55 protein-coding genes (2 of these 55 cut by a window edge) are annotated in these 57,053 nt (G+C 68.1%); 21 read left to right on the top strand and 34 right to left on the bottom strand.

The features are described from left to right. The 3 genes from P0Y60_02835 to P0Y60_02825 all read left to right on the top strand — a co-directional run. Nucleotides 1-404 carry the 3' end of a DEAD/DEAH box helicase gene (locus P0Y60_02835; protein WEK61718.1) on the top strand. Its footprint begins 5,977 nt before the window's first position, so the window shows 404 of its 6,381 coding nt (coding positions 5,978-6,381); the start codon falls outside the window, past its left edge; its stop codon occupies nt 402-404. A 1-nt stretch (nt 405) separates the two neighbouring features. Beyond that, entirely contained in the window at nt 406-2,616 is a 2,211-nt protein-coding gene (locus P0Y60_02830) for an AAA family ATPase (protein ID WEK61717.1), read from the top strand. Nucleotides 2,617-3,777: 1,161 nt separating this feature from the next. Beyond that, entirely contained in the window at nt 3,778-4,947 is a 1,170-nt protein-coding gene (locus P0Y60_02825; GenBank protein WEK61716.1) for an ATP/GTP-binding protein, read from the top strand. Nucleotides 4,948-5,453: 506 nt separating this feature from the next. On the opposite strand, the gene P0Y60_02820 is transcribed toward P0Y60_02825, so the two are convergent. The 3 genes from P0Y60_02820 to P0Y60_02810 form a co-directional block, all read right to left on the bottom strand. After that, nucleotides 5,454-5,738, bottom strand: a complete 285-nt coding sequence (locus tag P0Y60_02820; GenBank protein ID WEK61715.1) for a hypothetical protein — start codon at nt 5,736-5,738, stop codon at nt 5,454-5,456. Nucleotides 5,739-5,750: 12 nt separating this feature from the next. Further along, the gene (locus P0Y60_02815; GenBank protein ID WEK61714.1) at nt 5,751-6,728 is read right to left on the bottom strand and encodes a hypothetical protein; all 978 of its coding nucleotides are present in this window, start codon (nt 6,726-6,728) and stop codon (nt 5,751-5,753) included. 83 nt (nt 6,729-6,811) lie between these two features. Next, the gene (locus tag P0Y60_02810) at nt 6,812-7,336 is read right to left on the bottom strand and encodes a TetR/AcrR family transcriptional regulator (protein ID WEK61713.1); all 525 of its coding nucleotides are present in this window, start codon (nt 7,334-7,336) and stop codon (nt 6,812-6,814) included. 136 nt (nt 7,337-7,472) lie between these two features. Here P0Y60_02810 and P0Y60_02805 point away from each other — a divergent pair, with 136 nt between their 5' ends. After that, entirely contained in the window at nt 7,473-8,474 is a 1,002-nt protein-coding gene (locus P0Y60_02805) for an SDR family NAD(P)-dependent oxidoreductase (GenBank protein ID WEK61712.1), read from the top strand. 64 nt (nt 8,475-8,538) lie between these two features. On the opposite strand, the gene P0Y60_02800 is transcribed toward P0Y60_02805, so the two are convergent. From P0Y60_02800 to P0Y60_02785, 4 genes are all read right to left on the bottom strand, one after another. Continuing rightward, nucleotides 8,539-8,865, bottom strand: a complete 327-nt coding sequence (locus P0Y60_02800) for a hypothetical protein (protein WEK61711.1) — start codon at nt 8,863-8,865, stop codon at nt 8,539-8,541. Nucleotides 8,866-9,133: 268 nt separating this feature from the next. Beyond that, nucleotides 9,134-9,814, bottom strand: coding sequence for a hypothetical protein (locus P0Y60_02795; GenBank protein WEK61710.1), 681 nt, complete (start codon nt 9,812-9,814; stop codon nt 9,134-9,136). A gap of 270 nt (nt 9,815-10,084) precedes the next feature. Beyond that, a complete protein-coding gene (locus P0Y60_02790) occupies nt 10,085-11,269 on the bottom strand; it encodes an aminotransferase class I/II-fold pyridoxal phosphate-dependent enzyme (GenBank protein WEK61709.1) in 1,185 nt (394 codons plus the stop codon). A 143-nt stretch (nt 11,270-11,412) separates the two neighbouring features. Then, nucleotides 11,413-12,297, bottom strand: a complete 885-nt coding sequence (locus P0Y60_02785; protein ID WEK61708.1) for a patatin-like phospholipase family protein — start codon at nt 12,295-12,297, stop codon at nt 11,413-11,415. A gap of 707 nt (nt 12,298-13,004) precedes the next feature. Here P0Y60_02785 and P0Y60_02780 point away from each other — a divergent pair. Beyond that, nucleotides 13,005-15,362 carry a M1 family aminopeptidase gene (locus P0Y60_02780; GenBank protein WEK61707.1) on the top strand — a complete coding sequence of 786 codons (2,358 nt, stop codon included), beginning with the start codon at nt 13,005-13,007 and terminating at the stop codon, nt 15,360-15,362. 184 nt (nt 15,363-15,546) lie between these two features. Here P0Y60_02780 and P0Y60_02775 read toward each other — a convergent pair whose 3' ends face one another. Further along, a complete protein-coding gene (locus P0Y60_02775; protein ID WEK61706.1) occupies nt 15,547-15,804 on the bottom strand; it encodes a hypothetical protein in 258 nt (85 codons plus the stop codon). A gap of 102 nt (nt 15,805-15,906) precedes the next feature. Beyond that, nucleotides 15,907-16,365: a hypothetical protein gene (locus P0Y60_02770; protein WEK61705.1), complete on the bottom strand. Its 459-nt coding sequence runs from the start codon at nt 16,363-16,365 to the stop codon at nt 15,907-15,909. 359 nt (nt 16,366-16,724) lie between these two features. On the opposite strand from P0Y60_02770, the gene P0Y60_02765 reads away from it, so the two are divergent. Then, nucleotides 16,725-17,579, top strand: a complete 855-nt coding sequence (locus P0Y60_02765; protein ID WEK61704.1) for a serine/threonine-protein kinase — start codon at nt 16,725-16,727, stop codon at nt 17,577-17,579. 160 nt (nt 17,580-17,739) lie between these two features. Here P0Y60_02765 and P0Y60_02760 read toward each other — a convergent pair whose 3' ends face one another. Continuing rightward, nucleotides 17,740-18,192 (bottom strand): VOC family protein, encoded by a 453-nt coding sequence (locus P0Y60_02760; protein ID WEK61703.1) that lies wholly within the window; start codon nt 18,190-18,192, stop codon nt 17,740-17,742. Nucleotides 18,193-18,308: 116 nt separating this feature from the next. On the opposite strand from P0Y60_02760, the gene P0Y60_02755 reads away from it, so the two are divergent. Further along, nucleotides 18,309-19,271, top strand: a complete 963-nt coding sequence (locus tag P0Y60_02755) for a WYL domain-containing protein (GenBank protein ID WEK61702.1) — start codon at nt 18,309-18,311, stop codon at nt 19,269-19,271. Nucleotides 19,272-19,302: 31 nt separating this feature from the next. Here the strand turns inward: P0Y60_02755 and P0Y60_02750 are convergent, their stop codons facing one another. Together P0Y60_02750 and P0Y60_02745 are read right to left on the bottom strand one after the other, a co-directional pair. Further along, complete coding sequence (locus tag P0Y60_02750) at nt 19,303-20,091, bottom strand: hypothetical protein (protein ID WEK61701.1); 789 nt, start codon at nt 20,089-20,091, stop codon at nt 19,303-19,305. Beyond that, nucleotides 20,051-20,380: a hypothetical protein gene (locus tag P0Y60_02745; GenBank protein WEK61700.1), complete on the bottom strand. Its 330-nt coding sequence runs from the start codon at nt 20,378-20,380 to the stop codon at nt 20,051-20,053. Before P0Y60_02745 ends, P0Y60_02750 begins: the two co-directional genes overlap by 41 nt. Nucleotides 20,381-20,489: 109 nt before the next feature. Between P0Y60_02745 and purL the strand changes: the two genes are divergently transcribed. From purL to P0Y60_02730, 3 genes are read left to right on the top strand one after another with little or no spacing between them, the layout of a single operon-like run. After that, nucleotides 20,490-22,820 carry a phosphoribosylformylglycinamidine synthase subunit PurL gene (purL, locus tag P0Y60_02740; GenBank protein WEK61699.1) on the top strand — a complete coding sequence of 777 codons (2,331 nt, stop codon included), beginning with the start codon at nt 20,490-20,492 and terminating at the stop codon, nt 22,818-22,820. Further along, the gene (locus P0Y60_02735; GenBank protein WEK61698.1) at nt 22,817-22,984 is read left to right on the top strand and encodes a hypothetical protein; all 168 of its coding nucleotides are present in this window, start codon (nt 22,817-22,819) and stop codon (nt 22,982-22,984) included. The genes purL and P0Y60_02735 overlap by 4 nt, the downstream gene beginning before the upstream one ends. Nucleotides 22,985-23,025: 41 nt before the next feature. Then, the gene (locus P0Y60_02730) at nt 23,026-23,376 is read left to right on the top strand and encodes a TraR/DksA C4-type zinc finger protein (protein ID WEK61697.1); all 351 of its coding nucleotides are present in this window, start codon (nt 23,026-23,028) and stop codon (nt 23,374-23,376) included. Between the two features lie 274 nt (nt 23,377-23,650). On the opposite strand, the gene P0Y60_02725 is transcribed toward P0Y60_02730, so the two are convergent. The 12 genes from P0Y60_02725 to P0Y60_02670 form a co-directional block, all read right to left on the bottom strand. Further along, nucleotides 23,651-24,280, bottom strand: a complete 630-nt coding sequence (locus P0Y60_02725; protein WEK61696.1) for a TetR/AcrR family transcriptional regulator C-terminal ligand-binding domain-containing protein — start codon at nt 24,278-24,280, stop codon at nt 23,651-23,653. Beyond that, the gene (locus tag P0Y60_02720) at nt 24,277-25,044 is read right to left on the bottom strand and encodes a tyrosine-protein phosphatase (GenBank protein WEK61695.1); all 768 of its coding nucleotides are present in this window, start codon (nt 25,042-25,044) and stop codon (nt 24,277-24,279) included. Before P0Y60_02720 ends, P0Y60_02725 begins: the two co-directional genes overlap by 4 nt. Next, entirely contained in the window at nt 25,041-25,877 is an 837-nt protein-coding gene (gene phnE / locus P0Y60_02715) for a phosphonate ABC transporter, permease protein PhnE (protein WEK61694.1), read from the bottom strand. The genes P0Y60_02720 and phnE overlap by 4 nt, the downstream gene beginning before the upstream one ends. Next, nucleotides 25,864-26,769, bottom strand: coding sequence for a phosphonate ABC transporter ATP-binding protein (phnC, locus tag P0Y60_02710; GenBank protein WEK61693.1), 906 nt, complete (start codon nt 26,767-26,769; stop codon nt 25,864-25,866). The genes phnE and phnC overlap by 14 nt, the downstream gene beginning before the upstream one ends. Next, the gene (gene phnD, locus P0Y60_02705) at nt 26,766-27,668 is read right to left on the bottom strand and encodes a phosphate/phosphite/phosphonate ABC transporter substrate-binding protein (GenBank protein ID WEK61692.1); all 903 of its coding nucleotides are present in this window, start codon (nt 27,666-27,668) and stop codon (nt 26,766-26,768) included. The genes phnC and phnD overlap by 4 nt, the downstream gene beginning before the upstream one ends. 289 nt (nt 27,669-27,957) lie before the next feature. Beyond that, nucleotides 27,958-29,037 (bottom strand): tartrate dehydrogenase, encoded by a 1,080-nt coding sequence (locus P0Y60_02700; GenBank protein WEK61691.1) that lies wholly within the window; start codon nt 29,035-29,037, stop codon nt 27,958-27,960. A 58-nt stretch (nt 29,038-29,095) separates the two neighbouring features. Further along, on the bottom strand, nt 29,096-30,133 hold the full coding sequence (locus P0Y60_02695) for an ATP-binding cassette domain-containing protein (GenBank protein WEK61690.1): 1,038 nt from the start codon (nt 30,131-30,133) through the stop codon (nt 29,096-29,098). Then, a complete protein-coding gene (locus P0Y60_02690) occupies nt 30,130-31,170 on the bottom strand; it encodes an ABC transporter ATP-binding protein (GenBank protein WEK61689.1) in 1,041 nt (346 codons plus the stop codon). The genes P0Y60_02695 and P0Y60_02690 overlap by 4 nt, the downstream gene beginning before the upstream one ends. Further along, nucleotides 31,167-32,069, bottom strand: coding sequence for an ABC transporter permease (locus tag P0Y60_02685; GenBank protein ID WEK61688.1), 903 nt, complete (start codon nt 32,067-32,069; stop codon nt 31,167-31,169). The genes P0Y60_02690 and P0Y60_02685 overlap by 4 nt, the downstream gene beginning before the upstream one ends. Continuing rightward, entirely contained in the window at nt 32,066-33,031 is a 966-nt protein-coding gene (locus tag P0Y60_02680) for an ABC transporter permease (GenBank protein WEK61687.1), read from the bottom strand. The genes P0Y60_02685 and P0Y60_02680 overlap by 4 nt, the downstream gene beginning before the upstream one ends. Nucleotides 33,032-33,071: 40 nt before the next feature. Then, nucleotides 33,072-34,772 (bottom strand): ABC transporter substrate-binding protein, encoded by a 1,701-nt coding sequence (locus P0Y60_02675; GenBank protein ID WEK61686.1) that lies wholly within the window; start codon nt 34,770-34,772, stop codon nt 33,072-33,074. Between the two features lie 107 nt (nt 34,773-34,879). Further along, complete coding sequence (locus P0Y60_02670; GenBank protein WEK61685.1) at nt 34,880-36,736, bottom strand: prolyl oligopeptidase family serine peptidase; 1,857 nt, start codon at nt 36,734-36,736, stop codon at nt 34,880-34,882. A gap of 171 nt (nt 36,737-36,907) precedes the next feature. Here P0Y60_02670 and P0Y60_02665 point away from each other — a divergent pair, with 171 nt between their 5' ends. From P0Y60_02665 to P0Y60_02650, 4 genes are all read left to right on the top strand, one after another. Further along, nucleotides 36,908-37,381, top strand: coding sequence for a hypothetical protein (locus tag P0Y60_02665; protein ID WEK61684.1), 474 nt, complete (start codon nt 36,908-36,910; stop codon nt 37,379-37,381). A gap of 174 nt (nt 37,382-37,555) precedes the next feature. Beyond that, a complete protein-coding gene (locus P0Y60_02660; GenBank protein WEK61683.1) occupies nt 37,556-39,421 on the top strand; it encodes a VaFE repeat-containing surface-anchored protein in 1,866 nt (621 codons plus the stop codon). A 93-nt stretch (nt 39,422-39,514) separates the two neighbouring features. Next, nucleotides 39,515-39,841, top strand: coding sequence for a nuclear transport factor 2 family protein (locus P0Y60_02655; GenBank protein WEK61682.1), 327 nt, complete (start codon nt 39,515-39,517; stop codon nt 39,839-39,841). Between the two features lie 182 nt (nt 39,842-40,023). Next, entirely contained in the window at nt 40,024-40,482 is a 459-nt protein-coding gene (locus P0Y60_02650) for a LuxR C-terminal-related transcriptional regulator (protein ID WEK61681.1), read from the top strand. Between the two features lie 18 nt (nt 40,483-40,500). On the opposite strand, the gene P0Y60_02645 is transcribed toward P0Y60_02650, so the two are convergent. Beyond that, a complete protein-coding gene (locus P0Y60_02645; GenBank protein WEK61680.1) occupies nt 40,501-42,279 on the bottom strand; it encodes a sigma-70 family RNA polymerase sigma factor in 1,779 nt (592 codons plus the stop codon). A 312-nt stretch (nt 42,280-42,591) separates the two neighbouring features. On the opposite strand from P0Y60_02645, the gene P0Y60_02640 reads away from it, so the two are divergent. Continuing rightward, nucleotides 42,592-43,305 (top strand): helix-turn-helix domain containing protein, encoded by a 714-nt coding sequence (locus tag P0Y60_02640; GenBank protein WEK61679.1) that lies wholly within the window; start codon nt 42,592-42,594, stop codon nt 43,303-43,305. A gap of 32 nt (nt 43,306-43,337) precedes the next feature. Here the strand turns inward: P0Y60_02640 and P0Y60_02635 are convergent, their stop codons facing one another. Then, complete coding sequence (locus tag P0Y60_02635) at nt 43,338-44,426, bottom strand: M20 family metallopeptidase (GenBank protein WEK61678.1); 1,089 nt, start codon at nt 44,424-44,426, stop codon at nt 43,338-43,340. After that, entirely contained in the window at nt 44,423-45,301 is an 879-nt protein-coding gene (locus P0Y60_02630; protein WEK61677.1) for an alpha/beta hydrolase, read from the bottom strand. The genes P0Y60_02635 and P0Y60_02630 overlap by 4 nt, the downstream gene beginning before the upstream one ends. A 291-nt stretch (nt 45,302-45,592) precedes the next feature. Here P0Y60_02630 and P0Y60_02625 point away from each other — a divergent pair, with 291 nt between their 5' ends. Then, complete coding sequence (locus P0Y60_02625; GenBank protein WEK61676.1) at nt 45,593-46,405, top strand: hypothetical protein; 813 nt, start codon at nt 45,593-45,595, stop codon at nt 46,403-46,405. Between the two features lie 5 nt (nt 46,406-46,410). Continuing rightward, on the top strand, nt 46,411-47,136 hold the full coding sequence (locus tag P0Y60_02620) for a spermidine synthase (GenBank protein WEK61675.1): 726 nt from the start codon (nt 46,411-46,413) through the stop codon (nt 47,134-47,136). 6 nt (nt 47,137-47,142) lie between these two features. Here the strand turns inward: P0Y60_02620 and dinB are convergent, their stop codons facing one another. Beyond that, a complete protein-coding gene (gene dinB / locus P0Y60_02615; protein ID WEK61674.1) occupies nt 47,143-48,339 on the bottom strand; it encodes a DNA polymerase IV in 1,197 nt (398 codons plus the stop codon). Nucleotides 48,340-48,465: 126 nt separating this feature from the next. Between dinB and P0Y60_02610 the strand changes: the two genes are divergently transcribed. Further along, nucleotides 48,466-49,281, top strand: coding sequence for a hypothetical protein (locus tag P0Y60_02610; GenBank protein WEK62846.1), 816 nt, complete (start codon nt 48,466-48,468; stop codon nt 49,279-49,281). Between the two features lie 34 nt (nt 49,282-49,315). Here the strand turns inward: P0Y60_02610 and P0Y60_02605 are convergent, their stop codons facing one another. Continuing rightward, nucleotides 49,316-49,621, bottom strand: coding sequence for a hypothetical protein (locus P0Y60_02605; GenBank protein WEK61673.1), 306 nt, complete (start codon nt 49,619-49,621; stop codon nt 49,316-49,318). A gap of 209 nt (nt 49,622-49,830) precedes the next feature. Here P0Y60_02605 and P0Y60_02600 point away from each other — a divergent pair, with 209 nt between their 5' ends. Together P0Y60_02600 and P0Y60_02595 are read left to right on the top strand one after the other, a co-directional pair. After that, a complete protein-coding gene (locus tag P0Y60_02600) occupies nt 49,831-50,673 on the top strand; it encodes an SDR family NAD(P)-dependent oxidoreductase (GenBank protein ID WEK62845.1) in 843 nt (280 codons plus the stop codon). A 398-nt stretch (nt 50,674-51,071) separates the two neighbouring features. Further along, the gene (locus P0Y60_02595) at nt 51,072-52,073 is read left to right on the top strand and encodes a magnesium and cobalt transport protein CorA (GenBank protein WEK61672.1); all 1,002 of its coding nucleotides are present in this window, start codon (nt 51,072-51,074) and stop codon (nt 52,071-52,073) included. A gap of 21 nt (nt 52,074-52,094) precedes the next feature. On the opposite strand, the gene P0Y60_02590 is transcribed toward P0Y60_02595, so the two are convergent. Then, on the bottom strand, nt 52,095-52,622 hold the full coding sequence (locus P0Y60_02590) for a cytochrome C5 (protein WEK61671.1): 528 nt from the start codon (nt 52,620-52,622) through the stop codon (nt 52,095-52,097). Nucleotides 52,623-52,677: 55 nt separating this feature from the next. Between P0Y60_02590 and P0Y60_02585 the strand changes: the two genes are divergently transcribed. Then, nucleotides 52,678-53,394 (top strand): SGNH/GDSL hydrolase family protein, encoded by a 717-nt coding sequence (locus P0Y60_02585; GenBank protein ID WEK61670.1) that lies wholly within the window; start codon nt 52,678-52,680, stop codon nt 53,392-53,394. Between the two features lie 161 nt (nt 53,395-53,555). On the opposite strand, the gene P0Y60_02580 is transcribed toward P0Y60_02585, so the two are convergent. The 4 genes in view from P0Y60_02580 to P0Y60_02565 are tightly spaced (at most 4 nt apart) and all read right to left on the bottom strand, a layout consistent with a single transcriptional unit that may run on beyond the window. Next, nucleotides 53,556-54,710: an ROK family transcriptional regulator gene (locus tag P0Y60_02580; protein ID WEK61669.1), complete on the bottom strand. Its 1,155-nt coding sequence runs from the start codon at nt 54,708-54,710 to the stop codon at nt 53,556-53,558. 4 nt (nt 54,711-54,714) lie between these two features. After that, nucleotides 54,715-55,605: a carbohydrate ABC transporter permease gene (locus P0Y60_02575; protein WEK61668.1), complete on the bottom strand. Its 891-nt coding sequence runs from the start codon at nt 55,603-55,605 to the stop codon at nt 54,715-54,717. Next, the gene (locus P0Y60_02570) at nt 55,598-56,533 is read right to left on the bottom strand and encodes a sugar ABC transporter permease (GenBank protein ID WEK61667.1); all 936 of its coding nucleotides are present in this window, start codon (nt 56,531-56,533) and stop codon (nt 55,598-55,600) included. The genes P0Y60_02575 and P0Y60_02570 overlap by 8 nt, the downstream gene beginning before the upstream one ends. After that, a protein-coding gene (locus P0Y60_02565; protein WEK61666.1) for a sugar ABC transporter substrate-binding protein crosses the window boundary here: on the bottom strand, nt 56,530-57,053 show its 3' end. It continues 736 nt past the right edge of the window; only the last 524 of its 1,260 coding nucleotides appear in the window; the start codon falls outside the window, past its right edge; its stop codon occupies nt 56,530-56,532. Before P0Y60_02565 ends, P0Y60_02570 begins: the two co-directional genes overlap by 4 nt.

The raw sequence follows: 57,053 nt of genomic DNA, 5'->3' as shown, positions 1-57,053 counted from the left end.
ACGTGATCGGCTGGCGACAGGATCTCAGCGGTGTCGAGATCCTCGCGCTTTCGCAGGTCGCCGAGGTGGGAGCCGACACGGACGCGACCAGCGTGGTCGGTCACGTCGACTTCCCACTCACGGACGCCAGCATCGAATGGAAGACCCTCGCCGAGGGCGCCACCTCTGGCGAGAAGACGCTGATCGCCGCGCTCGCCGCCGCCCCTGGCGTCCCGATTCCGAAGATGGGACTCGAGCTGGGCGACGGCATACCGTTCTCGTTCGTCTGGGAGGATGAGCGCGTCGCGACTGCCTGGGGTCTGGACGATGACGATCGAGAGTCCCTCGCGTCGCTCGGATGGACCACGGTGGAACCCGAGACGGATGCGGTGCTGAACGCCCTCACCAGTGCAGGAAGGAACTGACATGCCCACTATCGTCTGGGGGGCCGCGAAGGACCCGAAGCATGATCAGGCCGTGAAGGCCAAGATCTACACCTTCCTCGGAAAGCTCAGCGACGACGACACCGTGCCGGGCCTCCACATCGAACCGATGCAGAAGCCGCGCGATGCACGAGCTCGCACGGGGCGGGTCGACATCCACTGGCGAGCAGTGCTCTTCAAGCTGGAGCCGGCCGGCGACGAGCCTGTCTACGTGTACGCCGGAACGTGGCATCACGACGAGGCCATCAAGCGCGCCCGGACGACGACACTGAGCATGAACCCGGTCAACGGGCTGGCCGTCCTGCGGCAGGAGCTCGATGCCGTCGACGAGACCGAGACTCAGGTCCCTGCGGCGGCCATGCCTGTCGCCGAGGAGTCCCCCGCGCAGACGACCGCCCTGCTCGCCGGTCTCGGGTTCTTCGTCACAGATCTGACCGACGAGTTCGGGTTCGACCAGGAGACGGCGGAGGCGGCGTTCCGGATCACAGACGACGACGCCTTGCTCGACTTCGCGTCCGACCTGGACACCGCTTGGCAGGCCGACGTCCTCGTCGCGATGGGCGCCGGAACGGCACTGCACCTCATCAAGGAAGAGCTGAAGCTCGACCAGCCTGTTGTCATCGACCCGAGCGCGGACGACGACACGAAGCTCGTCGAAGCATTGCGGCATCCGGCCGCTCGGATGCAGTTCACGTTCATCGACGACACGGAAGAACTGCGGCGGGTCATCGAGGGCGGCGACTTCGGCGCATGGCGCGTGTTCCTGCACCCGGAGCAGCGGGAGTACGCCGAGCGTCCGCGCAACGGCTCGTTCCGGCTCACCGGGGGAGCAGGCACCGGCAAGACCGTGGTGCTGTTGCACCGCGCTCGGCACCTGGCTCGGAAGAATCCTCACGCACGGATCGTGCTGACGACGTTCACGCGAGCGCTGGCCGAGAGCCTGCGTCGCGACCTGGAACGACTCGATCCCGATCTGCCGTTCGCAGCGAAGCTCGGAGAACCGGGCATCCTCGTCCGCGGAGTCGATCAGATCGCCTCGGACGTGCGCACAGTCGCGGGCGGCGCGGCGTTCGGTGATGCGTCGCTGACTGTCATCGGATCCACCCGTGACAGCATGGCGAGCACCGCCGAGATCGACTGGAAGTCGGCGATCCATGAGGCCGGCAGCGAGTTGCCGATCGCGCTGCGCTCCGAAGCCTTCCTCGACGGCGAGTACTCGCAGGTGGTGCTGCCGCACCGCATCCACGAACTCGACGACTACCTGCTGGTTCGCCGCCCTGGACGCGGCGTCGCACTCGACCGTGGTCGACGCGCAGCCGTCTGGACGGTCATCGAACAGGCGCGCAAGAACCACCGGATCGCCGGAGCTCTCTCGTTCGCCGAGGTGGCCGCGGTCTCGGCAGCGTGGCTGCAATCGAGCGAGCAGACCCTCGCTGATCATGTGCTGATCGACGAAGCCCAGGACCTCGTCCCGTCGAAGTGGCAGTTGCTGCGTGCACTCGTGGCCGAGGGCCCTGACGACCTCTTCATCGCAGACGACACGCACCAGCGGATCTATGGGCAGCCCACAGTGTTGAAGCGCTACGGCATCGCCGTGCAGGGCAGATCCCGCCGCCTCACGCTGAACTACCGCACGACTCTCGAGAACCTGAGATATGCGATGGAGATCCTGTCCGGTGTCGCGTACTCCGACGCCGAAGCAGAGGACGTGACGACCGCGGGCTATCGCTCGTCGCGCAGCGGGCCGGCGCCGGCCACCCGCCCGTCGAAGTCCGACGCCGCACAGTTCGACGCGATCGCGGACGACGTGAAGCGGTGGATCGCCGAAGGCGTGAAGCCGGAGACCATCGCCATCCTGTCCGCCTCGAACACCTCGTCGAAGAAGGTTCAGCACGGCCTCGGACAGCGTGATGTACCCGTGGCACTGCTCAACTCGCCGAGGATCGCCGGCGGACAGCCGGTGGCATTGACGATGCACAACGCCAAGGGCATGGAATTCTCGCGTGTGGTGTTGTTCGACGTCTCCGACGGTTCATTCCCTCCGCCGATGGCATACAAGGGAGTGCCCGACGAGGAGAAGCCCGACCTCGACAAGCGTTTCCGCTCGCTGCTGTACGTCGCGGCGAGCCGCGCACGCGACGAGCTCGTCGTGACGTGGAAGGGATCCCCGAGCGGCCTGCTGCTCGGGGAGTGAGTGGAGCCAAAGCCCATGCTGGCGAATATGGAGCTGTTTTGCTAGCGGCCGTCACGGTGAGTGCGTTCATCGCTTCATTGCTTCTCAGCTACGTGTTATTCCCCTTCGCGGCTGGAGAGCGCTTAGCAGAAGCGCCGCTGGCGCGACTCGTCGTGACTGTCGTGTTCACGGGAACGGCATACCTGATCGCTCGGTCGTTGAGGCGCCCTGATGTGGGTCACGCAGAAGAGGGGGCTCCGCCTCATCTCCCCGAGCTGCCGCGCGACTGGAGCAATGCGCTCGCCGACCACGGCTTCACCTCCTCGCAGGTTCAGGAGATCCTTCGCAGGGTCTATCGTGATGACCGAGCCACGTGTCCGGCGCCTTCAGATGTATTCCGAGCCTTCACCTCGACGCAGCTCGATCAAGTCAGAGTCGTGATCATCGGCCAGGACCCATACCCACATCCTGGCCGTGCTGACGGATACGCATTCTCTGTCCGGCGAGGACACGCGATTCCCCACTCTCTCAGACGGATCTTTCAGAACATGGAAGCCGACCCTGCGCTGAACTTCTCGATACCCGACCATGGAAGCCTGGACCTATGGGCGAAGCGAGGCGTGCTGTTGTTGAACACCGCTTTGACTGTTCGGACCGGGCTTCCGGGAACCGACCACGCCGAATGGAAGGCATTCACAACCGCCGTCCTTGCAGCTGTCAATGACGAAGTCAGCCCAATCATTTTCTTCGTATGGGGAGACCCGGCGAATGAGCTTGTCGACCAAGCCTCGCTGCACGCGCGACACCACGTCATAAGGTCGACGCACCCTCGGCGGGAGGAGCCATCCAGCTATCCGCGCTTCCAGGATACGAGACCGTTCTCGGAGGCGAATAGCGTGCTGGACTCCGCCGGGCGAGGGCCCGTCGATTGGTCATTGTGAATGCCAGTCTCTCAATAGAATTCGATCGGCAGTGACGCCTTAACCCAGGATGCGCGCACTGGTTCGGTCGGGGCAGGAATCCCAGATCGTTGGTGGCGGCGAACGGCAGGGTGAAGCGCATCACCTCCTCTACACTCGGAGTCAGGATTCGGTGCATATCCAGGAGAGCGCACAATCGCCGCGTATCAGAACGGACTGCTGCGGCGGCTGGAAGCAAGCACAGCACAGAGGGAGTCAGCTCTTGACGAAGGTACTCGAGCAGCAGATCGCGGTATTCGGCGAAAGCGGAAGCGGAAAGACGGTGTTGCTGTCATCCTTCTTCGGCCCCACGGAGGAGGAGGGGTTCGGCGAGCGGAATCTTTTCGAAGTCGTCGCCGACGACGCAGGCCAGGGCGCAACGCTCTTCCAGAACTTCCTGGGCATGCGCAACTCCGCTCGAGTGCCCGATCCGAACAAATTCAGGTCGACCTCATACTCGTTCTCGATTCGGAAGGCAAAGGGACTGCCTGCGAGTGCTGGGCCCGGAGCCACGTTCGACGCCGTCCGGCTTGTGTGGCATGACTACCCTGGCGAATGGTTCGAGCAGGATGTCGCCGGGGAGGAAGCGGATCGCCGAGTCGAGGTGTTCCGGACGTTGCTCGGCTCCGATGTGGCAGTTCTTCTCGTTGACGCTCAACGCCTGATCGACAACGAAGGTCAGGAGGAGGCCTATCTCAAGGCGCTCTTCTACAACTACCGCGTCGGCATCGAGAACCTCAGAGAGCGGATTCTCGATGACGGTAAACCGTTGACGGTCTTTCCGCGCATCTGGATCGTGGCTTTGTCAAAATCCGACCTGCTGCCGGATACCGACGTGCACAGATTCAAGGAACTGGTCATCGAGAAGAGTGCAGGTGATCTCAACCGGTTCCGCGCGACCATCGCGAGTATGGTCGACGCTCCGAGCGCACTGGCCGTCGGCGAGGACTTCCTTCTGCTGTCGTCAGCCAAGTTCTCCCCGGGGCACATCGAACTGACGCAACGTGTCGGTGTCGATCTGATGCTCCCGATCGCCGCCGTGCTGCCGCTCGAGCGTCACGTGCAGTGGATCAACTCGAAGAAGCTGCCACACGCTGTCGCTGAGAAGCTGCTCGAGAACGCCGGCATCATCACGACCGCCTTGATCGCGGTGGCCCCCTTCCTACTCAAGGTCAGGTTGCCAGGCCCGTTGGCGCTTCTCGCACCACTTCTGACAAGGGCGCTATCGAAGGATGCACTCGAGAAGTTCGTTGATCTGGGGCGCGCCAAGCTTGAAGAGGTGCGGAAGCAGGCACTCAAGCATCACGACTACCTGACCGCCGTACTCACGCGGTTTCGAATCGATCTGGAGGACGCGGAGAAGAACAAGACGCTTCTTCGGAGTCTGAAGTGACCTTCATTTGGGCAGCTCGCGGTAGGGATTGGGGCTTTCGTTTCCTACGAAACGGCGGTTTCAGTGACCCGCTCCCTCCCTATGAAGCGGTCTTCACGGGGCTCGATCTCGGAGCGCAGGGGTACCGGATGGTCGGCCCGCACGGAGCGTTACGCCTGACCGACCCCGAGCATCGGTGCGATCGGGCAGGACGGCCGCTCACTCACGAGTTCGTGTTGATGGGGCCGGAGGCTATAGTCGTCCGGTCCGTTGACGATGGACTTCGCGAAGTCTGGCCCCAAGTCCGCGACGAGTACGCACGCATCTGGAACATCAGCGAGCCCCGGTGATGTCGGTAAGCAGCTGGGCACGGTTGCTTCTGTAACGGTGAACCGTTGAGCTATGTCGGCCTCGTCTCGGCATGACCGCAGCCTCGCTGGAGGGCGGACCGACCAGCGAGGGCACCGCTTTCACTCTGGCATCGTCAGTTCTGCTGTCATAGGCGAGCAAGATGCTAGCCCCGGCCATCACTCGCCCTTCACCGCTCCTCCCCGCCCGATCAGCAAAGACAATCCAACGATCCCCAGCACGAACGGGGTGAGCACGATCAGCACGTAGTGCAGCCACAGCGGCTGGACGATGGGGCTGTATGACGTCACCACGGCCCCTACGAGGCCCATGAACAGTAGCGCGAAGAACCAGAATCCGAGATCGCGAATCTGATTGCTGAGCCAGAAGGTTCCCACGGTCACGCCGAGGAGCAACGAGACCCCCGCGAGCCCGAACGTCACCAGGAATGTACCGAATGTCATGGCGCCTCCACGCTAGTAGCCTCTGACGAGGTTGTAGCACGTGCCCAGGCCCACCGCGTTGAAGAAGAGTTTCGCGCCTTCACGTATGAGCCCTTCGAGGGCAGTCAGTTGGCGGCGAGTCAGTGACTTCTTGTTGTTGATCCACTTCTTGAAGACGCCGATGACCTTGTCGACCTTTCCGCCGAGAGCGTCGTAGTACTTGCCGAGCGCAGCCGCCGCACGGATCACTCGATCTGCTTTGGCGAAGACCTGTACCGCTTTCGCCCCCACCAGACTGAGCCCGGCGATCTCAGCGAGGCATCCTGCCGAGTTCGCGACGAACCACCAGAGGTCCGGGTCGGCGACGACGGGGAACGCCGAGACCGCCGATGTATCGACGAACTGGATCACGGTCGTTCCCTCGACACGGAAAGATGTCGACACACGGTTGCCGGCAGCATCCAGCGCCCACGGCACGTCGAGCATTGCCGTCGGCAGTCCCGACTCATCGTTGACGAAGACCGAACCGTCTGGCTGAAGCTCGAGCGTCGCACCCGCAGAGACCTCAAAGGGAAAGGCATACTCCACGGGCGCCGCAGCGTTTGGGATCTCGATGAGCGTCTGGATCCCCAGGTTCGACGCGTATGAGGTGAGTACCGTTCCGTCGATCTCGGTACTGGACAAAGGCTCACCCTCCCCGCTCTGGAACTCGGACGGAACCGACTCGAGATCGACGCTCTCAGCTACGCTCTCTCCCGGAAGCTCGAAGACCAGTTCGCTCGCGCCACCGTCATTCACCGTCGACGTCACAGTCGACCCATCAGCCTCTGCCGTGATCTCGATTGGCTGCTGCGACTCGTCGAGGGCGGTCGCAGCGCCCGGCTTTGCATCACTCTCCGGTTCTGCGGCAGCGGCAGTAGTCGCTCCGGACGCGACGAGCGCGGTCGCAACGAGAATCCCTAGACCCGCCATCGCCACACGCTTGGGACGCAGACTCTTCAGCTTTTTCATAGTCATGCATCTCATATAAGCATACATATGAGGACATACCGGCATGCTGGTACCGCAGACGCGCGGGATGCAATCGGCGCGAACTACCGCGCCGAAATCCCCCGCAACAGAACCCCCACAGTCGCATCCACTCGTGCATCACCCAACGGCCGCCCCAACAGCGCCGCATAGCTCGCCATCGCGACGAACTGGTCCGCGATCCCGGCAGCATCCACATCCGCCCGCACATCCCCCGCGGCAACCGCGAGCGACAGGCGCGACGTCACCCACTCCCGAATCGGCGCAGCGAGCTTCTCGTTCAACTCCAGCCCCAGCCCGGGATCCGACGCGGTCACCACGATCAGCGCCCGCGCGACGGCGACGCCATCAGCATCCGCCAACCCGGCAGACACCGCCGTGAACCACGCCCGCAGGTCCGCACCCAGATCATCGGAGAAGGGGATGGCGACATCCGATCCGGGCAGCCCACCGTCGACAAGAGCCTCGCCGAGGATCGCCGCCTTCGACCCCCACCACCGGTAGATGGTCTGCTTCGACACCCCCGCGGCTTCCGCGAGCCCCTCGATCGTCACGGCCTCGTATCCACCCGCGGTCAGGGCAGCGCGCATCGCGTCCAGGACGGACTGGCGCGCTTTTTCACTGCGAGGACGAGGCACCTTCCGAGCGTACTCAGGCGTACACTGATTCATAAGTAGACGCACCGTTGCGAAACTCGATCGCAGCGGACGAGACCTAGGAGAACAAATGGCCCTCACCGCTCACTCCACCATCGGCGACTGGCTGAACGACCCCACCGGCGGTCCGCTCATCCGCAGCCTCTTCGAGAAGACGGGCGCCGACCCCGAACTGCTCACCCCGGTGCTGGGCCTGCCGCTGCAGCAGCTGGTCGCGATGAGCCAGGGCGCCATGCCGCAGTCCATCGTCGACGACCTCGTGCGCGCGGCCAACGGTGGTGAGATCCCCGAGGCCGCAGAAGAGAGCGGCTGGACCGAGCAGCCCACCACCGGACGTTTCGCCGGCAAGACCGTCATCGTCACGGGCGCCGCGTCCGGAATCGGCAAGGCCACGGCATCCCGCATCGCCCGCGAAGGTGGACGCGTGATCGCCAGCGACATCGCCGCCGAGAAGCTCGATGCGCTCAAGGCGGAACTCCCGGATGCCGACATCACGACGGTCCCCGGCGACCTCACCAAGCAGGATGCGATCGATGCCGTGCTCGCCGCCGCGGGCGACCGCATCGACGCCCTCGCGAACGTCGCCGGCATCAACGACGACTTCTCCCCCGCGGGCGAGACGACGGATGCCGTGTGGGACCGCGTCATCGCGATCAACCTGACGGCTCCGTTCAAGCTCATGCGCGCCGTTCTCCCGATCATGGAAGCCGCCGGCCGCGGGTCGATCCTCAACGTCTCGAGCGAAGCGGGCCTGCGCGGCAACGCCTCGGGCAACGCCTACACCGCCAGCAAGCACGGCATCATCGGCGTCACGAAGTCCGCGGCCTTCATGTACGGACCGAAGGGCATCCGCGTGAACTCCGTCGCCCCCGGCGGCGTGGCCACCGGCATCCCGATGCCCCCGAACATGTCGGAGTACGGCTCGGGACGCCTCGCTCCGTTCCAGCAGGCGATCCCCTCGGTCGCCCTGGCCGAGCACCTGGCCGCATCCATCACGTTCCTGCTGTCGGACGACGCCGTGAACATCAACGGCGCCATCCTCGCCTCCGACGGCGGATGGTCGGTGCAGTAGGCCGCACCCGCGAAGCCAACGCCCCCGCCGACCCGAACGGCGGGGCGTTTCGCGTCGGGGGCGCTCAGCGCTTGGTCGAGATCAGTGCGGTCGCGAGGGATACCGCGGTCAGACCGAGTATGCCGACACCGAGGAGCACGAGCCCAGCCGGCCAGACAGCGAGCCAGGTGACGTCGTAGACACCATCGCCCGCCGGCGAGTACTGCTCGACCGTGCCGACGGCGGTGAGCCAGATGCCGACGATCAACGCGACGACCGGCACGACCCAGGCGATGCCCCACGAGACCTTGCGCGCCAGCTCGCGCTGACGCTCACGGAATGCCGCCTCTTCGATGTCATCCTGGGCGGTCGTGTCGATGTTCTCGCGGCTGACATCTGCGGTCGTGTCCATGCCTGCACGATACAACTCGGGGGTCGCTTCGGGGGAAGGATTCTTTCGCGGCCAGAGGCGTCCGGTGGCGGCGAAATCCCCCACGACTGTGTCCCCATCCGTGTGCTTTACTCGGGGCATGACCCCAGCCGGCGACCTCCTTGTGTATGCGATGACCGCCGCCCTCGCGGTGAGCGCTGGACTCACCCTCGGATCATCCACCCACCGACTGATGACGTACGTCGCCGGCCTGCTCATCACGGGGGTCGCTGTCGGACTCGCCTTCTGGTCAGACGCCGCGTGGGTAGGGCCCCTCTTCGCCCTCGTGAGCCTGACGACCGGAACGCTCACCGCGGCAGCGGAGAAGGGGAAGAACCCGTCGTACGCGGAGGCCTCCCTCGCGAGTCGCGTACTCGCGGTGCTGAACGTTCGGCGCGGTGTGCCCCTCGACGAGCCCCGCGTCGGAGCGGCGACCGCTCGCGAGTAGCCGGATCGGTCTCGCCTCAGGGAGCGTCGACGGGGCCGACTCCTCCGTTGCTCGGTGCCGGTGATATCGCACTGATGCGTAGAGCGACCAGAGGATCATCGGAATGCCCGCAGCGAGCACGAGATCCGGCCGTGCAGACCCTGACGAGACGATCGCGCACCCGATCACCCAGGTGAACACGACGATTGTCCCGATCAGATGACCGAGCGGCTGAGTGAGCGTGCCGTACCAGGTCGCGCGGCCGCCACTCCTCACGCGCTCGTGGATCCCCACCATGACGAAGTACCAGGTCACCATCGCGACCGCCGCCGGGAGTTGGAGCCAGAGTCGAAGCTCGGGAACGAGTGCGCCGAGCGTGATGCCCACGGCGAAGAAGCCGAACACCAGCACGGTGGCGAGCAATCGCGACCTCGGGCGCGTGGTGGTCTGGAACCACGTCGACGGCGCGTGCTCGACAAGGATGCCGTCGGCTGCTGCATCCATGGATCTCCTCACGCTCGGGCTCCCCTGAGGAGATGAAAGCACACATATGAGGACAGTCCAATATTCTCGCTGCGGCTGGAGTCGCTGCATCCGCGTCCGAGAGGGGTCGCATCTTGTCGCATCCATGCGCCCGAGGCGGCCATTCGTGCCGCCTCTCCGCGGGGAGGGGTCACGCATTGTCGCTTCACCGAGCCTGAGGCGACCAATTGCGACCTGTCCCCCGCACTCGCCCCGCACTCCCCGAGCACTCACACCCGCACTCCCGAGCACTCACACGCGCCGAACAGCATCCCCCATGGCTTGGAACGCCTCGGCCAGCACGGGCCGCGGGGTCGCGAACACGACCCGCACGTAGTCCTCGTATCCGCGGCCGAGCAGTCGCCCCTCGGTGAGCACGACTCCGGCCTGTTCGCGGAAGAACTCGGCGGGCGGGCCCGGGATGCCGAGCGCGCTCGTGTCGATCCAGCCGATATATGTCGCTTCGGGGGCGCGATATACGGCGCCGGGCAGGTGCTGATCGACGAGCGATCCGAGTACGCGGCGGGAGTCGTCGAGGTACGAGATCACACCGTCGAGCCACGGCTTGCCGTGCCGATACGCCGCGGTCGAGGCGACGACGCCGAGCGTGGCGGCGCCGTGTTGCACCGAGAATCCGAAGCGGCGGTAGAGCTCCTGATCGGGCTCGTTCGAGGTGATGAGCTGCGCGGTCTTGAGCCCCGGGATGTTCCACGCCTTCGACGCGCTCGTGCCGGTCACGGTGTGCGCGGCAGTCACCTCCGACACCGATGCGTAAGGGATGAACGGCCGCCCGTCGAAGCGCAGTGGCGCGTGGATCTCATCCGCGAACACCCGCCCGCCATGCCGCTCGACGACCTCGGCGATCGCCTCGAGCTCCTCACGCCCGGCCACGGTTCCCGTCGGATTGTGCGGGTTGCACAGCACCAGCGTGCGCGCTCCCGCGGCGAACGCCTCATCGATGCGCGCGAGATCGTGCTGCCAGCGTCCGTCGACCTCGACCCCGGGAACCTCGATCACCGGATGCCCGATCGTCGGCAGGTAGCTGAGGAACGGCATGTACGCGGGCGTCGGCACGATCACGGGTGACCCCGCCGGCGCATACTCCTCGACGGCCACGCGCAGCGCCGCCATCACATCCGACACCGGATGCACCCGCTCCGGATCGACCGCCCATCCGTACTCGTCACGCATCCAGTCGGCCGTCGCCGCGCCGAGCTCGGCGGCCAGCGGAGGCGAGAGATACCCGAGGTTCTCCTCCTCGATAGCGCGGTGCAGGGCCTCGGCGATCTCGGGCGCGACACCGAAGTCCATCTCGGCGACCCAAGCACCGATATTTCCGGGGTGCAGGCTCCACTTGCGGCTCGCCGGGCGGTCGAGGTCGAACCTCGTCCGGGCGTCGAACGGATGCGGCGGGATGCGCGAGATGTCGTCGGTCATGACATACGGCTCTCAGGCCACCGGCTGACATCGAGCGGCGTGACACACGACCGGGTTCTCAGACACGAATACTCCTTCATGGGGAAGCTACCAATCTAAGGATGCCGCCTCCGCGCCCGCACGTCGCGTGACCGCGCGTGACATCACGCATCCCAGAACTCCCCGACTGCCGCGGCGAGCGCTCGCCCCTGTGCGTAGCCGACCTCGGCGGCCGGTGCGCGGAGCGACGGATCCATCGCGTTCTCGAAGAACAGATGCTCGGCGCCCTCGCCCGGGCCGATCACGAGCACCTGGCTGCCGCCCGCGCGCAGTTCCTCCACCTGGGCCTCGAGCTGCAGACCCCAGGCGGGCGGAGTGAGCGCGCGCCCGCCGAACGGAGGGAGCACCAGCACGCGGTCGTGACCCGCGGCGAGGTCGGCGTTCTCGTTGCGCCGGAAGCCGCCGTCGATGAAGGCGCGATCGCCGATCGGATACGCGGAGCCGCTACTGCAACTCGCGGCGACGGCATCCACCAGGTCGACGCCGCTGTCGCGATCGAACACCACGGGCTCGGCCGTGGTGGCGTCGACGGCGGTGAGCAGCATCCGCCGTTCCGGCCACGTCTGCTGAGGAAGTCGCGACGCCACCATCGCCCGCCACTGCCGGTGGCGGGGTTCGGATGCCGGATCGACGGATGCCGCGGCCTGCGCGAGCGCCGATGCCCCCAACCGTCGGCGCAGGTCTGCGGCATCCGAGGAGTTGGCGATCAGCCACCGCATCCGTTCCATATGGTCGACGACCGGGCGGTTGGTGTTCGCCTGCGGTCGGGCCGGGACAGGTGTGCGCGCGGCGGCGAACAGCTCGGACGGGTCGGCGCCGGCGAACTGGGCTGCCGCCGTGGCGCCGGCCGAGGTGCCGATGGTGAGGTCGGCGGCGGTGACGTCGACGCCGGATTCGGCGAGGCCAGCGACGACGCCGATCAGCCAGGCGTTGCCGGTGGATCCGCCTCCGCCGAGGACGAGTGCGCGGGTGAGAGTGTGTGCGTTCATGGGAGTCGCCTTTCGCGATGTGCCTGTTCGGCGCTCCCCGACGCGACTAGCTCGGTCGCGAGATCGTGGACTGCAGGGGAGCACCCGATGCGGATACTGCGTTCATGGGTCTCACCTCCTGCGTTCGGAACACGATCGCCCCGACGTTAGCACGCGCGGGGGGCAGTGGGGAGTGGGGAACTTGGCGCCTCATGCCGCATCCAACGTCCCAAAGCGACAACAGGCGCCAACTCCATCCCCAGCACCAGTGGCCCTAACGACGAGGGCGTGGACGGGGGCGCAAATGGCCGCAACCGCCGCGCGTGGGCGACCATTCGTGACACCTGCCCGCGGGGAGGCGTCACGAATAGTCGCATCCACCAGTGGGAAGCGACCATGTGTGACGCATCCACCACCCCAGAGCGACAACAGGTGCCAACTCCAGCACCCAGCACCCAGCACCCAGCACCCAACACCCAACACCCAACACCCAGCACCCAGCACCCAGCACCCAGCACCCCCACCCCCACCCCAGCAAATCCTGCACGGGGTCGAACAATCCCCCCGATCCGCCAGCAGAAAATCCCACCGCAACCGAACCGTGAGCAACGCGATATATTGCCGAAACATGCGCTCCATACGTTTCATACGTATCCCTCGGGCCACAAGCCCACCCCGCACCACGACGACGTGATCGGTCGACCCGCTCTGCCTACCCGAAAGCACCCATGCTCCGACAGACTTCCCCCGCCCGTCGGCGACTGCTCGCGACCCTCCCGGTCACCGCGCTGCTCGCCGGTTCCCTGCTCGTCACCTCGGTCCCGGCCGCGGTGGCCGACGACTCGATCGACGGCCCCCGAACATCCGGCGACGCCATGTTCCCGAACGTCGGCAACGGCGGCTACGACGCCCTGAACTACGACGTCTCGCTCGCCTGGAGCCCCACCGGCGTGGCCGGCGGCCTCATCACCGGCGACATCACGACGGCGACGACCACGATGACCGCACGGGCCCTCTCTCCGCTGCGCAGCTTCTCGCTCGACTTCGAGGGCATGACGATCTCGTCGGTCTCCGTCAACGGCGCCCCCGCCACCTGGGCGCGTGACATCGACGCGGATGCCGTCAAGTACAAGCTCATCGTGACCCCGGCGACGCCCGTCACCGGGGAGTTCACGGTCGCCGTCACGTACAGCGGAACTCCCGAGCGCCACGTCGACACCGACGGCAGCTACGAGGGATGGAACGGCACGAACGACGGGGCGATCCTGCTCGGCCAGCCGATCGGCATGATGGCGGGCTTCCCGCACAACAACACCCCGGGCGACAAGGCCACGTACACGATCTCGGTCGACGCCCCCTCGGTGCTCGCGAACGCCTCGGGCGTGACGGGCGATGCCGCGGTGGCGAGCAACGGCGAGCTGAAGTCGAAGACCGTGTCGGGCGACCGCACCACGTGGGTGTGGCGTCAGGACAAGCAGATGGCCTCCGAACTCGCGGTCATCGCGATCGGACGCTTCGACGTGATCGAGGGGTCGATCACACTCACGGATGGCCGCAGCATCCCCTCCTGGTCGTTCATGGACGCAGGGCTCAGCTCCGGCAACAAGACGACGATCCGCAATCGCGTCGCCCAGCTCGAGACCCTCACCAAGAACCTCGAGTCGGTCTACGGCGCCTACCCCGGCAACAGCACCGGCGTGATCGTCGACAGCGTGCCGAGCGGCGTGAACTACGCGCTCGAGACGCAGGACCGCTCGTTCTTCCCCAGCGCGAGCTCGGTGAACGGCAACACGCTCATCCACGAGCTGGTGCACCAGTGGTACGGCGACAACGTCGCTCCCTCGACGTGGACCGACATCTGGATCGGCGAGGGTATGGCGACCTGGGGCCCGACCCACTACAACAGCGCGGCCGGCTTCGGCAGTGGCACGAGCACCGAGCAGACCTACTTCACCTCCTGGAACAACAAGTCGTCGGCGAGCGCGGACTGGAACACCCCGCCCGGCGCGCAGACCGCCTCGGAAGACCTCTACGGCTACCAGACCTACACGCGTAGCGCGCAGTTCTGGGAGGCGCTGAAGATCTCGATCGGCGACGAGTCGTTCTTCTCGCTGATCAAGGAGTGGCAGACCCGCTACGCCGGCCAGAGCCGCACCGCCGCCGACCTGAAGGCCCTTGCTGAGGAGATCTCGGGCCGCGACATCACGACGTTGTGGAACGACTGGATCCTCGAACCCGGCAAGCCCGCCTGGCCCGACAAGCTCTCGATCGCTCTGACGAGCACGGCCGCCGACCCGGTCGCGATCGGCGGCACCGCCTCGTACACGGTCACGGCGACCAACACCGGCCGCGTACCGCTGGCGTCGTCGATCGTCACGGTGGACCTCAGCGCACTGCTGACCCGCGCCACGCTCGACGCTGTTCCGGCAGGGGCCGTGCTCGATGGCACGACGTTGACCTGGACGGTCCCCGCCGGCACGGCTCCGGCCGCAGTCGCCGAGCTGACGTTCAGTGCCACGGTGATCGAGGATGCCGACGGCGGACCGTTCTCGGTCAGCAGCCGCGTCGCCTCGCTCGGCGGAACCTGCGCGAACTGCGTCGTCGAGACCACCGTGATGGAGGTGCTCGCGCCGACCTCCGCTCCGACGATCACCGGCAAGGCCGTCGTCGGCGGCACGCTCACGGCATCGTCGACCGGATGGCCCGAGGGCACCGAGCTCAGCTACGCGTGGGCGATCGACGGCGAGCCCGTCGTGAGCACGGCCCGCGCGGCGGACCCGGCGACGACGTTCACCATCCCGGCGAGCGCGCTCGGTGCGCGCATCTCCGTGACCGTGACCGGCACGCTCGACGGCTTCCGCACGGGCTCGGTCACGAGTGCGGCGACGGCGGCGGTCGTCGCGGCAGCCGTGCCCGGCGACGGCGACGGCGGCGACCCCGACACCGGCGGCGTGGCCGATCCCGACGACGAGCTCAGCTCGACGGGGGGAGATCTGCCCATCGCGGGTGTTCTGCTCGGCGTCGTGCTGCTCTCCCTCGGCGGGGCGATCGTCGCGATGCGCCGTCGTCGCAGCATCGACGCCTGATGACGATCGACGCCTGATGACCTGACGGATGCCGCGACCCGAATGCGGCATCCGTCACCGTCCCCGTCCTGGGGACCATCCCCTCCGGGGATAGGAGCGCACGCCCTTGCACCCAGGGGCGTGCGCTTCTTCGTGTGCGCGACTGAACCGAGGAGCGAGTCGCGCAGCGGAGGCAGCCCGTTTCCTATCGGGGCTTTCGCGATTGCTTGACACGGCTGGCGATGCTCGACCCGCTCAGGAAGGCGAGCAATCCGATCACGAGACAGGCGGCCAGCAGTTCGACTTCCGATTCGATGGCACCGGCCAGCCCGAACCAGATCAGCACACCGAGCCAGACCAGTGAGACGAATACAGCGATCGCTGTGCCGAGTCTCGTGCCGACGAATCCAGCGACGCCGCCCGCGAGCAGTAGTCCGACGGCGACACCGAGGTAGACCATCACTAGCATTTCCTCTCCGTCCGCATCACGGGTGGTGCTCACATCCGGTCTCACCCCTCGACGCGGTGTACGAGCGCGCCGCCGCCGGAGCTGCCACGGCAGACCTCACCGCACGATCGCAGCCCGTGAGACTGCTCGGCGGTGCTCAGCACGGTACATGAGTACGACGACGAGCAGTGCGGCTGCTGCGCCGAGCAGCGCCGAAACGATGGGGAAGAAGTACAGCAGCGTGATCGCGCCGCCGCTGACACCGACCATCACGCTGAGCAGGACGATGACTCCGGTGCGCATGCCTGCGCGACGGAACGCGGGAAGGAGCAATGCGACGATGGCTGAGCCGTTGAGAGCGATGGAAGCGATCGCAGCGGCCAGCAGAAGCGCGAATGGCGTTGACGCGACGTCAGCATCGACGCCGATGTACCACGCTTCGTACGTGAGCGCTGTGGCGGCGGATCCCGCGATGCCCAGCAGAACAGCTGCCCACGGCATCTTGGAGACTCCGGACGATGCGGCGGCCGCCGTCGCCACCGAGAGGATTGCCAGCGCCGGAACGATACCTGTCATGGCGACCCGGACGGACGAAGCCGTTGCGTCAGTGAACGCCGGCCCCGCGAGAACAACCAGTGCCAGCACGGCGACAGCAACGCTCATCCCCGCTAAGCCGATCGCCGCGCCCCATCTCGCCCCGAATCCTGCACCCACGATCGACTCCCTTCGAGCCCGTTCCGGATGGATCGAATGTGCCCACTCACAGCCGTTGCTGGAACAAATAAAGCACACATATGACGACATACTGATATCTTGTCGGGACAGGCTCCCCCTCACGCACGTCGGGGCGCGGGAGTCAAGGGAGCAGACGGGCGTACGCGCGCCGCCTAGTTTCAGACCATGCCCCACCAGGATGCCGTCGCGAGGACGCCACGATGACGCTCGAGGTCGTCGCGCCCTCCGCCGCGCTGCTCGACGAGCGCTATCTGTTGCAGGCGCGCGTGGGCCGCGGCGGGATGTCGACCGTGTACCGGGCGCTCGACACCCGCATGGAGCGCGCCGTCGCGGTGAAGATGATCCACGAGGAAGACCCGAACGCCGCATCCGCGAACCGTGCTCACACCGAGAAGGCCCTGCTGGCCGTCGTCGACCACCGCTCACTCGTCACTCTCTACGACGCTCAGCTGGCGCCCGGGCGTCCGCGGTATCTCGTGATGGAGTTCATCGAGGGCCCAACTCTCGCCCGGCGGCTGAAGGAAGGGCCGATGCGCCCGCGCCAGGTCGCCCGGTTCACCCGCGACATCGCCGAGGGCCTCGCCGTCGTGCATGGCGCCGGCATCATCCATCGCGACGTGAAGCCGTCGAACATCCTCCTCGCCCGCGAGCGTGCCGGCGATCCGTGGACCGCGAAGCTCGCCGACTTCGGCATCGCGTGCACGGTCGGCAGCCCGCGTACGACCTCCCCCGGCATCGTGCTCGGCACCTTCACCTATATCGCCCCCGAGCAATTGCGCGACGCCGATCCCACCCCCGCGGTCGACGTCTTCGGCCTCGGTCTGGTCGCCCTCGAGGCCCTCACCGGGTCTCCGGCATATCCGCCGACGGGAACCGGGCGCGGTGCTGCGGCCACACGGGTCATGAATCCTCCGGCCATCCCCCGCCGCATCCGCGACGACTGGCGCGCACTTCTCGAGTGGATGACGCGGCTCGATCCCGCCACGCGCCCCCACGCCGCCGAGGTCGCCCAGGTGGCGCAGGGGCTAATGCGGGTGCGGCGAGGCACCGTCTGACCCGCTTCTGCTGACGCCTCGCTCGGAGAAATGCGCTTCCGTCGGCCGTTTCGGGCTGATTCGTCCGAGGGAAGCGCACATCTCCGACGGAAGCGCCACAGGCCAGCCAGGCGCAACCAAGCGCGCCCAACCGAGCGCAACCAGCCGAGAGCAACGGCGCTCAAGCGACGTCGAGCACCCAGGTCACGCCGAAACGGTCGGTGAGCATGCCGAAGCCGGCCGACCAGGCCGAGGCCGCGAGCGGTTCGACGATCGTCGCCCCATCGGCGAGCGCATCCCAGTACCCGCGCACCTCGTCGAGCGAGCCGCCCTGCAACGACTGGAAGAACGTGCGATCGGTGAGAGTGACACCGTTCTCTCGTCGCGTGGATCCGGCGGTGGCGGCGGCATCCGGGTCGTCCTGGCCGGGAATGTCGTACGCCATCAGACGCAGGCCCCCGTCGCTCTGCAGCCGACCGAACACGATCTTGTCGGCACCGGGCACGTCCGCGGGCATGCCGAAGTCGCCATAGGTGGCGGCCGTGACGGTTCCGCCGAACACCGACTGGTAGAAGTCGAGTGCCTGCCGGGCCACGCCGCGGAAGTTCAGGTGGGTGGTGGTGATGAGAGTCATGAGGCGTCCTTCTGGTGTGTGCATCCGCGCGAATCCCGAACCGGATTCGCTGTCAGGATCAACGATCGCAACAGAAGAGGTCAGTTTCAGTCCGCTACTTCGCGCAGAATGAAGACATGACCGGAAGCTCCTCCCGCATGCTCGCGCTGCTGTCGCTGCTGCAGACGCCGCGCGACTGGCCGGGCCAGGTGCTGGCCGACCGCCTCGAGGTGAGCCCGCGCACCGTGCGCCGCGACGTGGATCGACTGCGCGAGCTGGGCTATCGCATCGGCGCGATCAAGGGCCCCGACGGCGGATACCGTCTCGCGGCCGGATCGGAGCTGCCACCCCTCCTGTTCGACGACGATCAGGCCGTCGCGATCGCCGTGGCGCTGCAGAGTGTTCCGTCGAGCGGCATAGACCTCGACGAGGCCGCCGCCCGCGCCCTCGCGACCGTCCGGCAGGTCATGCCCTCACGGCTGAGGCACCGGGTCGACGGCATCCGCTTCACCGACGTCGAGAACACCACCCGCGTGGATCCCGCCGTGCTCGAGGCGACGAGCGCCGCCGTGCGCGACCGGCTCGTGCTGCGGTTCGACTACGACTCGGTCTCCGACCCGGATGCGCGCGACAGCCCCGCCCGGCGCACCGAGCCGCACGCGGTCGTGGCGCGCGAGAACCGCTGGTACCTGCTCGCGTGGGATCTGGATGCCGACGACTGGCGCACCTATCGACTCGACCGCATGCACCCGCGCGTCCCGACCGGCCCGTCGTTCGCGCCTCGAGCGCTCCCCTCGGCCGATGCGCAGACCTACCTCGCGGCACGGGCGAAGGGCTCGGCCACGCATGACCGCTGGCCGTGCACCGGGGAGTTCGTGATCGCGCTGGCCGCCCGCGAGGTCGCGCCGTGGATCGGTGACGGGACGCTGACGGAGATCGACGAGGGATCGTGCCGCATCACGGTGGGTGCGTGGTCGTGGGTCGCCGTCCTGGCGTCGGTCCTGCGATTCGATGCGCCGTTCGAGATCGTGGGCCCGGAGCCGTTGCGCGAAGCGGCCGGGATGCTGACGGAGCGTGTCGCCGCGGCATCCGGTCGCTGAGGCCGCGACCCCCGGTCCCCGAGGCGCGGACTCACTGCGGAGCGGGAATCCCCCGCGTCAGGTGCTCGACAGCCATCTCCGCCACTGGAGTGAGCGACGAGGCGGGCGCACTCTCGAAGGCGGTGAACCGGAGCCAGTCCAGCCCGACGCGCACATCCAGCACGGACCGGCCGTAGTAATCGACTCCGGCGAGCGCGGCATCCGCCCCGACGACCGTGGCCGGGGTCTCGCCGGCGAGGGTCTCGAACGCCCATGCCCCCGAGGGGAGCGTGGTGAGGGCGATGAAGGTCGCATCGTTGTAGACGTCCGGCCCCTCGGCGTACATGCACAGCCTCCCGCCGCCGTTGACGAAATACGCCTCGGCAGGGATGCCCCAGCCGCCCAGCTGCGCGAAGTCGACGATCTCGACGTGGGTATCCAGCTGCGTGGCGACCTCTTCGGCGGTGAGCAGCGACTCGCAGTCCGCGGCCGCGATCTCACTGGATCCGTAGTCGAACTCGCGGAGGGTTCCGACGGCAGACGCCAGGACCCCTTCCAACGCCTGGCGCACGCGGTCGGCATCACCCGCGGCCAGCGCAGGTGAATTGACCGAGGCAGTCAACAGCACGTCACCGTCGCGGAGCACCGCGATGCAACTGCCGCTGTCGCAGTCGAAGCGCAGGTCTGTGTTTCCTCCCGCGCCGCGTCCGTCGGCCCCATCGACGATCAGCTGCGCATCCGGAAGGATCACGACTTCCCAGTACGTCTCGGGCGACGACTCCGGATCACTTGCGGCCAGATCACCGGCCGAACACGCGATCCCCCCGGCACGCTGCATCATGTGCTGAGCAGGGCCGGGGGTACCAGTTCGGCGACGACGTCAGGCCGAGACTGTCCTTCTCGCCTCCCACCGCAGCACCCATCAGATCCGCCATGACCGCGTTCACGTCGTCGCAGGTCACATCGAAGGCGGGAGTCGGGGCGACGATGGGCTCTTCGGTCGGAGTCGGGGTCGGAGTCGGACTCGCGGCCGACGGCGAGGGGCTCGGGGCCACCTCTGCCTCCGGTGCGCATCCCGTCACCATCAGCACAGCGACGACGGCGAGAAGGGCGAGAGGACGCAGGCGCATACCGCCACCCTAGAGGCCGGGGAGGGCGCGACACCGCAGGCGGAACCGGGGCCGCACCCCGCCCCGGTAGACTGGAACCGCCCCGCCGGCCCCTTCCTTTGGAGTGCGCGTGACCACCGCCCCTGCACCTTCCCACAAGCACGTCCCCGACTCCGTCGAGAACGCGATCGCGACGCCCGAGAAGGAGCAGCCCTACGGCGCCCTCGGACTCAAGCCCGACGAGTACGCGCGCATCAAGGAGATCCTCGGCCGCCGCCCCACTTCGGGTGAGCTCGCCATGTACTCCGTGATGTGGTCGGAGCACTGCTCGTACAAGAGCAGCAAGAACTACCTGCGTCGCTTCGGCCAGAAGGTCAGCGACGAGATGAAGGAACGCCTCATGGTGGGCATGGGCCAGAACGCGGGCGTCGTCGACGTCGGCGAGGGCTGGGCCGTCACCTTCAAGGCCGAGTCGCACAACCACCCCTCGTTCATCGAGCCCTTCCAGGGTGCGGCGACGGGCGTCGGCGGGATCGTCCGCGACATCATCTCGATGGGCGCTCGCCCGGTCGCGGTCATGGATGCTCTCCGCTTCGGTGCGGTCGACCACCCCGACACCGCCCGCGTCGTGCACGGCGTGACGAGCGGCATCAGCTTCTACGGCAACTGCCTGGGCCTGCCGAACATCGGCGGCGAGACCGTGTTCGACGCGGTCTACCAGGCGAACCCGCTCGTGAACGCCCTCGCGGTGGGCGTGCTGCGCCACGAAGACCTCAAGCTCGCCAACGCGACCGGCGTCGGCAACAAGGTCGTGCTGTTCGGTGCCCGTACGGGTGGCGACGGCATCGGCGGCGCCAGCATCCTGGCATCCGACACGTTCGCCGACGGCGGCCCGACCAAGCGCCCCGCGGTGCAGGTCGGCGACCCCTTCGCCGAGAAGGTGCTCATCGAGTGCTGCCTCGAGCTGTACCGCGGCGAGCTCGTCGAGGCGATCCAGGACCTGGGCGCGGCCGGCATCTCGTGCGCGACCAGTGAGCTCGCGGCCAACGGCAACAGCGGCATGAAGGTCTCGCTCGACAACGTGCTGCTGCGCGACCCCACCCTGACCGCCGAAGAGATCCTCATGTCGGAGTCTCAGGAGCGCATGATGGCGATCGTCGCCCCCGAGAAGCTCGACGCGTTCCTCGCGGTCGTCGAGAAGTGGGACGTCGAGACCTCGGTGCTCGGCGAGGTCACCGGCGACGGACGCCTCATCATCGACTGGCAGGGCGAGCGCATCGTCGACGTCGACCCCTCGACCGTCGCGGTCGACGGCCCGGTCTACGACCGTCCGGTCGCCTACCCGACGTGGATCGACGCACTCCAGGCGGATGCCGCCGAGAACCTGCCCCGCTCCTCCGAGCCCGAGGTGCTGCGCGAGCAGTTCCTGAACCTGGTCGCCTCGCCGAACCTGGCCGACACGAGCTGGATCACGAACCAGTACGACTACTACGTGCTCGGCAACACCGCCCTGAGCTTCCCCGACGACGCCGGCATGATCCGCGTCGACGAGGAGTCGGGCCTGGGCTTCGCGATCTCGACCGACGCGAACGGCCGATACAGCCAGCTCGACCCGTACGCCGGCGCGCAGATCGCCCTGGTCGAGGCGTACCGCAACGTCGCCGTCACCGGCGCCGTGCCGACCGCGATCACCGACTGCCTCAACTTCGGCTCTCCCGAGAACCCCGAGGTCATGTGGCAGTTCGGCCAGACGGTCGACGGCCTCGCCGACGGATGCTACGAACTGGGCACCCCGGTCACCGGCGGCAACGTCTCGTTCTACAACCAGACCGGCGACGTGCCGATCCACCCGACCCCGCTCGTGGGCGTGCTCGGCATCATCGACGACGTCTCGCGCCGCATCCCGTCGGGCTGGCAGGACATCGGTCAGAACATCTACCTGCTCGGCACCACCTCCACCGAGCTCTCCGGCTCGGCCTGGGCCGACGTCGTGCACCAGCACCTCGGCGGGCTCCCCCCGAAGGTCGACCTCGCGGGCGAGAAGCGCCTCGCCGGCCTGCTCTCGGCAGCGCGCGACGAATGGCTGATCTCGTCCGCCCACGACCTCTCCGAGGGTGGCCTCGGCCAGGCTCTCGCCGAGGGCGTCATGCGCTTCGGCGTCGGCGCCCGCGTGTGGTTGAACGAGATCATCGAACGCGACGGAGTGGATGCCGCATCCGCCCTCTTCTCGGAGTCGACCGGCCGCGTCATCGTGACTGTCCCCCGTGAGGACGACGTGAAGTTCCAGGGCCTGTGCGAGGGCCGGGGCTACCCCGTGCTGCGCATCGGCGTGACCGACAGCGAACCGCAGCTCGAGGTGCAGGGCGTCTTCACGGCGTCGGTCGCCGAGCTGCGCGAGCACTCGACCTCGACCCTGCCGTCGTACTTCGGCCCCACGGTCACGGAACCGGTCAGCGCATGAGCGAGGTCAGCCGGCCGGAGCCGGGGCGTCCGGAGCCCAGCGAGGACTACGGCGACCTCGGCGAGCGACGCAACCGCCGCATCCGCATCGTGGCGTGGACGGTCATCATCGCGCTGATCCTCGGTGGCGGCGGCGCGACCGTGATCTCGCTGATCCTCGGCTGAGGGTTTCCCGGGACGTCGGAGCCCCGGCCTACAGTGGGCGCATGACCTCCGATCCGCGTGCGCTCCTCTCGGACCTGCGCGCGCAGGCGGAGGCGCGGGTGGCGGCCACCTCGGCCGTGCTCGCGGAGCTCACGCACGATCGCGCGGGGTCGAACGACGACGACGAGCACGACCCCGAAGGTGTCACCCTGTCGTCGGAATGGTCTCGCCTGACCGGGCTCGCCGAGGCCGCGGCATCCGAACTCCACCAGGTCGACGACGCGCTCGCCCGGATGGATGCCGGCACGTACGGCATCTGCGCGCGCTGCGGACGGCCGATCCCCGCGGCCCGTCTGGCCGTGCGCCCCTTTGCGGAGCACTGCGTCGCGTGTGCGGAGAAGCTCGGGCGCTAGGTGTGCACGAGCGGCGCTCACGAGTAGCATCCACCCCATGCCCATCACACTCGAGAACGTCGGCATCCCGAGTCCGCGTTCATAACTCCTCAAAAACGTCGGCCTCTTCATCCGAGACCCCCGTAATCACGCGAGTGCGACCGAGCCCGGGTGCAGATTCTCCGGAGTTATGAACGGGATGCGGCGGTGACACCGATGCCGAGGCGCGTGCCCGTGCCGCCGAGGTCGGGCGTGAAGGGCGTAGCGTCCGCTGCGCGGCGTCGCGAACCACCGGTCAGCGGGCTACCATGCCGCGCCAGATCACCTCGATCGCGGCTCGAAGTCGTGCCACGACGGCGGGGTCGCTGATCCGATCGCCACGCACGACCAGCTGGTAGTAGGCGACCCCCGCGATCGCATCGAAGCACGCATCCACATCGAGGTCGGAGCGCAGCTCGCCCCGAGCCATCCCCACGCGCAGCGCGTTCAGCAGCGGAACGCGCCGACGCGACACGTGCGACTCCCAGTAGGTCTTCTGCAGCGTCCGATCGCTCATCACGAGCCGGATGCGCTGTCGGAACCGCTCCTCGGAGTAGCCGGGTGCCGAGGGCGCGACGCCGTCCGAGCCCAGCCCGAGTCCCGTCAGCAGGATCTCGCGCAGATCGGCATCCGCAGGGAACTCCGGCGGCACCTCGCGACCGACGTCGAGCGCCGCCGCGATCAGCAGTGTGAGCGACGGCCACCGTCGATACAGCGCCGCCCGGCTCACTCCGCTCCCGGCGACGACCCGCGAGACCGTGACCTCCTCGCCCGCATCGATGACCTCGAGCGTCGCCGCGACGATCTGCCCGTCGATCTCCTCATCACGCGGGCGACCGGGGCGGCGGCGAACCGCGGCCCCGGCATCCGTCTGCGTGACTGTCACGCGGCCAGCGCCCGCTCGCGCAGCCGACTGATCGTCGCATCCGACAGGCCTGCGGCCCGCAACGGAGCCAGCGGATCGCCGTGCTGCGCACGGAGCGTGTCGAGCAGGCTGCGCATCGACACGTCCATCGAGCCCTCCAGCAGCGACGAGGTCTTGCCGACCGCCTCGGCATCGAAGCCCAGCGCCTTCCACATCGCACCCATCACGGGCGCCGTGCGCTCCATGATGGCGACCATGTTGTCGCCCGTGCGGGCGTAGTCGGCGACGATGTCGTCGTCGTCCGCCCCCAGTGCGAGCAGCAGCATCGCCGCCAGCACGCCGGTTCGATCGCGCCCTGCTGCACAGTGGAACGCCGCAGCGCCCGGAGTGTGCGCGATCACGTTGAGCGCAGTCACGAGCTGGGGTGCGGCAGCCGCGACCATGCGCTGGTACATGAGTCCCATCGCCTCGTGGGTGAGTGCAGGGTGCTCCCGGTCCATCGACTCGCCCACATCCGCGATGAGCGGCAGGTGATGGTACGCGACCGGGTACTCCCCCAGCGGGCCGCGGCCGGTGACGGATACCTCGAGGGGCGAGCGCAGGTCGATGATCGCGGTCAGGCCGCCGTCGACGAGCTGGCTGGCGACCTCCTCCGTCACGTAGGCGAGGTCGTCGGTACGGATGGCGAGTCCTTCACGGAGCGCGCCGCCATCGATCGAGATGCCGCCGAGGTCGCGCAGGTTCACCGGCGCGCTGAGGATGAGGTCGGTGTCGATGGTGGTCATGTGATTCTCCTTCGGATGAGGGCACTGCCCTGGTCGATCGCCGTGACGAGCACGATGATGCAGATGATGATGGCGCTGAGGTGTCCGTAGTCGTACATGCGCATCGCGGTCGTCAGCTCGAGCCCGATACCGCCGGCACCCACGAGCCCGAGGATTGTCGCGCCGCGCACGTTCCCCTCGAAGAGCAGCAGCGTGTAGGACGTGAGCAGGGGTGCGGCCTGCGGCAGGATGCCGTATTGGATGACCTGACGCTTCGACGCGCCGACGGCCTCCATGGCGACGACCGGACCTCGGTCGACCTGCTCCATGGCCTCAGCGAAGATCTTGCCGATGGACCCGATCGAGCCGAGCGTCATGGCGAGGATTCCCGCGAAGGGGCCGAGACCGACCGCCGAGACGAACATCAGCGCGAACACCAGATCGGGCACCGAGCGGATGATGTTCATCACCCAGCGCGTCGGGTAGTACAGCCACTTCGGGGCGAGCGTGGACGTGGCCCCGAACGCGACGATGAGAGACAGCACTGCGCCGAGGACGGTTCCGACCACGGCCATCTGGAAGGTCTCGAGCAGCAACGCGAGGATCGTGCCGATCTTCGAGAAGTCCGGCGGGAACAGGCGCGACAGGAACTCGCCCATGTTGACCGCGCCCTCGCCGAGCTTCACGAAGTTGAATTGCGCTCCGTTGAACGACCAGATCAGGAGCAGGACGGCGACGGGCAGGCCGATCAGGAAGCGCGCACGCGGCACCCGGAAGGCCGATTCCAGACGGGCACGCTCCGCGGGATCCAGGGCGGGGCGCGCCCGGTCCGCACGTGGTTCAGTGATCGTCATCGCCGTGCTCCTCGTCGTCGTACAGGGCTTCGAGGGCGGCGGCATCCAGCTGGGATGTCGCTCCGGAGACGATCATCTCGCCGTGCCGCAACCCCACGATGCGGTCACTGTGGGCGAGGGCGAGCGGCAGCACGTGCAGACTCACCAGCACCGGGATGCCGTCCTGGGTGGCGATCTCCCGCAGGAGGTCGAGTACCGATCCCGCGAGCTTCGGATCGAGCGAGGCGACCGGCTCATCGGCGAGGATCACGGTGGGCTGCTGCATCAGAGCCCTCGCGATCGCCACGCGCTGCTGCTGTCCGCCCGAGAGCGACCGTGCCGGAGCGGATGCCTTGTGGGCGATGCCGACGCGGTCGAGCAGTTCGAGCGCCCGTCGCCGATGCGCGCGGGAGAATCCACCGGCGAGATTGATCGGTCCTGCACCGTGGAGCGCACCCGTGAGCACGTTGGTCATGACACTGAGTCGGGGGATCAGGTTGAACTGCTGGAACACCTGCCCCACCTCGGAGCGCAGCGTGCGCAGCTCGCCGCGTCGGAGGTGCGTGACGTCATGCCCGGCCACGCGGACCGAACCGGTGGAGATCGGCGCGAACCCGGTCAGGCTGCGCATCAGCGTGGACTTGCCCGAGCCCGAGGCACCGAGCAGCGCGACCATCTCGCCGGGGAACAGGTCGAGGTCGACGCCGTCGAGGACCGTGTTCTCGCCATAGGCGACCTGCAGGCCGCGGACGGAGACCAGCGGGAGCGCCTGGCGCAGCTCGGCGGTGCCGAAACCCAGAGCATCCGCGCGTGTGCCGGGGTGGCGGCCCATGACGCGCCGTGCCGAGTGCAGTTCGTCTCCGTTTCCGTCGGATGACGGGGCGGATGCCGCGAGCGGAGCGGACAGGCTCACTTGAGGTCCTTGAGCTCGACCCCGGCGACGGCCGCGATCTCAGCGAAGGAGGTGAACGCCGACGCCTTCGGGTCGACCGTCTGCGGAGCCCCGGCGAAGGCACCGTAGGCGCCCAGACGCTCGGCGTTCTCGGGTGAGAAGACCTCGGCGATGCCGTCCTGGATGACCTTGCGCGTCTCGGCATCCAGCGACTGGCGACCGAGGACCGCGCCCTGGATGTCCATCGCCGGGCTTTCGCCGACCGCGCGCCACTCGCCGTCCGCGAAGGGGAACATCGGTGCACCGAGCTGGGTCAACATGACGGCGGTGCACGCGGCATCCACCTGCCCCTGCTCGAGGGCCGCGAAGCTTCCCTCGTGACCGCCCGCGAAGATCGCCTCGTAGTCCGTGCCCTGTTCGAGCCCGGCCTCGTGCAGCATGTACACCGGCATGAAGTATCCCGAGCTGGATGCCTGATCGGCGAAGGCGACCGTCTTGCCCTCGAGATCCTCGACCGACTGGATGGGCGAGTCGTCGAGCACGACGCAGGTGGAGACCGGCTTGCCGTCGCCCTGGAACGCGACCAGCGCGTCCACCTCGCCCGTGTTGACGGCGAGCGCAGACGGGAACCCGCTCATGATGCCGATGTCGACGTGGTCGGAGCGGATCGCCTCGACGACGCTGAGGTAGTCGGGCACATCGGTGATCTCGACGTCGCGGCCGGTCGCCTTCTCCAGCAACTCGGCGAAGACCTCGACCGGGTTCTCGGCAGTGGGGTCATCTCCGACGGGGAGGGTGGCGATCGTGATGGGGGCGTTCGGATCAGCCGGGGCTGCTTCGGCGGACGGACTCTGGCATCCGGCGAGCGCGAGGGCGGCGACGCCCAGGAGGCCGACGACGGGCAGGGTGGAGCGGCGCATGATGACCTTTCGAGAGGGAGGATGTCTCGGTGTTTCGAGAACATCGGTATTCCAACTCCCGAAGGTGACGGGCAATTACGAGACCGCCGTACTCCGAATGGAACGCTTCGTGAACGGATGGTGCCGGGGGCGGCGCGCGCAGCGTTCATAACTCCGCAAAAACGTCGGCCTCGGTAACCGGAACCCCCGGAAATCCGCGGGCTGGACTGAGCCCGGGTGCAGATTCTCCGGAGTTATGAACGGGATGCGGCGGTGACACCGATGTCGAGGCGCGGGGAGCCCGCGGAAATCAGCCGGCGACGGTCTCCGCGATCGCCGCGCCGAGCTCGACCGTCGTGGCCGTGCCGCCGAGGTCGGGGGTGAAGGGGGCAGCATCCGCTCCCCGCGCCAGCACGTCTTCGATCGCGGAGAGCACCGCGGCTCCGGCTTCCGGGTATCCGAGGTGTTCGAGCATCATCGCCCCGCACCAGATCTGGCCGATCGGATTCGCGATGCCCTTGCCCGCGATGTCGGGCGCCGAGCCGTGCACAGGTTCGAACAGGCTCGGGAAGATGCCCTCGGGGTTGATGTTGGCGCTCGGGGCGATGCCGATCGTGCCGGTGCAGGCGGGGCCCAGGTCGGACAGGATGTCACCGAACAGATTGCTCGCCACGACCACGTCGAACCAGTCCGGGTGCAGCACGAAGTTCGCCGTGAGGATGTCGATGTGGAACTGGTCGCGCGTCACGTCCGGGTAGTCGGCGCCGACCGCGGCGACCCGCTCGTCCCAGTAGGGCATCGAGATCGAGATGCCGTTGCTCTTGGTCGCCGAGGTCAGGTGTCCGGACCGGCGGCCGGCCAGATCGTACGCGTAGCGCAGCACACGGTCGACACCGGTGCGCGTCATCACGGTCTCCTGCAGCACGAACTCGCGGTCGGTGCCCTCGAACATGCGCCCGCCGATCGAGGAGTACTCGCCCTCGGTGTTCTCGCGCACGACGTAGAAGTCGATGTCTCCGGGCTCGCGGCCGGCGAGCGGCGAGACGACGCCGGGCATGAGCCGCACCGGCCGCAGGTTCACGTACTGATCGAACGCGCGGCGGAACTGGATCAGGCTGCCCCACAGGCTCACGTGGTCGGGCACGACATCCGGCCATCCGACAGCGCCGAAGAAGATCGCGTCGAATCCGCGCAGGGTCTCGAACCAGTCGTCCGGCAGCATCCGGCCGTGCTGCTGCCAGTACGCGGCGCTCGCGAAGTCGAAGTGCTCGAACTCGAGCGGGATGCCGAAGCGGGATGCCGCGGCCTCGAGCACGCGCAGCCCCTCGGGCATGACCTCGGTGCCGATGCCGTCTCCGGCGATCACGGCGATGCGGTGGGGGGTCGTCATGGGTGGGGTTCCTTCGGTCTGAGACGTGGTTCCGGTCGGAGCAGATGGGGGTGCCGGGTCAGAGCACGTCACGCTCGGCGGGGTGATGGCAGGCCACGCGATGGTCGGCGGAGGCGGCGGACGCGGCGGCGGACGGGGCCGTGGCGAGGTCGGGGACCACTTCGGCGCAGATGTCGGTGGCCTTCCAGCAGCGGGTGCGGAAGCGGCATCCGCTGGGCGGCGACACCGGGCTCGGCACGTCCCCCGTGAGCACGATGCGCTCGCGGGCCCGCTCGGCCCGGGGGTCGGGCACCGGGATCGCCGACAGCAGCGCCTGGGTGTAGGGATGCAGCGGCCGCTCGTACAGCTCGTCGACCGGCCCCTCCTCCACGAGCTTGCCGAGATACATGACCCCGACACGATCGCTCAGGTGCCGCACCACCGACAGGTCGTGCGCGATGAAGAGGTAGGTGAGACCGAGGTCGCGCTGCAGATCGTCGAGCAGGTTCAGCACCCCGGCCTGCACGCTCACGTCGAGCGCACTGACCGGCTCGTCGAGCACGATCACCTCGGGCTCGACCGCGAGCGCCCGGGCGATGCCGAGCCGCTGCCGCTGCCCGCCGGAGAACTCGTGCGGGAACCGGTCGGCGTGCGCGGGGTTGAGCCCGACCTGGGCCAGCAGTTCCTCGACACGACGCTCATGATTGCCCCGGTGCAGGCCGTGGATCACGAGCGGCTCGGTGAGTGTCGCCCGCACGGACTTGCGCGGATTGAGCGAGGCGTACGGGTCCTGGAACACGAACTGCACCCGCCGCCGGAGCGCCCGCAGTCGCGCACCCTCCACGGCGGTGATGTCGTCGTCGCCGAGCAGGATCGACCCGCCGTCGCTGGACTGGAGCCGCGCGACACTGCGCCCGAGCGACGACTTGCCGCAGCCCGATTCGCCGACGAGCCCGAATGTCTGTCCGCCCTCGATCGACAGGCTCACATCCGACACCGCCTGGACGACATCACGCGTGCGGCCGAACAGCCCGCCGCCGATGCGGTACTCCTTCACGAGGTTCGTGATCGTCAGGCCCGTGCTCGTCACGGATCCCTCCACCACCGGAGCGCTCATGACACCGCCTCCTTCTGCCACTCGTCGACTCGCACACAGGCGGCCGTATGCCCTTCGCCGACCGAGACCAGTGCCGGTACGGCCACATCGCAGAGCCCCGCGACCGCGTGTGCGCAGCGCGGTGCGAAGCGGCATCCGGACGGCCAGGCCGTCGCCACAGGCGGCTGGCCCGCGATCTGGTACAGCCGCTCGTCCCGCGACGAGCGGCGGTCGAGACGCGGCAGCGAGGCCAGCAACCCGGCCGTATAGGGGTGGGCGGTCTCGTAGAAGAGCGGATCGACGTCGGACGTCTCGACGAGACCGCCGGCGTACATCACCATGACGCGATCCGCCGTGCCGGCGACGACGCCGAGGTCGTGCGTGATCAGCAGCACGGTCGTGCCGGTGCGACGCTGCACCTCGCGCAGCACCTCGAGCACCTGCGCCTGCACGGTCACGTCGAGCGCGGTGGTCGGCTCGTCGGCGATCAGCAGATCCGGCTCGTTGGCGATGCTCATCGCGATCATGACGCGCTGGCGCATGCCGCCGGAGAACTCGTGGGGGTAGCGGTCGACCCGCAACTCGGGAGAGGGGATGCCGACGACATCCAGCAGCTCGATCGCCCTCGCGCGACGCTCAGCCGCCGTGGTTTCAGGCCGGTGCACGCGTACGGCCTCGATCAGCTGCTCCCCCACCCGCATCACCGGGTTCAGCGCGGTGAGAGCATCCTGGAACACGATCGCGATGTCCTTGCCACGCACCTCGCGCAGCTGGTCGTCGGCGAGCCCGATGAGCTCTGTGCCGCGGAAGCGGATCGACCCGGTCACGACCGCCTTCTTGGGCAGCAGCCCCATGATCGCCATCGCCGTCATCGATTTGCCCGAGCCGGACTCGCCCACGATGCCGACCGTCTCGCCCTCGCGCAGCACGAACGAGACGCCCGAGACCGCCTGCGCCAGACCCGCGTCGGTCGGGAAGCTGATCGACACGTCCTCGACCTCGAGGAGCACACCGCCGCTGGAACCCACGCCGCCGCTCGAACCCACGCCGCCGCTCACAGGTTCTTCCCCTGCGGGTCGAGCGCATCGCGCAGTCCGTCGCCGATGAAGTTCACGCACAACACCGTCACGAGGATGAAGATGCCGGGGAAGTACAACAGGTACACCTGCGGGGTGCCGACGTACCCGGCGGCCTGGCTGAGCATCGACCCCCAGCTGGTCTGGGGCGGCTGCACGCCGAAGCCGAGGAAGCTCAGCGTCGACTCGGCGATGATCGAGGATGCCACGGCCAGACTCATCGCGACCACGATGACGCCGGCGAGATTGGGCAGCAGGTGCGAGATCACGATGCGGGCGCCGGATGCTCCGATCCCTCGCGCCGCGTCGATGAAGTCCTTCTCCCGGAGCGACAGCACCTGGGCGCGCACGACGCGGGCGATGTACGTCCACCCCAGGGCCGTGAGCGCCAGCACGATCGTGGTGGGCGAGGGGCCGAGACCCTGCAGGATCACCGCCAGCAGCGCGATCGCGGGCACGATGAGGAAGAGGTCGGTGATGCGCATGATCAGCTCGCCGATCCATCCGCCCACGTAGCCGGCGATCGCACCGAGCGCGGTGCCGACCACGGTCGCGAGCAGGGCGACGGCGAGACCGATCGCGAGCGAGACCTGCCCGGCGAACAGGATCTCGCTGAGGTAGTCGCGGCCGAGCTCATCGGTGCCGAGCCAGTGCTCGGCCGATGGCGGAGTCGGACCCAGCAGGAGATCCTGCTGTCCCTGGGCGTAGGGGGCGATCCACCCCGCCCCGAAGCATGCGATCAGCAGGATGACGAGCACGATCAGGCTGGTGACGGCGATCCGATGCCGGACGAAGCCCTTCAGCAGCTGACGGGTGGGCGCCTTCTGCGGTTCCTGCTCGGCGAGCAGCTCCTCATGGCCGGCGATGCCTGCACCACTCATGACAGCCTCACTCTCGGGTCGAGCACCGCATAGGCGATGTCGGCGATCAGGTTGCAGATCACGACCGCGACGGCGACCACGATCATCCACGGCAGCAGCACGAACACGTCACCGGCGACCAGCGACTGCAGGAACAGCCGCCCCATGCCGGGGATCGCGAAGATCTGCTCGGTCACGACGAGTCCGCCGATCAGGATCGCCGCATCGAGCGCCACGACCGTGACGAACGGGGCGAGCGAGTTGCGCACGGCATGCCGCCAGATCACCTGGCGACGCGGAACACCCTTCGCCCGGGCGGTGCGCACGTAGTCGCTCGACAGTGCGTCGAGCATCGCGGCCCGGCCGAACCGGCTCCACGAGGCGACGAGCGCGATCATGAGGGCGGCGACGGGCAGCACGAGGTGGCGGATGTAGTCGAGCACCCCGGTCTGCCCCGGTGAGTTCAGGCCGATGAAGAACAGCGGCGGCTCGCTGAGCCCGAACTGTTCCTTCGGCCACACGGCGAACGTCTGGATCAGGATGAGCCCGAACCAGAAGGCGGGCATCGCGATGCCGATGTACGAGGCGCCCGTGAGCAGATTGTCGCCGAGAGAGTACTGCCGCACGGCCGAGTAGACGCTGACGCCGCCGGCGATGAGCACCGCCACGATCAGTCCCCAGAACGCGAGCTGCAGCGTGGGCCACAGCGCCTCGCCGATCAGCGGCAGCACGGGTGTTCCGGTGCGGGTGCTCACGCCCCAGTCGCCGACCAGCAGCGAGCGGAGCCAGAGGAAGTACTGCTCGGGCACCGAACGGTCGAGCCCGAGGCGCTCGACCTCGCGCGCCAGCACCGCGGGGTCGTGCGCCTGGCGCAGCTTGGCGAGCGGGTCGAACGTCGACCGCACGGCCCAGAACAGCACGAACGAGGCGACGAGGATCACCGGGACCGAGTACAGCACCCGTCGTGTGATGAACGTGATCATGTCGTCGCCTCGTGTCGTGATGGTCGAGCCCGGGGCGGCCTCAGCCGGCCAGGCCCCACTCGGCCAGGTTCCAGAACGGGCCCTCGACGGGGTTGATCTGCAGGGGGCCTGCGACCTTGTCGCTCCACAGGAGCACGTTCGGCACGGCATCCAGCGGCAGCGACGGCACGTTCTCGGCGATCAGCGCGTCGGCCTCGTGCGACACGTCGATGCGGGCATCCGTGTCGATCTCGCTGTCGACCTGACCGAGCAGATCATCGAGACCGGGGATGTCGGTGCGGTAGAAGTTGATGCCGGAGAAACCGTTCGCCTCGCTCGGGATGTTGACCGACGAGAACGTCGACGAGAGCGTGGGGTCCGGGAACGTGTCGACCAGGGCCCAGATCCCCGCCTGGAAGTCGCCTTCCGGTGCGATGGTGCCGAACAGATCGGCCGGGGTGACCTGATCGATCGTCATCTCGAATCCGGCATCCGCCAGCTGTGACTGCAGCACCTGCACGGTGAGGTCACGGCGCTTGTTGCCGGCCAGGGTCTTGATCGAGAACGTCGCCGTCTCGCCGCCCTTCGCCCACACGTCGTCCGAGTTCTTCTTCCAGCCGTCGCCCTTCATGAGCTCGTCGACCTTGTCGAGATCGAGCGTGTACTGCGAGAAGTCGTCAGAGGCGAACGGGGCGACCATGGGCGAGTTGAAGCTCTGCTGCGCCTTGTCGATGCCGAGGCTGCCGAACAGCCGCTTCACGATCGCGTCGCGATCGATCGAGTACGCGAGCGCCTGACGTACGGCGACCGAGTCGAAGGGGGCCGCGGCGTTGTTGAGCCAGATCGCCTCGAGGTTGCCGCTGCGGGCGTCGACCTGCGACTGGATGCCGGGCAGACCCGCCTCGATCTGGGTGAGGGCGTCGAGCTGCGGCGAGGGGTAGAGCGCGCTGACCTGGCCGCTCTTGAGCGCCTGGAACGCCGCGGTCGTGTCGGGCAGGAACAGGAAGGTGACCTTGTCGAGGTGCGGCTTCTCGCCCCAGTAGTTCTCGTTCGGAACGAGCGTGACCGAGGTGCCGCGGGTCCACTTCTCGATCTTCCACGGGCCGCCGCTGAAGTCGTAGCCGTCGGTCATGAGCGCGCTGCGGTCCTGCCCGTCGAGCAGGTGGGCGGGCATCAGGCCGTAGACGCTGAACAGCGTGCGCCATCCCGCATAGGCGGAGTCGAGCGTGACCACCGCGGTCTTCGGGTCGGTCGCGTCGATCGCCGAGATGCGGTCGTATCCGGTCTTGTCGAAGATGTCGTCGCCGTCGCGGATCTGCAGTGCCGTGTATTCGAAGTCGGCGGAGGTGATCGGCTCGCCGTCGGACCACACCGCGTCGGGGTTGATCGAGTACGTGATCGTCTGCGTGCCGTCGTCGGCGACCTCGGCGACGGGCTCTCCGGCGACGAGGTCGGAGGGCACAGGCACCCACTCCTTGTCGACCTGACGCGTCTGGAAGACGCTGGGCAGGGTGGGCGTCTGCATGATGTAGCTGCCCCAGATGGAACCGGCGCAGGTGGCGATCCAGTCGGTGCAGTCGGGCTCCTGCTCGGCGCCGATCACGAGTTCGCCGCCGTCGGCCACTGCGACGTCGCTGGGCTCGGGGGTCGTGGGCGAGGAGGTGCAGGCGGCGAGCGAGCCGACCAGCACGACGGTGGTGAGAACGGCGAGGATGCCGCGTCGGGAAGCGGGTACGACGGTGCGATGCAGTGATTTCGACATGGACGGATCTCCAGTGAGCGTGCGACGAAGGAACAGTGCAGGAGGTGCTGTGGTGCGGGTAGTGGTCTGACTCTAGGACGGAGAGACAGAGATAGCAAGCACTTTAGTCAATGTTCGTGACTAGGGATGAGATGGGCGCCGTCCCAGCGCTGTCCGGCGAGCGCACGGAGCGCGAGTTCGTGCATGCGGCGCTGGTCGTGCACGGCCCCGGCGAGCCCGGTCGGCTCGTGGCCGCCCTCGAAGATGTCGAGCACGACATCGCCGCCGTCGGCGGACAGCTCGTCGACGTAGCGCTGCACCCCGACGATCGGCGTGCGGGTGTCGACCGACCCCTGGTTGATCCACACCGAGGCGCGCACGTCGGCCAGATAGGTGATCGCCGAGAATCGTTGGACCATCTCGGGCGGTACCCACGAGCTCCAGACGCTGCGCACCGCCGGGTTCATGGAGGCGATGGCTGCCGACCACTCGGCGACCGCGACATGGGCGAGCCCGCCGGCGAACAATTCGGGGAGTCGCCCGACGCTCAACAGGGTCATGTGGCCGCCGTAGGAGGCACCAGTGATGAAGGTCGAGGCCGGATCGGCGAGCTCTTGCGTGCGCAGCCAGGCGATCGCGGCATCCACGTCTTCGATCTCGCGGTCGCCGCCCACACCCCAGAATCCCTCGCGGAACGCACGACCGAAAGTGACGGACCCGCGGTAGTTGAGCGAGGAGTAGGCGAAGCCGGCATCGAGCCACGCCTGCGCCGAGGGATCGTAGCGGTCGACGGTGACGAGGTTCGGTCCACCGTGGATCTCGAGCACGGTGCCGCGCACCTCGCCGGCCGGTCGGCCCGACCACAGTTGCACCCGGGTGCCGTCGGCGCTCGTGACCATCGTCGACTCCAGTGGCCGACCCGCGGGGACGGGCGCGGGTTCGATGATTGTCGCCGCGGTCCCGTCGGCGGCGACCTCGACGACGTGCAGCGGCACATGCCAGCTCGACCGCGTCGCGCGGATCGCACCGTCGGGCGCGTAGTACGACGCCCACTGGAACGGGTGCAGGTCGGCGACATCGGGTTCGGCGACGCTTCCACCCTCGACCACGAGGCGCACCGCGGCATCCGCCTCCGTGATCTCGACGAGGCGATGGATGCCGTCATCCACGTGCACCGCGAGGATGCGACCGGATGCCGAGTGCCAATCGACCGGGATGACCTCTCCCGCGAGCGCTGGCAGGTCGAAGTCGACGCGCTCCCCCGTGCGCACGTGCCAGATCGCGGGGCGCGAGAATCCGCTGCGCTCGGTGTTCACCAGCAGCCGGTCGTCGCCGGCCTCCGCAGCGAAGCGCACCGCGCGGATCGGGCCGTCCGGCAGATCGTCGAGCGTGGCCACCGTTGCACCGGTCGCACCATCGACCACGGTGACGAGCGGACGACGGATGCTGGGATTGTGCGCGGTCGTGTCGACCGAGACGAGGGTGCCGTCGGGTGAGATCTGGCCGTACCAGGCCTCGACCGGGTTCGAGTAGACCACGCGCGGCGCACCCCAGGGCGCGGCCGGGATGACCAGCACATGGAAGCCGTCTTCATCGACGACGGTCGCGACGACGGCCGAACCGTCGTACGAGGACTCCAGTCCGCGCAGCACGTAGGGCGCGCGACCCGGCGTGAGGGGGATGCGCTCGGAGCCGTCGACCGCGAGCGCCACGAGTCCACCGACCTCCGAGCCGCCGTCATCGTCGAGATCGACGACATAGCGTCCGTCCGCAGTGAGGATCGCACCGACGCCCACCGGGAAGGGGAGCAGGTCGCCGGGAGCGGCGGGCGCTCGCCAGACGCGGCCGCGCGCACCGTCCGGGTGGTTCTCGACCAGCAGGGCGAGGTCGTCGGCGCCGGGCACCGGCCGCACCGTCAACAGGAACGGCACCGCGAAACGGGCATCCAGCGCCTCATCGGCGGCGACTGCGGGGACGTCGAGCATCTTCGCTCCTTCTCACTCCATGGCCAATGACGTTGACTATAACACTGGCTAGTGCATCGTAGGCGCAGAGCGACCAGAATCACGCCGACCGCGTCACCTCCGCCTCCGAGCCGACTCCTTGTTCCTTGACCGCCGCCAAAAGGCTTGCACCACACAGATCGGAACACACACATGCAGGAAAATGCCCGCACTCCCGGAATCTCGCGCCGAACCGTCGTTCTCGGGGCGGCCTGGTCGGCTCCCGTGGTCGCCGCCGCGATCGCCACCCCTCTCGCCGCTGCCTCGATCGCAACACCGGCAGCGACGTTCTGGGCAACAGGCGCGACAGTCAGCGTCGTCAGCGGCAACGTGACCAATTACACCGTCGAAGGCAGCGACGCGAACGGCGACCTCGCCCTGCTCCCCTCAGGCACTACCGTCATGATCGTCCCCGATCCTGGCGTCACGCTGCAGCTGGTCAACGCGATCGGCATCGTGGTGACGACCAACCCCGACGGCTCGATCACGGCGGTGATCACCGGCAGCGACGTCACCAACATCCGTATCCAGTTCCGCCCTACGGGCCCCTCCGGATCCGGGTACTCGATCACGACGAACATCAACATCGACCCGTTCACCGAGACGATCGACGTGGTCCTGCGCTGACGTCGAGAAAAGACGCGAGCGGTCATCACCGCTCCGCGTCACCTTTCGTCGACCCCGCACTCCTTCGGAGAGGATCGCGGAACACTCCCCCTGTTCTCCGATGCCCGTCAATCGAGAATGCCCTGAAACGATTCCATCGGGAGATGCCAGGGGCGCGAACGCAGGGAGTGCATGGTGAATCAGCAGAAGAATTATCGGAGCCGGGTAGGGCGTTGGGTCGGCGCGAGCGTGCTCGCGCTGGGGATGCTGATCGCGCCGACCGCGGCGTCGGCCGCTGTGGACGCCGGGGACCCGGTCTACGTCGGCAGCAAGCAGGGCTACGGCGGCACGGGCGTGTTCCCGATCTGGAGTGAGACTCCGGCCGTCGGCGACCCCGACTTCTGGGCGTACTGCATCGAGCACGACGTGTCTGCGCGCACGCAGCTCGAGGGCTACGTCGGGAACCTCGACGACTACCTCGGCGACAACTACGTCACCGACCCCGCAGTCCAGGGCAAGGTGCTCTGGGTGCTCGCCCACAGCTATCCGGCGCTGACCCTCGAGGAGTTCGGCGCCGCGGCGGGTGTCCCCGACATCTCGCGGAACGACGCGATCGAGGCGACCCAGTACGCGATCTGGCGCTACACCGACCTCACCTTCGACGCCGCGTGGAACTGGGAGACCCCGGATTCGGAGGCCGCCTACTGGCATCTGGTGAACGGTGCGAACGCGAACGCCGGGATGACACCGGCTGACTTCGAGGTCACCGCGACGATCGACGCGCCCGCCGCCGCGCAGACCGCGGACTCGCTGGTCGGCCCGTTCGTCGTGCACACCAGCCAGCCGACCGTCAGCGTGACCGTCGACCCCACGGTCTCGCTCGTGGATGCGAATGGCGACGCGATCGCCTCGAACGCCGTCGTCGACGGCCAGGAGCTGTACCTCGACCTGCGCGGATCGACCGCCGCGGGTTCGGCAACCGTCTCGGTCACCGCGACGGGATCCAGCGCAACGGGCAAGATCATCTCGGTACCGTCGAGCGCGGCGCCGACGCCCACGGCGGAGAACCACGCGCAGACGATCATCCTGGTCGCGCCGAGCACGGCCACGACCGCCGACGCTGCGACGGTGGAGTGGACAACGACCGCCGTCGCCGCGCCCTCGATCGGCACTTCGTTGGTCGACTCCGCTGACGGCGACCGCATCCTGCCCTGGAACGGCGGCACCGTCATCGACACCGTCGCCTACCAGAACCTCACCCCCGGCACCGAGTACACCCTCACCGGAGAACTGCAGAACAAGGCCGACGGCACCGCCACCGGCATCACCGGAAGCACCACGTTCACCCCGGAAACCGCGAACGGCACCATCGACGTCACCTTCACCATCCCCACCGGATACGCCGGCACGACCCTCGTCGCGTTCGAACGCCTCCACGAAGGAACCGACACCACCGGTGAGTCCGTCGCCGTCCACGAAGACATCGACGACGCCGCCCAGACCGTCACCATCGAACAGGCACCCGCCGCACCGCTCCCCTCGATCGGCACATCGTTGGTCGACTCCGCTGACGGCGACCGCATCCTGCCCTGGAACGGCGGCACCGTCATCGACACCGTCGCCTACCAGAACCTCACCCCCGGCACCGAGTACACCCTCACCGGAGAACTGCAGAACAAGGCCGACGGCACCGCCACCGGCATCACCGGAAGCACCACGTTCACCCCGGAAACCGCGAACGGCACCATCGACGTCACCTTCACCATCCCCACCGGATACGCCGGCACGACCCTCGTCGCGTTCGAACGCCTCCACGAAGGAACCGACACCACCGGTGAACCCGTCGCCGTCCACGAAGACATCGACGACGCCGCACAGACCGTCACCATCGAACAGGCACCCACCACACCGACACCCTCGACCGGGCCGAAGGACGGCTTGGCAACGACGGGTGGCGCCCTTCCCGGTATCGCAGTCGGTGCGGCCGGCACGCTTCTCGCTCTCGGCGTATTGATCCTGTTCGCAGGACGCGCTCGCCGCAGAACTGTCGACGCCGACTGACAGAACGACTCGGGCCCCGTCTCACTGCACAGAGGCGGGGCCCGATCACGCCCCTACTATCGGGGTGCCGCCTCACCCACGAACGAAGGAACCATGACCGATTCACTGCCGCCGCTGCTGGCGGACTTCATCGCTTCCGTGAACGCGCACGACGCTGACGCGTTCATCGCCGCCTTTGCGCCCGACGGCGTCGTCGATGACTGGGGGCGCGAGTTCGTGGGGCCCGAAGCCATCATCCGTTGGAGCGACCGCGAGTTCATCGGTTCCGCCGGGACCCTCCGCGTCATCACCGTCACACGGCAAGGACAGCGGACCGTCGTCGTCGGCGACTGGCGCAGCACGCACGCGAACGGTGTGAGCGCCTTCACGTTCGACGTCGCCGGCGACAGGATCACGAGGATGACGATCCGCGAGGGCTGAGCGGACCATTCCACCGGCCCCGAAGGGAGGTCATTGTCGAACGTCACTTTTTCCGACCGACGTACACCTTCTCTCTGTGATGGATCTTTCTCGGCACGCGACGACGGCACGCACGACGAGGGTCTCCGCAGCCGCATCTGCTCGTCCTCGCTCTTCCGTTCGAACCCTGGTCGTCGAACGATGTGTCTGCACTCGCGGCTCTGCGGGCTGCGGGCATGCGCGTGCTCGCGCTCACGTCGCCGAGCACTCGGACGACAGCGCGTCGAGTCGCGGATGCCGGCACCGAGGGCTTCGTGTCCACCGCCGACGCGGAAGACGACTTCGTCGCGGCCGCCGCGATCGTGCTGAGCGGAGGGACGATCACGACGCCCTCCGCTCACGCCATCATCCATGTCTCGTCTGCGGGTACCCGCCTGAGCGAGCAGGAGGCACGCGTACTCGCGCTTTATGCGAACGGTCTGACCATCAGCCAAGCGGCGGATGCCATGGGCATCCGCCACGACACGGCCCGGAAGTACTTGAATCGCGTGCGAGACAAGTTCACCTCTGCGGGCCGTCCGGCGCGGTCGAAGCTGCAGCTGGCACAGATCGCCTGGGCTGACGGATACGCCGAGCCTCATCGCGAGAAGGACCCGGCGTGATCACCGATGAGAAACCGGCTACGGATCGACCAGCTCGAAGGTCATGCTGTCGGGGCCGCCGCCCCACGGATCGAAGATCACGTCGGGGTCGTAGACGTCCACGGCCGCCTCGAACGCCGGGCCCCAGCATCCGTCGCTGTCGAGCGCCCGCATCGTGAAGTAGTACCAGCCCGCAGCATCCATCAGGAGACGCTTGCGCGTGTACCCGTTCGCGTCGAGGGTGATCGTCGCGGAATGCCCCTCCATCGAGGTGATGAACACCCGGCCGTTCGGCGGACCCGTGACGGCGATGACGACCCCCGTGGTCTGCGCTTCGGCGACCAGCATGTCCTCGAAGCCGGTGAGCTGTTCGAAGCCCTGCACTTGGATCGGGAGCACGGTGAAGGCACCGGACGTGACGACCGATTGCGCGGTCGCGTCGTACGCCCACACCTCGTAGGGATGGGTTCCGGCGTTCGGCTGCAGAGCGCGGGTGTCGAAGCTCCACGTGCCGTCGTCGGCCACCGCCGGTGTGTAGCGCTCGGAACCGAGGGCCACGACGATGCTGTCGCCCGGACTCGTGCGGCCCGCGATCACCGGAGAGAGGTAGCCGGACGACGCGGTAGGACTGGTGACGCCCGGAGACAGCGTCGATCGCGGGTCGATGCCCGGCCCAGGGGCCTCAGGCCCGGCGGGCTGGGGGCGGGTCGGGGCGACGGGCATATCTTGATCGGGATCGTCGGAGAGCCCCGCCGAAGGGATGCTCGGATCGAGGATCCACCGCCCGGTTGTGGGTTGGTCAGGAGGCGAGAGGGGCGGATGCGCGGGGAGCAGATCCGGCCCGGGAAGGCGCGGGGATTCGGGATCGGATACGACGGCTGAGAGCGTGTCGGACGGGATCGAGCCGGCGTCCGCCTGCGATGTCGCGGGCACCGGCCCGATGATGAGCGCCGCCACGATGATGCCTCCGAGGGTCACAGCCCCTAGCCCTCCGGCGAGGAGCCAGCCGGAGACACCCGTCAGCGCTGCGACGGCGACAGTGCCGGACGACAACGCGGAGATCGCCGGGGCCCCGACCCCGGCGGTGCCCAGCAGTACCGCGAGTGTCGTGCCCTGCAGCCGCGAGGCACCGCCGCGTGTGCTCTGCAGCAACTCACGACAGATCGAGCAAGTCGGGAGGTGGTCGGCGACCTCCACGCCGACCGCGAGATTGTTCGGTTCCGTCAGATACTGCGGGATGAGGCGCGCGACATGTGTGGAGTCATCGCGCAGCGCCGCGGGGATCTGGCGGCTCAGCCACTGGAACTTCAATCCCGTGCGTGCACGACGTTGCAGGGCCGACACCGCATTCGGCTTGATCCCGAGCTCTCGGGCGATCGCCGGCCGGTCGACTTCGTCGACCTCGGCAAGCCACAGCACTCGCTGCCAACGCGCCGGCAGAGCCTGGAAGGCCGCGACCACATCAGCCGAGTTCGCCTGCTGCTCGACAGCGCTGAGCCCATCGCGCACGTCGACCTGATCGAGGTCATCACTCGTCAGGACCCGCGAGGCATCCCTTCTCCAGGCGATGGCGGTGTTGCGGATCACGGTCTTGAGGTAGGAACGGAAGGCGAACTGCGGCCCCTTGTCGGTCGTCGTCACCTGCTGATAGATCGCCAGGAACGACTCGGAGACCAGGTCATCCGCGCGCCCGGGAAGAAGACGATAGGCGTAGCGGCGCGCTGCCTCAGAGTGACGGCGCCAGAGAGCCTCGTAGCTTCCTCGGTCGCCGAGTCGAAGCGCGCTCAGCAGCTCCGCATCGCTGCGAGGATCGATCATGTTCCCTCCCCGGAACCACAAATCTCACGTCTGGCGTCAGAATATTGCACCTTGACCCCCAAAAAATCGTTGCATCACCCTTTGGGGGTCAACGACTCCTTCGGTATGAACGCATTTTGTGCGTGCACGACTTCGGAGATGGCGCGTGACGCGCCGACCGGCATCCCGTCGTCGCGGGGTGTCTGCCCTGAACTCCGAAGTCGTGCTCGGATGTGGACGTTGCCTATGCCACTGACAGACTCCGTGACGACGGTGGGGTACCGTGATGTCTGCGCGGCCCGAACCGGTCGCGCAGTGTGAACGGAGTTCTCGATGGCGATACGCAAGGCCGCGGAATCGGTGACGGCGAAGACCCCGGCGAAAGGCTCTGCACGCCCTCGCCGCGCACGCGACTCGCTCAGCCGCGACATCATCGTGGCCGCCGCCGATCGCGTGGTCGAACGCGACGGGCTCGACCGCCTCACGTTCCAATCCATCGGCGAAGAGCTCGGCGCGCATCCGACGTCGATCTACCGCCACTTCCGCGACAAGGACGAACTCCTCCTCGCGCTGATCGACATGCTCCGCACCCGCTCGTACAGCGGCGTCATGGTGGCCACCGACGACTGGCTCGCCGACCTGCGCTCGCAGGCGCATCTGATCCACGACCACTACATGCGCTACCCCGAGCTCGCTCTGCAGCGAGCGCTGCGCCGCCCCACCGACTTCTCCTCGATGGAGTTCTCGATCGGCGCACTGCGCCGCGGCGGCTACGACCGCGAGCAGGCGGCCCTCTACGCCCGCGCGCTCGGCCAGCTGATCCGCTCGGCCTCCAGCATCCAGGCAGCGCTGAGCGTGCTGCCCGCCGAGGTGCAGGATGCCGATGAGCTCACCTGGCAGATGGACTACCGCCGACTCGACCCCGAGAAGTACCCGGAGATCGCCTGGGCCGGTGACGCCCTTCCCGGCATCCGCGATCCCCGCGCCTGGGAGACCGCCCTCGACCTGCTGCTGGAGAGCATCGAGCGGCACGCGCCCGGAGTCTGAGGCGGCGCCCGGCGTCTGAGGCGGCGCCCGGCTCAGGCCGTGAGCTCGTCGAGCATCCCGGTCACCAGGTCGATCCGCTCGATGAGCGAGTCGACCGAGACCCACTCGTGGTCGGCGTGCGCTCCGGCGCCGAGCGGACCGAGGCCGTCGAGGGTGCGGGCGCCCACGGCGGCCGTGAAGTTGCCGTCGGAGGCACCGCCCGCCGACACCGCCTCGACCGAGGGATGACCGAGCCGCGCCGCCACCCGCCGGGCACAGGCGAGGAGCTCGGCGGATGCGCTCTCCTCCATGGGTGGACGATTGATGCCGCCCGTCACCTCGACGCTCACGTCGGGCGTGTGCGGATCGAGGCGCTGCATCGCGGCATCCACGCGTTCGAGCTCGCCGAGCGTCCAGGCGCGCACGTCGACGCGCACCTCGGCATGTTCGGGGATCACGTTCGTCACCGTGCCCGCCGCGGCCACGGTCGGGCTGACCGTGGTGCCGCGTTCCGCATCGGCGAGCGTCGGCAGCGCGAGTACATGGTGGGCGAGCTCGGTGAGCGCGCTGCGCCCTCTCCACGGTTCGAGTCCGGCGTGCGCCGCGCGTCCGGTCATCGCGACGCGGTAGATGCTGCCGCCGCGTCGGGCGATCTTGAGGGCGCCGTCAAGACTCGGCTCGAGCACGAGCACAGCGCCGGCGCGCGCGGCCTCGCGTTCGATCAGTCCACGCGAGGTGAGCGATCCGACCTCTTCGTCGCTCGTGAGCAGCACAGCGACGCGCTCGGGATGCTCGGCGCGGGCGAGGGCCGCGGCCAGGATCACGATGCCGGCCTTCATGTCGAAGACGCCGGGCCCGGTCGCCCTGTCGCCGTCGATCCGGAACGGCCGGTCGACGATCGTGCCCTTCGGGAACACCGTGTCGAGATGCGCGAGCAGTAGCACCGCGGGGTCGTCGCCGCCCGGCCACCGCAGATGCGTGACGCCGTCGACGGTCTCCCGGATGCCGGGCTCGCCCAGTACCGGCTCCAGCCACGAGCGCACGAGCTCCTGTGCGGCGGCGAGGCCGTCGATGTCTCCGGTCGGCGTCTCGATCGACACGAGCCGGTCGAGCCGGTCGACCGCTTCGTCACGTGCGCTCATGCCGCTGCTCCCGTCGTCGCGAAGAATCCCTGAAGAGCTGTAGCCGTGGCATCCGGCGCCTCTTCGGCGAGGTAGTGATCGGCGTCGATCGCCGCTCCGGTGACGCCGGGCGCGTACGGGGCCCAGGTGTCGAGCACCTCGAAGTTGCGGCCGACGTAGCTGTGCGCACCCCACAGGGCGAGCACCGGGCAGTCCACCGTGCGGCCGGCATCGCGGTCGGCGCGGTCGTGATCGAGATCGATCGTGGCTGCCGCACGGTAGTCGGCGCCCGACGCATGCACCGTGTCGAGGTCGAAGCAGCGCAGGTACTCGTCGTAGGCGTCGGGCAGCGCATCGCCCGCGTGCCTGCGTCCTGTGAAGCGACTGCGCAACCAGGTCTCAGGGTCGGCGCCGATCAGCGCCTCCGGCATTCCGTCGTCCCGCGCGAGGAAGAACCAGTGGAAGTAGGCGGATGCCATCGCCCGGTCGACGTGATCGAACATGTGGAGGGTCGGCACGATGTCGAGCACGGCCAGCGACACCACGGCATCCGGATGGTCGAGCGCCATGCGGTGCCCGACCCGGCCTCCCCGGTCATGACCGACGACCGTGAACCGCTCGTGGCCGAGCTGTCGCATGAGAGCCACCTGATCGGCGGCCATGTCGCGCTTGGCGTAGGAGGCCCCGCGCGGTTTGGCGGAGTCACCGTATCCGCGCAGGTCGGTGGTGATCACGGTGCGGTCGACCGACAGCTGCTCGACGACGTCGTTCCACATCGCCTTCGTCTCGGGGTAGCCGTGCAGGAGCAGCACGGCGGGGCCGGATCCGCCGACCTCGGCCGCGATCGCGATGCCGTCGCAGTCCACCGTGATCGGCGTGCGGGGTGTGGTCATCATCGTCCAACTCTCGTGCCCAACGTGCAAGTCAATTGCGTTGACTATATCAATGACCACAGCTTGGGGGTAGTGGGGCGCTCGGGCGCAGGCGGGCGCAGGCGGGCGCATTCTGCCGCTCTGGAGGTGCGGATGCGGCCACATGCGCCCGGCCTCGCGTGGGGGAGATCGCATCCTGTCGCCACGAGGGAGTGGATGCGACCATCTGCGACCGGTCGCCCGGGACGGGGAGCACGCGGGGTCCGCCGGAGAATCTCCGCGGGGCGGGCGTGCGAGAAGTAGGCTGAGCACATCATGGAACCGTTCTGGACGTGGCTCGGCACTGTGCCCTGGTGGATCATCTTCCCGATCATGGGGGTGGCCGGTGGCGCTGCCAAGGCGTGGGAGCGCAATTCCAAGCGCCGTCACGAGCGTCGGCTCGAGACCCTGCGCATGAAGGCGCAGCTCAAGACCGCTGAGATCGAGGCCCGCGGACTCACGCAGCAGGCCAAGCGGCGCGGCCCCTCGATCATCGACACCACGGCATCCGTCGCCCCGAACGACCTGCTCGTGCGCCTGTTCGCCGAGCACGATGAGATCACCGCGCACTGGCTCGACTACGAGCTCGACGTCGCGAAACTGATCGCCTTCCCGGCCATGAGCGACGGTCGTCAACCGCTGACCGCCGCGTTCCTGCGGGCCAAGAAGAAGGCGGATGCTCTGCGCCCGCCCTCGGCCGAGGCGAAGGTCAGCGAACAGCAGGTCGGCGAATACCTGCAGGCCGTCGGCGACTACGCCGTGGCGTTCGAGATCGCCGAGAGGGATGCGCGGCGCCTGCGAGACTCGACGTTCACCGAGCCCGAGCGCAAAAGGCTCGACCGCGCACAGCAACTGCTGAAGGTCGCGGTCGATGAGTCGGCGACGCAGGCCGAACGCAACATCGCGTACAAGCGCGTGCGCGAGGAGCTCGACGGCCTCATCCTGCTGAGCGACGACGCCGTGACCGTGCTCGAGAAGCAGGTCGCGCGCGAGCTGCCGGCACAGGCCGCAGCACCGGCATCCGTCGCTCCCGAGCCGGAGCCCGAGCCGGAGCGGATGCGGTTGCCTCTGCGCGACGAGACCGCCTGACCGCGATGATCACTCGATTCGAAGAGCTCGACTTCCAGGAGACGCCGATCGGCGACCTGATGCTGCGTCGGCGCATGGAGCCGTCGGTGGGGCAGGAGGTCTACGAGGTCAAGCTCGGCGAGGAATTCCTGATGTCGAGCCTGTTCACCGTGGCCGAGGAGGAGCTCTCCCGACTGGGACTCGCCGCGGTCTCCGGTGATGGCCTCGCCGTGCTGGTCGGCGGTCTCGGGCTCGGGTACACGGCCGTCACGGCATTGCGCGACGAACGCGTGGGCTCGCTCACGGTCGTCGATCGACTCGGAGCGGTGATCGGATGGCATCAGCGCAAGCTGCTTCCGGTCTCGGCGGAGCTCGTCGACGACGAACGCACGCGACTCGTCGAGGACGACTTCTTCGCCCTCATGCGTGCAGAGCCCGCCGAAGGGCAGCCTGCGTACACGGCGATCCTCCTCGACGTGGATCACTCCCCGCGGCACCAGCTCGACCCGACGCACGCCGATCTGTACACCGTGGACGGGCTCCGCGCCCTCGATCGGCATCTGACCGACGACGGCGCATTCGCCCTGTGGTCGGACGATCCGCCCGACGAGGACTTCATGACGACGTTGCGCGCGGTCTTCGACGATGCGGTGGCCCACGTGGTCGACTTCGCGAACGCGGTGACCGGGGGAACGTCGTCGAACACGGTCTATGTCGCCCGCAGCCGCGGCGCGGGCGGCCCCGCCGCCTGACCGCGGTCACTCGTGCTCCGGCAGGATCGGCGACGACCACCCCGGATCGCGCCCCAGCTGCGCCGCTCGCGACACCGAGGTCGTGCCGTAGCGCTCGCGCAGCGTATCGAGCACGGTGTCGAGGCGCGCCTCGTCGCCCCAATCGATCGGCAGCTCCGGCTGCACCCGATCGGCATGCTCGAGCTGCGACAATGACAGGCCGATCAGGGTGATGCCGCGCGCGGCGATCTCGGGCTGCGCGGCGGTGAGCAGAGCACGAGCCACCGTGAGCAGGATGGCGGTGCGGTCGGTGGGCCCTCGCAGTGTGCGCGAGCGCGTGGCCCTCGAGAAGTCGCCGAAGCGCAGGCGCAGCACGACGCAACGGCACGCGCGATCGCCGTCGCGGAGCCGTCGCGCGAGCCGATCGACGATCTGGGTGAGGATGAGGTCGAGTTCCTCGGGAGCCCGCGGACGCGAGCCGAGTGCGCGCTGCGAGCCGATGGATCCGCGTCGCCGGGTGGTGTCGACCGGCCGCGGATCCCGTAGCCGGGCCAGGGCGTGCACGTGCGCTCCCACTGCTTTTCCCAGCATCCGTTCCGCCGTCGCGGCCTCGAGCTCGGCGAGCTGTCCGACCGTTCGCACGCCGTAGCGGTGCAGCTTCTCGGCCGTCACCGCACCCACGCCCCACAGCCGCTCGACCGGAAGCGGAAGCAGGAACTGCTCCTCGCGCTCGGGCTCGACGAGCAGCAACCCATCGGGCTTGCTCACGGCGCTCGCGACCTTGGCGAGGAACTTGGTGCGCGCGATCCCGACCGAGATCGCCAGCCCGACCTCGGTTCGCACGCGTTCGCGCAGATGCGCGGCGATCTGCTCCGGCGTGCCGGCGATCCGTCGCAGACCACCGACCTCGAGGAACGCCTCATCGATCGAGAGCCCTTCGACGAGCGGGGTGGTGTCGCGGAAGATCGCGAACACGTCTTTGCTCGCGGCGGAGTAGGCCTCCATGCGCGGCGGGACGACGACCGCATCCGGGCAGAGGTCAAGCGCCTGTCTGCCACCCATGGCTGTGCGCACTCCGCGCGCCTTCGCCTCGTAGCTCGCGGCGAGCACGACCCCGCCGCCCACGATCACCGGCCGACCGCGGAGTTCGGGCGCGTCACGCTGCTCGACCGACGCGTAGAACGCGTCGAGGTCGGCGTGCAGCACCGTCGCTTCCCCGCGCATCGTGTTCCCCTGTCTCCCGCCCCGTGCGGATCGTCGCACGGACCCACGACATCGGCGTCGCTATCGGGTCGCACAAACGGCGATGTCGGCGGCCACACGTATGGTCGGCGCGTGCCTGAGCCGGTGATGCAGTGGTGGGCGCGACGGCAGTTCTCCCGCGGTCGCGCCGTCCCGTATGCGGTGGGCACGTATCGCGCCGGGTGGGCGGCGTATCCCGAGCTGGTGCGGCAGTACCATCCGGAGTTGAATCAGGGCATCGTCCTGTCGCAGATCCCTCTCGCGGCCGACGTGCTGCTGTGCTGGGAGTGCCCGGTCGGACACGTCTTCGCGGCCACTCCGACCGAGCAGCGCGAGCGCCCCGGCCCGGTGCGGCGACGCTCGGCGTGGTGTCCGGACTGCTCCTCGCTCGCCCGGCCGCAGCCGGTCGTGCTGGGCGAGGCTCGCCCCGTTGCCCGCGCGCCGCGTCGCCCCGCACCCGCGCTCTGCACGAAGACCCCCGATCTGCCCACCGGCACCGCGTTCGTGAGCACATGCGCGCCGCGCCCCGCATCCGCCGCAGAGGGGCGACTCCGCGCCGGCCTCACCGCACGGATCGAGTTCGACGCCGCGATCAACGCGGTGAAGGTGTCACGGCCGTTCTTCCGCCACACGGAGGTCTGGCCCGACATCGTGTTCCCCGAGCTGCGGGTCGCGATCGAGTACGACACTGTCGGACGTCACGGCCTTGAGCACGTGGGCAAGCGACAGGATGCCGATCTGCGGAAGGACCGAGCGCTTCGTGCCGCGGGGTGGGAGGTCATCCGCATCCGCACCGGCACGCTCGAACCGCTGGGCCCGCACGACCTGGTGCTGTCTTCGGTCGGCGCGTCGGGGATCGCCCGCATCATCGACGAGCTGCGCACGATCCGGGGTGCCCTCCTCGTCGACGCGTACCTGCGGTGACGGGCGTGGGTGGGTCGGGTGAGCGAAGGGCCGATCATCCGACCAGGTCGACGACGTCCATGCCGACGAGGCGGATCCGGTGCGATTCGAGCGCACTCATCCGCGGAAGGGCTCGAACGGAGAAACTGCGCGATGGCCGGAGCAACGGGCGCAGCATCCCGCGCACCAGCCCGAGTGTCAGGCAAGCGTCGTACCAGCACAGCGCCTGCCGGAGCGTGGCTCGCTGCGCCCAGGAATGGAAGAGGAGCCAGGCCAGGAATGCGAACGGGATCAGGAGCCACAGCACGCAGCCCCGGAGGATGAGGAACAGGATCGCACCCAGACCGCTGAGGAGTCGCAAAAACGCCCTCCCTCTGCCGTCACCACCGTCGACACCGCAGGCGCGGCTTCATACCCGATCATGCCAGAGCCGCGCGGCGCCCGACGGCGCCCGATGTCGCGAGCCACGACACGATCTGCCCTAGCATCGAACGAGCAGGGATCGACGGGTAACGGATGCACAGCCACTCGCCCCCCGGCATCCACTCCGACCTCGACGGACGGCAGCTCATGACGCGGAAGACGATCATCATCACCGGCGCCTCCGATGGCATCGGCGCTGCGGCCGCTCGGCAACTCGCCCCCGAGGGACACCGGCTGATCCTCGTCGGCCGCTCCGCGGAGAAGACCAGAGCCGTCGCCGCCGAGACCGGAGCGATGCACTTCACCGCTGACTTCGCACGACTCGACGACGTGCGGCAGCTCGCCGCACAGATCTCCACCGAAGTGGGCGACGACGGCATCGATGTGCTCGCCAACAACGCGGGCGGCATCTTCGGCGACCGGACCCCCACGGTCGACGGGTTCGAGAAGACGCTTCAGGTGAACCACCTGGCTCCTTTCCTGCTCACGAACCTGCTGCTGCCCCAGCTGCTGCGGTCGGGAGCCGCCGTCATCAACACCTCGAGCGTCGCCCACCGCCTGTTCGGACACCTCGACATCGACGACCTCGACAACCGCACGAAGTACAGCGCCAACAAGGCCTATGGCGACGCGAAACTCGCGAACGTGCTGTTCACGAAGAGCCTGCACACCAGGTTCCACGCCGAGGGACTGCGCGCGGTCGCCTTCCACCCCGGAACCGTGAGCACGAACTTCGCCTCGGAGTCGTCCAGCATCATGCGGCTCGTGTACCGCACCCCGTTGAAGCGACTGCTGCTCATCAGCGCGGAGCAGGGCGGCGGCACCCTGCGCTGGTTCATCGACGGCACCCCGGATGAGACCTGGTTCTCGGGCGCCTACTACGACGAGCGCGTGCTGAGCAACCGCGTGAACCCGCAGACAGACGACGCCGCCCTCGCCGAGGCACTGTGGCAGCGCAGCGCCGAACTCGTCGGCATCCCTCCGCGCTGACCGGCACAGACGCTGCGGGGCTCGGCTGGTGCCGAGTGCACGGGTTCCTGCCGAGTGCACGGGTTCTGCGCGTCAGCATCCCGTGCACTCGCCCGCATGTCGTGCACTCGTGGGACCACGGTTCCGGCAGCGACGGCGCGAACCCCCAGGAACGGGGAGTAAGCTCGCCCCTTGGGTCGATCGACCCCAGGAGCGTCCGAAAGGCGGTGATGGCGATGTCCGACGATAGTATCGACGCCGCCACCGCTGCGTCGCGACTCCCTGCGCTCGCGCGTTGAGCATCCGCTCCGCGATCGCACGTCCTTCTCCGCAGCCGTCGGCGGCGTCATCCGCCCCCTGACGAATTCTGCGCACACAGCCTGATGCTGTCGTGTGCGCGCGCGAGAACGGAGCCGATCATGGCCCTCATCGACAACGGCGTGTACGTCCACGGACGTCGCGTGGAGACCCTCAAGAACCTGGATGACACCTCCCGCACCCTCAGTGCGATCGGCGGAATCGCGTGGATCGGCCTGTACCGACCCAGCCCGCAGGAGGTCGATTCGGTCGCGCGGGAGTTCGACCTGCATCCCCTCGCGGTCGAGGACGCACTCTCCGGACACCAGCGGTCGAAGGTCGAGCGCTACGGCGACACCCTGTTCGCGGTGCTGCGCCCCGCCCGCTACCGCGACGAGCAGGAGTCGATCGAGTTCGGCGAGCTGCACCTCTTCGTCGGCCCCGACTTCGTCGTCACGATCCGGCACGCGGAATCGCCGAACCTCTCGGCTGTGCGGCAGCGCATGGAGGCCCACCCCGAGCTGCTCGCGATGGGTCCCGAAGCCGTGCTCTACGCGATCCTCGATGAGGTCGTCGACGGATACGAGCCGATCGTGACCGGGCTGCTGAACGACATCGACGAGATCGAGGATCAGCTCTTCGGCGACAGCGACGACGATGCCCTCTCCCGGCGCATCTACGAGCTCTCGCGCGAGGTCATCAACTTCCAGCGGGCGGTGCACCCGCTCACGGGGATGCTGGAATGGCTGCGCCGCGGATCCGACAAGTACCGCATCGACGAGGAGCTGCAGCGCTCGCTGCGCGACGTGCTCGACCACACGATCCGGGTGAACGAGCGCGTCGACTCGTTCCGCGCGATCCTCGAGAACGCGCTCACCGTGCAGTCCGCCCTCGTCGCGCGGCGGCAGTCGGAGGCGAGCCTCGCCCAGAACGACGAGATCAAGAAGATCTCCTCGTGGGCGGCGATCATCTTCGCCCCGACGCTGGTCGGCACCGTCTACGGCATGAACTTCGACGTGATGCCGGAGCTGCACTGGGCCGCGGGCTACCCTCTCGCGCTCGGAGGTATGGCCGCGTTCGCGATCGGCCTCTACGGCGTCTTCAAGTTCAAGAAGTGGCTGTGATCGGTCGGATGCCGGGGGCGATCACTCGTCGTCGGGCCCGCTGATGTGGTCGAGGAGGTCATCGAGCGTGTCGAACTCGGTGGCCCCCTCACGATCTCTGACCTCGATGCCGGAGACCTCGAGGTCTTCGTCGAGCTGCACCAGGATGCGCGAGTCGGGGAACTGACGCGGGGCATCGAAGGCGAGCAACAGGGCGTCGGCGAACACGACGACGGAGGTCGCCTCGAGATCATCGCGCAGGTCGACCTGCTCGATCACGGGCTCGTCGTCGACCGCATCCTCGATGTCGAGAGCCACCTCATCGACAACCGCACGCCACCGCGACTCGCTGATCGAGAGGATGCGGGAGATCGACTCCACGAGCTCGTCGGTGTCGATGTCGTCGTCATCGCCGTCCTCCAGCTCGGGATCGACGTTCACCGTCACGGTGGATCCGGCCGCATCGATGCTCGCGCGCCCGTAGACCAGACCGTTCTCGGCGACCGGTTCGTCGAGGAGTCCGCTGTCGACGATGCGGGCGAGGAGGGCGTCGAGCACAGGCGAGGTCATGAGACCAGTCTTTCGCATCCGGGGCGCGAACGGGGCGGCGGATAGGCTCGTCCTCGTGCCGAACGACTCTTCCCCCACCGCCGCTGCCGACCTCCGCCGTCTCGCCGATGCCCTCGCCAGCGACGAGCCACTGAACTGGGTCATCACCGGCGACTCGATCACGCACGGCCTCGTGCACACGCAGGGTGGGCGCAGCTACCCCGAGCATCTGCACGAGATCATCCGCGAGGAGCTCGGGCGGGTGCGCGACATCGTCGTCAACTCGGCCATCAGCGGCCACCGCATCGTCGACATCCTGGGCGACTGGGAGCGCCGCGTCTCGTCGTGGCGGCCGGATGTCGTGACGCTCATGATCGGTACCAACGACATGTCGACCGGCGGCGTGTGGGCGGTCATCTCGCCGGACGAGTACGCGGCGTCGCTGAACGAGTTCGTGTCGCGAGTGCGCGATCTCGGCGCGGTCCCGGTGCTGCAGACCCCGCCGTCCGTCGATGCCGCGAACGCTCCCGAGCGCGCCCGGATCGAGGAGTTCGCCGCTGCCGTGCGCACTGTCGCGGCGCACGACGACGTGATCCTGGTCGATCAGCTCGCCCGCTTCACCGAGCTCGGCGGAGGCGGCATCCCCTGGGGGCTGATGAACGACCCGTTCCACCCGAATGCGACCGGCCACGCGGCCCTCGCCCTGGAACTCGCCCGCATTCTCGGGCTGCAGCCGGAGGCCTCGCGCACCCTCGCCCTGCTCGAGGGGCAGGTCGCGGCTGCCCGCGCGTGACCGGTTGACCCGCCAGACGCGTTCATAACTCCGGAGAAACGTGACCCTGTCGGGGACGTGCGCCCGGAATCACGCGGACGGCCCCACCGGCCGAGCGCGTTCTTGAGGAGTTATGAACGCGCGACTCCGCGACTCCGCGCACCGCGCCCCGGCCCCGCGCCCTACCCGTGCGCGGCGATCCCGCTCGCGATCACCTCGATCACGCAGGCCGCAGCCCCGCGCGCCCAGTCGTCGAACACGTGCGGACGCAGCACGATCGTGCAGTCGCTCGCGGCGCCGAACGCGTGCTCGGCGAACGTCGCACGCAGTCGGTCCTCGTACAGTCCGTACTCGGTCACGTTCTCGCCGGCGATGACGACGAGCTCGGGTCCGGTGAGGTTCACCAGCGCGGCGAGCGCCGAACCGATCACCCCACCCGCGCGCTCGAAGGCCACTCGCGCGACCGGGTCGTCTTCGTGCGCGAGCGCGAAGGCATCGTCGACGGTGAGCGAGGAGTCGTCGTGACCGGCGCGGATCTCGTTCAGGATCGCGGCGGTGGAGGCGACTGCCTCGACGCATCCGCGGCGGCCGCAGCTGCAGACGGCATCCACGGGGCCGAGCGGGAGGTGGCCGATCTCGCCGGCGACGCCGTGCGCCCCCTGCACGACCCTGCCGTTGAGGTAGAGCCCGCAGCCGATGCCCGTGCCGATCGTGACGACGGCGAAGGAGTCGGCGTCGCGTCCGAAGCCGAACAGCAGCTCGGTGGTGGCGAGCGCGCGCACGTCGTTCTCGAGGATCGTGGGCACCCCGATCGACTCCTCCAGGATGCGGGCGAGCGGCACGCCGCGCCATCCGAGCAGCGGCGAGTCGCGCACGATGCCGCCGTCACGGTCCACGTCGCCCGACACGGCCACGCCGATGCCGTCGACCGGTGTGGGCGAGGCCGCGCGGAGGATGTCGACCACGGCATGCACGGCCTCGACGACATGCTCGACCGCCGAGCTCGCGTTGACCGCATCGGTGCGAGCGAGCACGGTCGCGCCGAGGTCGGTCAGCACGCCGTACGTGCGCTCGGCGGTGACCTTGATCCCGATGATGTGGGCTCGTCCCCGCGCGACCGCGAGTGGGCTGACCGGTCGGCCGATCGACGGTGCCGCGCGCAGCTCGTCGGCCTCGACCACGAACCCGGCGCCGATCAGCGGGGTCACGGCCTTCGTCACCGCCGCCTGCGAGAGCCCGGTGGCGCGGGAGATGTCGACGCGGCCCAGGGGCCCGTGCGTGAGGATGCGACGGAAGACCGCCACGGATGCGGGCGAGGTCACCGGTATGCGATTCACAACGTCAGCCTTTCAGACCGCTGGAGGCGATGCCCGCAAAGAACTGCCGTTGCAGGGCGATGAAGATCACGACGAGCGGCAGGGATGCGATGAACGATCCTGCCATCAGCGTGGGGTAGTCGGTGCCGTACTGTCCCTGGAGGTTCGCGAGGCCGACCGGGAGTGTCATGGTGTCGGGCGAAGAGGTGACGATGAGCGGCCAGAGCAGATCGTTCCACGAGTACAGCGAGGTGAGCACGGCCAGCGCCGCGACGGTCGGGCCCACCATCGGCAGCATCACGCGCCAGAAGATCTGGAACGCGTTCGCCCCGTCGAGCCGTGCCGCCTCTTCGTAGTCGGCGGGCAGAGCGAGGAACGCCTGCCGCAGCAGGAACGTGCCGAACGCCGAGAAGATGCCGGGGATCGCGATCGCCGGCACCGTGTTGAGCAGCCCGAAGGTCTTCATCAGGTCGAACTGGGCGATCAGGAACAGCTGACTGGGCGCCATGAGCATGACGAGGAACAGCAGGAACAGCGCGTCACGACCGGGGAAACGGAAACGCGCGAATCCGTAGGCGGCCAGCGTGCAGATCACCAGCTGCCCCGCCACGCGCAGCAGCAGCGAGAGCACGGACACGCCCAGCATGCTGCCGAAGGGCACCGTCGCGAAGAAACGCTCGAAGGCACCGAAGTCGAGGATCTCGGGGAACAGCACCGGCGGCACGGCACGGGACTCCGACACCGACTTGAACGCCGTCAGCAGCTGCCACACGAACGGCAGCACCATCAGCGAGGCGCACATGATGAGCACGAGGTGCAGGGACCACTGCGAGCGGCGGCGACGACGGCCGGCCGGCCGCGCCGCAGGGGCTCCGCTCCGAGCGAGGGGAGCGACCAGGGTGGCGATCTCAGCCATAGAACACCGCCTTTCGCTGCAGCCGGAACTGCAGCGCCGTCACGAGCATGATGACCAGCAGCAACACGATCGCGATCGCCGCCCCGTAGCCGCGGTCGAACCGCAGGAAGGTCTGCTGGAAGAAGTAGTAGACGATCGTCTGGGATGCCGTCTCCGCCTGGGATCCGCGTACGAGCATCACGTAGATGAGGTCGAACATCTGGAGGGACGAGATCACCGACAGCACCGACACGAAGAAGATGCTGGGCGAGAGCAGCGGAAGGGTCACGGCGAAGAACTGGCGGATGGGCCCGGCCCCGTCGAGCGAGGACGCCTCGAGCAGCTCGGGCGGAACGCCCTGCAGGCCGGCTCCGAGGATGATGATGCTGGTTCCCAGGCTCATCCAGATGCCCACGATCGCGACGGCGAAGATCGCGACGCTCGGGTCGGCGACCCAGCTCGGGCCGTCGACGCCCACGAGGCTGAGAGCTTGATTGAGCAGCCCGAACTCTCCGTTGAAGATGTACCGCCAGACCATCCCCACCGCGACGGGCAGGGTGACGATCGGCAGGAAGAAGAGCACACGGTAGATGTTCTTGCCGCGACGCACCGCATGGATCAGGCTGGCGAGCACGATGCTGATCGGGATGCCGATGAGCACGATCGCGGTGTAGACGGCGCTGTTGCCGAGCGCCGACCAGAACTGCGGGTCCGCGACCAGTCGGGCATAGTTGTCGATGCCGGTGAAGGTCTCGCCCCCGAAGGGCTTGGTCTTGGTGAAGCTGAGGTAGATCGTGGTCAGCAGCGGCACGATGTACAGCGCGAGCAGGCCGACCAGTGCGGGCGCGATGAAGGCCAGCCCCGGGGCGTTGCGCCGGAGCCGGCTGCGGGTGCGGGTGGTGCGGGCGGAGCGCTCTGCAGCGCCCCGCCCGGTCGTGGGAGTGCTCATTCTTCCTTCGCGAGCGCGTCGTTCATTGCGGCGGCGAGCTTGTCGGCGACCGTCTTGACGCTGTCGGTGCCGTTCCACGCGGCGGGGAGGTACTCGTCTTCGAGCGCGTTCCACGCCGCGGTGTCCGCGGACACCGGGTACACGACACCGTAGGGCACCTCATCGATGAACGCCTGCAGGTTCAGCTCGGGCATCGAGTCGACCCACGCCTGCTGCGTACCTTCGTACGCGGGGATCACGGCTCCCGTGTCGGCCTGGATCTCGGCCGCTTCCTTGCCTCCGAGGAACAGCAGGAACTTCTTCAGCTCCTCCGGGTGCTTGGTGCCGGCGAACCCGACGTTCTGGATGCCGTTGATCACCGTCGCACGCTCGGCGCCCTGGGGCAGCACGGTGACGTCGATCTTCGCGCGCAGGTCGGCGTTCTCGTAGAAGCGCTGCGCGTAGAACGAGCCACCGTAGTACATGGCCACGGTGCCGTTCTCGAACTGGGCGACCGCCTCGGTGTCGGCGAACTGCTCGA

The organism is Candidatus Microbacterium colombiense, assembly GCA_029203165.1.
GTDB classification, from domain to species: domain Bacteria; phylum Actinomycetota; class Actinomycetes; order Actinomycetales; family Microbacteriaceae; genus Microbacterium; species Microbacterium colombiense.
The sequence above is the reverse complement of the archived record's forward strand: the minus strand, read 5'-3'. Positions and strand labels throughout refer to the sequence as shown.

Bases quoted from the DNA above. Each gene is read 5' to 3' on its own strand.
- dinB (WEK61674.1), bottom strand. From the start codon at position 48,339: ATGCGCGGGGAAGCGACGGTGCTGCACGCCGACCTCGACGCGTTCTAC.
- P0Y60_02805 (WEK61712.1), top strand. From the start codon at position 7,473: ATGGCCCTCACCGCTCACTCCACCATCGGCGACTGGCTGAACGACCCC.
- P0Y60_02655 (WEK61682.1), top strand. From the start codon at position 39,515: ATGACCGATTCACTGCCGCCGCTGCTGGCGGACTTCATCGCTTCCGTG.
- P0Y60_02570 (WEK61667.1), bottom strand. From the start codon at position 56,533: ATGAGCACTCCCACGACCGGGCGGGGCGCTGCAGAGCGCTCCGCCCGC.
- P0Y60_02755 (WEK61702.1), top strand. From the start codon at position 18,309: ATGACCGGAAGCTCCTCCCGCATGCTCGCGCTGCTGTCGCTGCTGCAG.
- P0Y60_02600 (WEK62845.1), top strand. From the start codon at position 49,831: ATGACGCGGAAGACGATCATCATCACCGGCGCCTCCGATGGCATCGGC.
- P0Y60_02635 (WEK61678.1), bottom strand. From the start codon at position 44,426: ATGAGCGCACGTGACGAAGCGGTCGACCGGCTCGACCGGCTCGTGTCG.
- P0Y60_02670 (WEK61685.1), bottom strand. From the start codon at position 36,736: ATGCTCGACGTCCCCGCAGTCGCCGCCGATGAGGCGCTGGATGCCCGT.
- P0Y60_02590 (WEK61671.1), bottom strand. From the start codon at position 52,622: ATGACCTCGCCTGTGCTCGACGCCCTCCTCGCCCGCATCGTCGACAGC.
- P0Y60_02630 (WEK61677.1), bottom strand. From the start codon at position 45,301: ATGATGACCACACCCCGCACGCCGATCACGGTGGACTGCGACGGCATC.
- P0Y60_02785 (WEK61708.1), bottom strand. From the start codon at position 12,297: ATGAACGCACACACTCTCACCCGCGCACTCGTCCTCGGCGGAGGCGGA.
- P0Y60_02790 (WEK61709.1), bottom strand. From the start codon at position 11,269: ATGACCGACGACATCTCGCGCATCCCGCCGCATCCGTTCGACGCCCGG.
- P0Y60_02750 (WEK61701.1), bottom strand. From the start codon at position 20,091: ATGATGCAGCGTGCCGGGGGGATCGCGTGTTCGGCCGGTGATCTGGCC.
- P0Y60_02665 (WEK61684.1), top strand. From the start codon at position 36,908: ATGCAGGAAAATGCCCGCACTCCCGGAATCTCGCGCCGAACCGTCGTT.
- phnE (WEK61694.1), bottom strand. From the start codon at position 25,877: ATGACGATCACTGAACCACGTGCGGACCGGGCGCGCCCCGCCCTGGAT.
- P0Y60_02685 (WEK61688.1), bottom strand. From the start codon at position 32,069: ATGAGTGGTGCAGGCATCGCCGGCCATGAGGAGCTGCTCGCCGAGCAG.
- P0Y60_02735 (WEK61698.1), top strand. From the start codon at position 22,817: ATGAGCGAGGTCAGCCGGCCGGAGCCGGGGCGTCCGGAGCCCAGCGAG.
- P0Y60_02620 (WEK61675.1), top strand. From the start codon at position 46,411: ATGATCACTCGATTCGAAGAGCTCGACTTCCAGGAGACGCCGATCGGC.
- P0Y60_02680 (WEK61687.1), bottom strand. From the start codon at position 33,031: ATGATCACGTTCATCACACGACGGGTGCTGTACTCGGTCCCGGTGATC.
- P0Y60_02675 (WEK61686.1), bottom strand. From the start codon at position 34,772: ATGTCGAAATCACTGCATCGCACCGTCGTACCCGCTTCCCGACGCGGC.
- P0Y60_02625 (WEK61676.1), top strand. From the start codon at position 45,593: ATGGAACCGTTCTGGACGTGGCTCGGCACTGTGCCCTGGTGGATCATC.
- P0Y60_02810 (WEK61713.1), bottom strand. From the start codon at position 7,336: ATGCGCGCTGCCCTGACCGCGGGTGGATACGAGGCCGTGACGATCGAG.
- P0Y60_02695 (WEK61690.1), bottom strand. From the start codon at position 30,133: ATGAGCGCTCCGGTGGTGGAGGGATCCGTGACGAGCACGGGCCTGACG.
- P0Y60_02830 (WEK61717.1), top strand. From the start codon at position 406: ATGCCCACTATCGTCTGGGGGGCCGCGAAGGACCCGAAGCATGATCAG.
- P0Y60_02770 (WEK61705.1), bottom strand. From the start codon at position 16,365: ATGACAGGTATCGTTCCGGCGCTGGCAATCCTCTCGGTGGCGACGGCG.
- P0Y60_02765 (WEK61704.1), top strand. From the start codon at position 16,725: ATGACGCTCGAGGTCGTCGCGCCCTCCGCCGCGCTGCTCGACGAGCGC.
- P0Y60_02595 (WEK61672.1), top strand. From the start codon at position 51,072: ATGGCCCTCATCGACAACGGCGTGTACGTCCACGGACGTCGCGTGGAG.
- P0Y60_02730 (WEK61697.1), top strand. From the start codon at position 23,026: ATGACCTCCGATCCGCGTGCGCTCCTCTCGGACCTGCGCGCGCAGGCG.
- P0Y60_02745 (WEK61700.1), bottom strand. From the start codon at position 20,380: ATGCGCCTGCGTCCTCTCGCCCTTCTCGCCGTCGTCGCTGTGCTGATG.
- P0Y60_02640 (WEK61679.1), top strand. From the start codon at position 42,592: ATGGCGATACGCAAGGCCGCGGAATCGGTGACGGCGAAGACCCCGGCG.
- P0Y60_02575 (WEK61668.1), bottom strand. From the start codon at position 55,605: ATGGCTGAGATCGCCACCCTGGTCGCTCCCCTCGCTCGGAGCGGAGCC.
- P0Y60_02815 (WEK61714.1), bottom strand. From the start codon at position 6,728: ATGAAAAAGCTGAAGAGTCTGCGTCCCAAGCGTGTGGCGATGGCGGGT.
- P0Y60_02720 (WEK61695.1), bottom strand. From the start codon at position 25,044: ATGACCACCATCGACACCGACCTCATCCTCAGCGCGCCGGTGAACCTG.
- P0Y60_02760 (WEK61703.1), bottom strand. From the start codon at position 18,192: ATGACTCTCATCACCACCACCCACCTGAACTTCCGCGGCGTGGCCCGG.
- P0Y60_02820 (WEK61715.1), bottom strand. From the start codon at position 5,738: ATGACATTCGGTACATTCCTGGTGACGTTCGGGCTCGCGGGGGTCTCG.
- P0Y60_02795 (WEK61710.1), bottom strand. From the start codon at position 9,814: ATGGATGCAGCAGCCGACGGCATCCTTGTCGAGCACGCGCCGTCGACG.
- phnD (WEK61692.1), bottom strand. From the start codon at position 27,668: ATGCGCCGCTCCACCCTGCCCGTCGTCGGCCTCCTGGGCGTCGCCGCC.
- P0Y60_02800 (WEK61711.1), bottom strand. From the start codon at position 8,865: ATGGACACGACCGCAGATGTCAGCCGCGAGAACATCGACACGACCGCC.
- P0Y60_02700 (WEK61691.1), bottom strand. From the start codon at position 29,037: ATGACGACCCCCCACCGCATCGCCGTGATCGCCGGAGACGGCATCGGC.
- P0Y60_02780 (WEK61707.1), top strand. From the start codon at position 13,005: ATGCTCCGACAGACTTCCCCCGCCCGTCGGCGACTGCTCGCGACCCTC.
- P0Y60_02610 (WEK62846.1), top strand. From the start codon at position 48,466: ATGCAGTGGTGGGCGCGACGGCAGTTCTCCCGCGGTCGCGCCGTCCCG.
- P0Y60_02645 (WEK61680.1), bottom strand. From the start codon at position 42,279: ATGATCGATCCTCGCAGCGATGCGGAGCTGCTGAGCGCGCTTCGACTC.